We start from the raw sequence: 56475 nt of genomic DNA, 5'->3' as shown, positions 1-56475 counted from the left end.
CTGCGGAGTTTAATGGATACCTGTCCTATGGAGTTTGATGCTATGCGTAAGTCTGTTCTGCTGGTTGCTTCCTTTTCCACGATGGCGATGTTGCTCACTGGCTGCCAATCGAGCTTGACCGGTGACTCCTACTCCCGTGACGAAGCGCGTCGGGTGCAGACGATTCGCATGGGCACCATCGAAGCCCTGCGTCCGGTGAAAATCGAAGGCACCAAAACCCCGATTGGCAGCGCCGCTGGTGCAGTCGTGGGCGGTGTCGGCGGTAGCTCCATCGGTGGCGGTCGCGGCAGTATCGTCGCAGCGGTCATCGGCGCCGTCGCCGGCGGCCTGGTGGGTTCGGCTGCCGAAGAAGGCCTGACCCGTACGCAAGGTGTTGAAATCACCGTGCGTGAAGACGATGGCAGCATGCGTGCCTACGTACAACAGGTTCAGGAAAACGAAGTGTTCCGTGTTGGTGAGCGTGTGCGGATTGCTACGGTTGATGGGACTAGTCGCGTTACGCACTAAGCGGGAACGGGTAAAACAAAACCCCGATCAGGTGACTGGTCGGGTTTTTTGTTTTTTACCAATGATCACGATAGACGAACGAAATCTGATAATCGTAGACGGGGAACTCAATGGCATGTTGAAAATGGGGCTGAAGTATTTTGATCCAATGTGGAGAGACGTCAAAACCGCCATTATTTATGTTGTTTTTGATTGGTAGCCCTAGTGCTTCAATTACCGCGCCATCACCCCCGAAATCGTTGGATAATTCATTTCCAACGCCTATTTCAGTTGTCTTGTCGTACCACTCAAGTCTGATTCTTAATCCCATCTGAATTTCTTTCTCACATAACCATGACTTTCATTGTTTTGTGCAAGTGCCCATAAAATATTCCAGGCCCTCTGGGAATTGGACGCCCAGAAGCTCTGTTAGCGCCACTACCTGATTTTCGTTTAAAAGTAACTCTCCAGGTTCCAATTCATTAAGCGATTTTGACTCAATGAGTTGGGCTACTTTTTCATTGAGTTCAATGCCGTCGATATCCAGTTCAAATTGTAAAGAATCGTCCTGTTTATCGTCCGGGTAAAAGCCGGTTATTAAAAGGTAGCGCATGCATTAGTCCTTAATGTCTTGAGGTTTTTCTGCCAGGTTTCGCAGGTTTTGTTTGTTCGCCTGTAATATGGTTGTACTCACCGACATGAACTCCCAATTTGTCGTATTTTTCCACAGCATTACTCTTGTAGTCCCATTCATAAATTCTCCCCTTCCGGTCGACCCAACGGGCTCGCTTCTTTCCACCTCCTTGAACAGATGACTTCGACTTTACTCGGGTTGCATCAGGGAATGCGGGCAGGGTTTTCGGGTGGTCGTAGTAGGTATGATCCCCGGTCTTACTGAGGACTATATAAACCGGCAACACCCCCGAATCCGCCGGAAACACAAGAATGAAATCCTTGTACTCAGGCGGATACACCGGGTTCACGATGATGCTGTCAGCCGCCTTCGTCGGCGGATAAACCCAGATGTGCGGTGCTTGCGGTGCGGCTTCCAGCGCGGGGATGCCAAGGATATTTGAACCATCCTCGGCCGGTGTCCAGATCAGCTCAACACCATCCCCAAGGTCAGCCACTTGCTGACTGCCGCGCAAGGTGAGTTGCACGACATCGACCATTTCCCAGTCACGGTTTTTGCCGGTATAGAAACCGTATCCCTTGAGACTGCCGTCAGCCTGTTGCTCGACCCGCAGGCGAACGCGAGTGCGGGCCTGTTTGAGGGATCGCAGTTGATCTTCTGTGTAGAGCGAGCTGTCGCCGAGGTTCGACGGGATGACCAGGGCAACCAGCCCCGTCAGCGTGGCGGCAGCGGTGCTGACGGCAACTGCGGGCAATGCGGCGAATGCCGAACCGGCTAGTGCAAAACTACCGAAACCCACCGGAATCGCGGTGCCGCTGATTTTCTTCAGCGGTACGACGCCACTTTCATCGGCCTCGCGAGCACCGAGCAGAACCAGTTCGCCGTAGTCTTTCAGACTGTCAGTCGGAACAACGCCGGAGGGATTCGAGTAATCGATGATTGCATCGGGCAGCTTGCAGGACTTGGCAAACACGCATCCCGCGCGGACAACGTCGTCCTTTTTTGCGACGACTTGAAGGCTGTCTTCGAAGGCCTGTTGTCTGGCGAGCATGGCATCGTAGGCGTTTTGCCTGGCATCCCGCTCGGCCAGTTCGGTGGCCGTCATGTAGCGGTGAGTGATGTGATGCCCGTCACCTGACGGTGGGTTTTGCACCCGGGGAATGTCCTTGTTGCCAGCCACTGATTGTCCTTTCGTTCGTCCATCGGCAGCCCCCGAAAGAGGGGCTGCGCGACGTTAACGAACGTGGTTAATCGTGGCTGTAGGACGAATCCTGAATGTTGCTAAGAGTGTTCTCTATCGTTCAGGACGGCAGCGCAGTGCTCTTGCGACTCGCCGCCGCCGTCACCGCATAACCGATCAACGCCGCCAGAATCGAACCGGTCAGAATCCCCATGCGATCCATCCCGGCGTATTCACTGGAGCCGGGCACGAAGGCCAGGGAACCGACAAACAGGCTCATGGTGAAACCGATGCCGCAGAGAATGGCCACGCCCAGTATCTGGCCCCAGTTGGCGCCTTGGGGCAGGGCGGCGATGCCGATTTTCACTGCCAGCCAGGTCAGGCCGAACACGCCGACCATCTTGCCCAGCAACAGGCCGATGGCGATGCCCATCGGCACGTCGTGGGTGAAGCTTTCGACGGTCACGCCGCTCAGGGACAGGCCGGCGTTGGCGAAGGCGAACAGCGGCAGGATGCCGTAGGCCACCCACGGATGCAGGGCATGTTCCAGGGTCAGCAGTGGCGAAGGCTCGGCGTTTTTTGTGCGCAGTGGAATGCAGAAGGCCAGGGTCACGCCGGCCAGCGTGGCGTGCACGCCGCTCTTGAGCACGCAGACCCAGAGGATCAGCCCGATGATCATGTACGGCCCGAGTTTGACCACGCCGAGTCGATTCATCCCGATCAAGGCCGCGATGCAGGCCGCCGCCAATGCCAGGGACAAGGTCGACAGTGCGCCGGAATAGAAAATCGCGATGATGATGATCGCGCCCAGGTCGTCGATGATCGCCAGGGTCATCAGGAACAGTTTCAGCGACACCGGCACGCGTTTGCCCAGCAGGGCCAGTACGCCGAGGGCGAAGGCGATGTCGGTGGCGGTCGGAATGGCCCAGCCACTCAGGGCTGGCGGGTTATCACGATTAAGGAACCAGTAGATCAGCGCCGGCACCACCATGCCGCCAATCGCTGCCGCGCCGGGCAGGACGATCTGCGACGGTTTCGACAGTTGGCCGTCGAGCACTTCGCGTTTCACTTCCAGGCCGATCAGCAGGAAAAACAGGGCCATCAGGCCGTCGTTGATCCACAGCAGCAGTGGTTTGGCGATTTTCAGCGCGCCGATCTGAGCCACCACGGGGGTGTCCAGCAGCGCGCTATAGAGCCACGACAGCGCTGAATTGTTGATGATCAAGGCGAGGACAGCCGCGGCGATCAATAACAGACCGCTGGCAGCTTCCAACTGAAAGAAACGCGTGAACGTGCTACGCAGAGGCAAGGTCGCTCTCCATCGATGAATTCAAAAGGTGGCACACCCTAACCCGTACCGTTAGTTGTTAAAACAAAAGTTATATTCTTTTTTGTTATATACCGTTACAAGGTGGGCGGTCAGCAAAGGTCTGAGCCTAGCAGTTGCCGGACGTATTGGACCTCAGCTGTATCTGTGCATGATGTAGGTTCTTTCCTAAGCTTGTGGGCTGAGCCTTGCGACAAGGCCGACTCTGCCTGATTCAACGAGAAAACCATCATGAGCGACAACCGACAGTGGGCCCGCGAAGCCATCCGGATCATTGAAGCTGACTTCCAGCGCAGCGCCGACACCCACCTGATCCCCTTGCCGCTGCCGGGGTTGCCGGGCATCGAGTTGTATTTCAAGGATGAGTCGAGCCATCCCACCGGCAGCCTGAAACACCGGCTGGCGCGCTCGTTGTTTCTCTACGCCCTGTGTAACGGCTGGCTCAAACCCGGTGCGCCGGTAATCGAAGCTTCCAGCGGTTCGACGGCGATTTCCGAGGCGTACTTCGCCCGCCTGCTGGGGTTGCCGTTCATTGCGGTGATGCCGGCGACCACCTCCAAAGAGAAGATTGCGCAAATCGCGTTCTACGGTGGCCAGAGCCATCTGGTGGACGATCCGACGCAGATTTACGCCGAATCCGAACGCCTGGCTCGCGAACACGATGGGCACTTCATCGACCAGTTCACCTACGCCGAGCGCGCCACCGACTGGCGGGCGAACAACAACATTGCCGAATCGATCTTCCAGCAGATGCGTTTCGAGCAGCATCCGGAGCCGAGCTGGCTGATTTCCAGCCCCGGCACCGGCGGCACCACGGCGACGCTGGGCCGTTACGTGCGCTATCGCCAGCACTGCACCCGCGTGCTGTGCGCCGATGCCGAGCGTTCGGTGTTCTTCGATTATTACCAGACCGGCGATGCCAGCCTGCGTCTGGATTGCGGCTCACGGATTGAAGGCATTGGTCGGCCACGGGTGGAAGCGTCGTTCCTGCCCAAGGTGATCGATGCGATGGTCAAAGTGCCGGACGCGTTGTCGCTGGCGGCCATGCATTACCTGGCGCAGCGTTTGGGGCGACGGGTTGGCGGATCGAGCGGGACCAACCTAGTCGGCGCTTTGATGGCAGCCCAGCAGATGGTGGCGGCAGGGGAGTCGGGGTCGATCGTGGCGATTCTGTGCGATGGTGGCGAGCGCTATGCCACCACTTATTACGATCAGGCCTGGCTCAAGGCCCAAGGGTATGAGTTGAGTGGGTTGATGGATGCCGTGGCTGCGAGTGTCGAGCGCGGCGAACTGCTGCCGGCTAGCGTGTTGCGCGCAAACATCTGACAACCAAAAATCAAATGTGGGAGCGGGCTTGCTCGCGAAAGCGGCTTCATATTCAACAGAGATGTTGACTGATCCACCGCTTTCGCGAGCAAGCCCGCTCCCACATTTAAATGGGGTCAGGCCTCGAGGCCAAGGATGTCTCGGGCCACCGCTTCAGCGATGCGAATCCCGTCGACGCCCGCCGACAGAATCCCGCCCGCATAACCTGCACCTTCACCGGCCGGGTACAAGCCCTTCACGTTCAAACTCTGCATCGACTCGTTACGGGTAATCCGCAGCGGCGATGAGGTGCGCGTCTCGATCCCGGTCAACACCGCGTCATGCAGCGAGTAGCCCCGAATCTGCTTCTCGAACGCCGGCAAGGCTTCGCGAATCGCTTCAATGGCGAACGCTGGCAATGCCAACGCCAAATCGCCCAAGGCAACACCCGGCTTGTAGGACGGCTCGACACTGCCCAATTCAGTCGACGGCTTGCCTGCGATGAAGTCGCCGACCAGTTGCGCCGGTGCTTCGTAATTGCTGCCGCCCAACACAAAGGCGTGGGATTCCAGGCGTTCCTGCAACTCGATGCCGGCCAGCGGGCCACCTGGATAATCGACTTCTGGAGTAATCCCGACGACGATCCCGGAGTTGGCGTTGCGCTCGTTACGCGAGTACTGGCTCATGCCGTTGGTGACCACCCGGTTCGGCTCGGAAGTCGCCGCCACCACGGTGCCGCCCGGGCACATGCAGAAGCTGTAGACCGAACGACCGTTCTTGGCGTGATGCACCAGTTTGTAGTCGGCAGCGCCGAGTTTCGGGTGCCCGGCGTATTTGCCCAGGCGCGCGCGGTCGATCAGCGATTGCGGGTGCTCGATACGGAAACCCACCGAGAACGGCTTGGCTTCCATGTATACGCCACGGCCGTGAAGCATGCGGAAGGTGTCCCGGGCGCTGTGGCCGAGAGCCAGAATCACATGTTTCGAATGGATCTGCTCGCCGCCATTGAGCTCGACGCCGACCAGTTGGCCGTCCTCGATCAAGACGTCAGTGACGCGCTGCTGGAAGCGCACTTCGCCGCCCAGGGCGCGAATCTGCTCACGCATGTTTTCCACCACACCGGTCAGACGGAACGTACCGATGTGCGGTTTGCTGACGTAGAGGATTTCTTCCGGCGCGCCGGCCTTGACGAACTCGTGCAAGACTTTGCGCCCGATGAATTTCGGGTCTTTGATCTGGCTGTAGAGCTTGCCGTCAGAGAACGTCCCCGCGCCGCCTTCGCCGAATTGCACGTTGGATTCGGGGTTGAGCACGCTTTTACGCCACAGACCCCAAGTGTCCTTGGTGCGCTGGCGCACTTCGGTGCCGCGTTCGAGGATGATCGGCTTGAAGCCCATCTGCGCCAGCAGCAGGCCGGCGAAAATCCCGCACGGACCGAAGCCCACGACGACAGGACGTTGCTCAAGATCAGCCGGCGCCTGGCCGACTGCTTTGTAGCTGACATCCGGCGCCACGTTGACGTTACGGTCATCGGCGAATGTGTGCAGCACCGACGCCTCATCGCGAACGTTGAGATCGATGGTGTAGATGAAGCACAGTTCGGAGGACTTTTTGCGCGCATCGTAGCTGCGCTTGAACAAGGTGAAATCGAGCAGGTCATCACTGGCGATGCCCAGGCGCTGCACGATGGCAGGGCGCAGGTCTTCTTCGGGATGGTCGATCGGCAGCTTGAGTTCGGTGATTCGTAACATGACGGGATCCGGTTCGCGGGGCGCACAACTGCGCCAAGGCGTTTGAAGCCCGCGATTATAAGCCTCAAAAGATGATTCCCGTGAGGCTAAAACGATCAGTCGTTACGCGATCCGCCGAAATACCCACAGCCGCGTTGCACCTGACGATCGATGCGCAGTTCGGCGCTCATGTGCTGCACGCTGCCGGTGCTGCTGTCGACGCAGCGTTGCGGCGCGACCCAGAGCTCGATGCGCTGATTATTGGCTTCGGTGCTGAGGTTGAAGCGGCCATCGCCCAGTTGCTCTTCAACGTATGGCAGGGCCAAGGGCGGCTGACCGGCGCGGTCGATGACCATGCCTTTGCCGCTGACTTTGACGTTCCATTCAGGGCCATGGCCGGCGGCGCGCAGAGTCAGTTGTTTGAAATTGGGATCGTCGCACGCCGTGCCCGAGCGTTCGATGCGGTACAGCTGCGCCAGATCGAGTCGGCTATCGGCACCACTGGCAACGATCCGGCCGCGCACATCGGCAAACAATTTGCCCTGATCATCGGCCAGGGTCGCGGCCTCTTGCAGGACGCTGGTGCCGCCGGTGTCGTTGACCACATAACTGCGCTGCTCATTGCACGGCTGGAACAGCAACTTGCCGTCGGCCGCCGTCAACTGGCCCTGCATGCGGGTCTGGCCCACATGGGAAGCACTTTCGCGCGAGCCATCAAACAACTGGCAGGCGGCGAACAGCGGAAGCAGGGCAACCAGCACTAAGGAACGGGCAACACGCATCTTTGAGTCTCCTGACAAGTGTCGCCACGTTACTCAGCCTGACCGCTCATCACAACCCTGCAATGTCTCTGTAGGACCCGGCTTGCTGGCCGAAGGCGTTTTCATGGGCACCGCATGCCACGAGGCCGCCTTCGCTGGCAAGCCAGCTCCTACAATATTGTGAACGACACCGACCCCGTAGGAGCCGGCTTGCCGGCGAAGGCGTTTTCATGGGCACTGCATGCCGTGAGGCCGCCTTCGCTGGCAAGCTATTGTGAACGACGCGAACCCCGTAGGAGCCGGCTTGCCGGCGAAGGCGTTTTCATGGGCACTGCATGCCGTGAGGTCGCCTTCGCTGGCAAGCCAGCTCCTACGGGGCGTGTTCGATTTAGCCGACGTGGTAGGTCTGGCCGGTCTGCAAGCCTTCCACGCTTTTGGCGTAGGCCAGCGCCACTTCGGCGGCGGGCACCGGTTTGAAACCACGGAAGTACGGGGCATAGCTGCCCATGGCTTCGACCAGCACGTTCGGGCTGACCGAGTTGATGCGCAGACCGCGCGGCAGTTCGATCGCCGCTGCGCGGACGAAGCTGTCCAGAGCGCCGTTGACCATCGAGGCCGAGCTGCCGGTACGAATCGGATCGTGGCTGAGGATGCCGGTGGTGAAGGTGAATGATGCACCGTCATTGGCGAATTCCCGGCCGATCAGCAGCAAGTTGACCTGGCCCATCAGCTTGTCCCGCAAGCCGAGCTCGAAGTCTTGTTCGGTCATGGTCGCCAGCGGCACGAAGTTGACGCTGCCGGCGGCGCAGATCAGCGCATCGAAGTTGCCGGTCTGTTCAAACAATTTGCGGATCGAGGCGCTGTCACTGATGTCGACCTGAAACTCACCGCTTTTACGGCCAATACGGATGATTTCGTGGCGCTGGGACAGTTCATGGTCAATCGCCGAACCGACGGTGCCAGAGGCGCCAATCAAAAGAATTTTCATCGTGCTGTACCTGAATGGGTTGGATTTGAATTTAAGTTTAGAGTGGTTTTTCCATTGATAAGCAGGCTAATAGGCAACCTTTGGTTTTCAAATGGAAACAATCCGATGAGCGAAATGGATGACCTCGCGGCATTCGCGGTGTTGATCGAGGCAGGCAGTTTCACCCTGGCGGCGCAGCAACTGGGTTGCAGCAAAGGGCAACTCTCCAAGCGCATCACCCTGCTGGAAACGCGGTTTTGCGTGGTGTTGCTGCAGCGCACCACGCGCCGCTTGAGCCTGACGGCGGCGGGTGCGGCGCTGCTGCCGCAAGCTCAGGCGCTGGTGGTTCAAGTCGAGCGAGCGCGTCAGGCCTTGGCGCGGTTGAAAGACGACATGGCCGGCCCGGTGCGGATGACGGTTCCGGTTTCATTGGGGGAAACGTTCTTTGATGGCGCACTGCTGGAATTTTCCCGGCAGTACCCCGAGGTGCAGATCGAACCTATTTGATCGGCTGGTTCAAGCGCAGTGGCGAGGCATTGGATCGGCTGCAACGATAGCGAGCAAGCTCGCTCCTGCATTGGATTTTCATCGTCTGGGGTTATGAGATCGCGTCAGCGGGCGTAACGTCGGGCAATCAGATGATCGATCGACAACTTGCCCGGCCCGGTCGCCATCAAGTACAGCAATACCGCAGCCCAGGTGCCGTGGGTTGGATAGGCATCGGGGTACACGAACAGCTGAATAGTCAGCGTCATACCCAGCAGTGCCAATGCCGAAAAACGTGTGGCGAAGCCGATCAGAATCAGCACTGGAAAGAAATGCTCGGCGAAAGCCGCCAGGTGCGCCGCCAGTTCCGGGGAGAGCAACGGCAGCTGATATTCGCTCTTGAACAACGGAATAGTCGAGTCCGCCAGCCTTGGTACGCCGAATTGAAACGTGCCGTCGATCAAGTCGATGGCCAGGCCTTCCACCTTGGTTTGCCCGGACTTCCAGAACACCGCGGCAATGGAAAAACGCGCGATAAAAGCGATCAGGCTGTGGGGTATTTTTTCCAGCAGCGCGATAGCGCGGGTGATGGGGTTCTGATGGGTGTTCATGGCGATACCTTGGCAGGGTGCAAATGGATGACGGCGTTGTGGCCGATCAGCAGCGCGAGGGTTTGGCTGAGATCGAAAGCGGGCAGGTTCTCTAACGCCTGGCCCAGGGGCTGGCCGAGTTGCAGATTCTGAATGAAGGTGCTGGCGCCGTGGTCGATGGCAAAGACTTCAACCTCCAGATCGTTGCGCAACACCAGTGCGTGTTGCCTGTGATCCAGAACAATTGCGGCCAGCGTCGCATCCTGTTGATGCGCCGCCCATATCGAGACCACAGCGAAGGTTGACGTCAGCAGATTCAGGGATGGATGTAACCCGACCGCAAGTTGGCTCAATGCCTGCGGGTCCGACAGCGCGGAGGCGATCTGCTCATGGCTCAGGGGTTGCGCGTCGGCGGCGTGATAGGCCTGAACACGCAACCGCTCCAGCCGCGCCATGTCGGCCAGATAAGGCACGCTGGCTGCCGGTTCAAAACTGTCGATAAACTCGGCGAAGTCCTTGCCGTAGTCGTTGATGAGTGGGCTTTGAGGCGGGTAACTCCGCACATACAATCCCGCCATTGCCCGAAAGAACTCATCGCCCACCAATTGCAACACTACCGGGTAACCCTCCGCCAACGCGTCGATCAGCGAGCTCTGCACATTGTTGCGATACACCGCGAAACGGCTGGCTGGGTCGGCGCCGTTGGCACTGAGCAAACCCTCGGGGCAGGGCCGTTGCGGCTCGAGCAGGGCGGCGGCAAAAGCGGCTTGAGTGCTCATGATTGGCTCCCCGCGCGATGCAGCAATTCATCAGCCTGGCAGGCTTCGGCGTGCAGCACGCTGAAGGCCGGTAACCGGTTATCGCGCTCGATCAATGTGGCGATCGGCCCGATTCGATCCAGCACTTGCCGGTACAGCGCCCACACCGCGTGATCGATGGGCGCACCGTGATCGTCGATCAGCAGACGGTCGCCGAGGCTGTCGGTGTCTTCGGCAAACCCGGCCAGATGAATCTCACCCACTGCGTGCAACGGCAGTGCATCGATATAGGCCAGCGGATCTCTTTGGTGATTGATGCAGGAGACGTAAACGTTGTTGACGTCCAGCAGCAGGCCGCAGCCGGTGCGGCGAATGACTTCGCTGATGAAATCGGCTTCGTCCAGGGTCGAGCGCTGGAACGCCAGATACGTCGCCGGGTTCTCCAGCAGCATCGAACGTTTGAGGGCGCTCTGTACCTGATCGATGTGCTCGCAGACGCGGTTCAGCGTCGGCGCATCGTAGGCCAGGGGCAGCAGGTCATTGAGAAACACCGGACCATGGCTGGACCAGGCCAGGTGTTCGGAAAAGGACTGGGGTTGATAGCGTTCGATCAGCGCGGCCAGCCTTTGCAGGTGCTGAAGATCCAGCGGACCTTCGGCGCCGATGGACAGGCCAACGCCGTGCAGCGACAGCGGATACAGCTCGCGGATCAACCCCAGAAAATGATGAAACGGGCCGCCGGCCACCATGTAGTTTTCGGCGTGGACTTCGAAGAAACCGATGTCCGGTTGTGCACCGAGCACTTCACGAAAGTGCTCGGTCTTGAGCCCCAGCCCGGAGCGGGGCGGGAGCCCCGAGAATAGCGTGTTCATGGTCGTCACTCAGGCCGGGTTCTGATTACGACTTGGCTTTGTAGGCTTCCAATTGTCCGTAACCGGTTGGCGAGGTTTTGCTTTCGATGGTGGTGCAGGTGCCTTTAGGGACATGTTTCCAGGCATTGGTCTGGTAATCGGTTTTTGCGGTACCGGCGCAGGTCGTGCCGGGGCCTGCGGCACAATCGTTTTTGCCTTTCATGGCCACGCCATAGCATTTTTCCATGTTGTCGTCAGCGGCGTGGACAGTCGACACGCTGGCCATGCTCAGGGCAGAACCGAGAGCCAGAGCCAGGGCGGTGGCGGACAGGGTGCGGGTGGTAGCAGTCATGATGTCTCTCCGAAATTGAGCTTGGGATGGCAAGCGTTTGTGCTTGCTTACTGCTTTAGAGAAACGACAAGGCGATGCGTTACAGCTCACCACAAAACTTTTCAGAAATCCTCAGAGCACCACATCCCTGTGGGAGCGGGCTTGCTCGCGAAAGCGGTGTGTCAGCCAACATCTCTGTTGAATGTGATACCGCTTTCGCGAGCAAGCCCGCTCCCACAGGGTGGATGTAGGCGGTATGACAGTGGCATCTACCGCGCCGGTAACATGTCAGGCAACGCTGATTTTATTGACGCCGGTGATCTGACCGTTCCAAATCATCTCGTAGTGGGCTGTTTGAATGACTGAGGAGACGGGGCTGGGGGTCATCAGCGCCCAGCAGTAGTTAGCAGGCATACGCACAGAGTTGTATCGCAGACCAAAGTAGCCTGACTCCTTGACTGCCTTTCCCAAACGATGGGAGTGCGTGTAATCGACAGGATCGTAGATCGGATCGCTCATCGGAATGGAGACGGCATCCCTCATGGCTTCGTCAACGAACGTGCAGGATAAACCCCGGAAAACGAACCGCTCGTAATTGAGGCCCTGAACTTTCGACCAATACTGATTCTGATGATATTGCACCTCAGCCAGCGCGGTATCCATCGAGGCTGCCAGGTACAGAACGCCGAAACTGCCATCACTGAAACGCGAACCCGCGGGGTTGACGTGGGTGAAAGGCGCTGTCGCGTAAGAGCACCCAGGGATGCCAAACGGAATCTGCGCACGGGGTATCAGCTCAAGCCGACCGACCTCATTTTGCAGCCGCGGATTGGTGAGGGCCTGTATCTGAAACAAAACATCAAATTCGTCCGCGTCCGCCACGTCGTCAAACAGCGCAATGGGCGGAAACTTTGAATTGACCAATCGGTAGGCCTGCAACTGTTCACCGGCCAATGCTGGCAGTTGGCTCACCATTACCATTGTGCGCCTCGCAGCATATCGATCCGCCGAAACGTCTCGTACAGGGAAATCATGTCCCCCTGGGACATGATGTCGAGCGGGGTACGGCCGTTGAAGAACTCGTTTTCGTTCGCCATCGCCGCAAAACCATAGACGTTCTCAGGGTTATCAAAAACAAGGCGCAGAGTGGCGTGGATGTTGAGAATAAAACTGATGCGCTGCATCTGGTCTGAATCCAGGCTTACGGACCAATCGGGATCGCGCTGCTTGGCTCGTGAGTATGTACTGCGGGAAATGCGCAGGATACGACAGGCCTGATCGCTCGACGCCTGCCACTTTTCGAGTATGCCTACAGCGGCTCGCAAGCCAGTCACGCACTGGTCTTTGGTGAATTCTTGAGCTTGGGAGATTGCTGTCATGGTGGTCACTATGATTCTGTCTGTGGATACAAATATATTAATAATGTATCTGTAGATCAAGCGGCGTTTCGGTCCCCAGTTGAGCACGTCGTTTCACTGCGTAGGAGCTGGCTTGCCAGCGAAGAAGGCCTCACATCATGCAGTGCCTATAAAAACGCCTTCGCCGGCAAGCCGGCTCCTACGGGATTTGCGGCGTTCACGGCATCTGTAGGAGCTGGCTTGCCAGCGAAGAAGGCCTCACATCATGCAGTGCCCATAAAAACGCCTTCGCCGGCAAGCCGGCTCCTACGGGATTTGCGGCGTTCACGGCATCTGTAGGAGCTGGCTTGCCAGCGAAGGCGGCTTCACGTCATGCAGCGCCGATGAAAACGCCTTCGCCGGCAAGCCGGCTCCTACGGGATTTGCGGCGTTTTAGTCGACCGATTGAGAACTCCAGAAATCATAAAAAAACGGCCCGAAGGCCGTTTTCTTGTTTACCACAATCACTCAACCACCCAAGTATGCCTCGCGCACTTTCGGGTCGGTCAGCAGCGCTTCACCAGTGCCTTGCATCACCACCCGGCCGTTTTCCAGCACGTAGGCACGGTCAGCGATTTTCAGTGCCTGGTTGGCGTTCTGCTCCACCAGAAACACCGTCACACCGTCCTTGCGCAGTTGTTCGATGATGTCGAAGATCTGCTGGATAATGATCGGTGCCAGGCCCAGCGAAGGCTCGTCGAGCAGCAATAGCTTGGGCTTGCTCATCAGCGCACGGCCGATGGCGAGCATTTGCTGTTCGCCGCCGGACATGGTGCCGCCGCGTTGGGCGAAGCGTTCTTTCAGGCGAGGGAAAAGTCCGAGGACCTTGTCCATCTGTTCCTGATAATCGCCTTTGTCGGTGAAGAATCCGCCCATGGCGAGGTTCTCTTCCACGGTCAGACGGGCAAACACCCGACGACCTTCCGGGACCACGGCGATGCTTTTACGCATGATGTGCGACGAGTCCTGGCCGACGAGCTCTTCACCCATGTAGCGGATGCTGCCGCTGTGGGCTTGCGGCGAACCGCAGAGGGTCATCAGCAGGGTCGACTTGCCGGCACCGTTGGCGCCGATCAGGGTCACGATCTCACCCTGGCGGACTTCGACGTTGACGCTGTGCAGCGCCTGGATCTTGCCGTAGAAGGTGGAAACGTTTTCGAACTGCAGCATTTACGCTTCCCCCAGGTAGGCTTTGATCACTTCAGGATTGTCGCGGATCTGTTCCGGCGTGCCATCGGCCAGGGGCGTGCCCTGGTTGATCACGACGATGTGGTCGGAAATGCTCATGACCAGTTTCATGTCGTGTTCAATCAGCAGCACGGTAACGTTGTGCTCTTCACGCAGCATGCCGATCAGCGCCTTGAGGTCTTCGGTTTCCTTCGGGTTCAGGCCGGCGGCCGGTTCGTCGAGCATGATGATCCGTGGGCGGGTCATCATGCAGCGGGCGATTTCCAGGCGACGTTGCTGACCGTAGGCCAGGGTGCCGGCCGGACGGTTGGCGAACGCCTTGAGGTTGACCTTTTCCAGCCAGTACTCGGCGTATTCCATGGCCTCGCGTTCGCTTTTGCGAAAGCCCGGCGTCTTGAACAGACCGGCCAGGAAGTTGGTGTTCAAGTGACGGTGCTGGGCGATCAAGAGGTTCTCGACCGCGGTCATGTCCTTGAACAGTCGCACGTTCTGGAAGGTGCGCACCACGCCTTTGAGGGCGATCTTGTGGCCGGGCAGGCCTTCGATCGCTTCGCCGTCCAGCAGGATGCTGCCGCCGCTCGGTTTGTAGAAACCGGTCAGGCAGTTGAACACGGTGGTTTTTCCGGCGCCGTTGGGGCCGATCAGTGCCACGACCTGTTTTTCCTTCACGCTCAGGGCTACGCCGTTGACCGCGAGCAAGCCGCCGAAGCGCATGCTCAGATTTTCTACTTTCAGGATCTCGCGGCTCATTTGCGCAGCTCCATGTGAGGGCGTTGCATGGGCAGCAGACCCTGAGGACGCCAGATCATCATCAGCACCATCAAGGCGCCGAACATCAACATGCGGTATTCACTGAACTCACGCATCATTTCCGGCAACAGGATCATCACCGTGGCGGCGAGCACGACGCCCAGTTGCGAGCCCATGCCGCCCAGCACCACGATGGCGAGGATGGTCGCCGACTCGATGAAGGTGAAGGACTCCGGTGTCACCAGGCCTTGGCGCGCGGCGAAGAAGCTACCGGCGAAACCGGCGAACGCAGCACCGAGGGTGAAGGCCGACAGCTTGATGACCGTAGGATTGAGACCCAGCGCACGGCAGGCAATTTCGTCTTCACGCAGCGCTTCCCACGCACGGCCCAAGGGCATGCGCAGCAAACGGTTGATGACGAACAGGGCGAACAGCGACAACAACACCGCGATCAGGTAAAGGAAGATCACCTTGTTTACCGGGTTGTAGGTCAGGCCGAAGTACTCGTGGAAGGTCTGCAGTCCATCTGCGGCAGTTCTATCGAAGGTCAGTCCGAAAAGCGTTGGCTTGGGAATGTTGCTGATGCCGTTCGGGCCACCGGTGAGGTCGGTCAGGTTACGCAGGAACAGACGGATGATTTCACCGAAACCCAGGGTCACGATCGCCAGGTAGTCACCGCGCAAACGCAGTACCGGGAAACCGAGCAGGAAGCCGAAGGTGGCCGCCATCATCCCGGCGATCGGCAGGCAGATCCAGAAGCTCAGGCCGTAGTAGTGCGACAGCAACGCGTAGCTGTAGGCGCCCACGGCGTAGAAGCCGACGTAACCGAGGTCGAGCAGGCCGGCCAGGCCGACCACGATGTTCAGGCCGAGGCCGAGCATCACGTAGATCAGCACTAGCGTGGCGATGTCCACCGCGCCGCGGGAGCCGAAGAACGGCCAGACCAGCGCACCGATGATCAGCGCGATGATGATCCAGCGCTGGGTGGTCGGCAGGGTCAGGAAGTTACTGGCCTTGGCCGGCATCACCGGCAGGTTGGGCGAGGCTTTCCACGCCGAGCTGATCTGCTGGTCGAACAGCACGCGCAAGAACATCAGCACCGAACACACGGCGATGGTGATCAGCGTGGCGTTGCTGGTGCCATGGACTTCGAGGTTGATGCCGACAATGGTCAGTTTCAGACCGAGTACCGGGTAGGCAACAGCCCACACCAGCAAGGCGCTGAACAACGCCTGTTTAAGATTCCTAGTCATACTTTCTCAACCTCCGGACGGCCCAACAGGCCGGTTGGCCGGAACAACAACACCAGGACCAATAGGCCGAACGCCACGACGTCCTTGTACTGGTCGCCGAAGATATCGGCACCAAAGGCTTCCGCCACCCCAAGCACCAGCCCGCCGAGCATCGCGCCGGGGATGCTGCCGATACCGCCCAGTACTGCTGCGGTGAAGGCCTTGAGGCCGACCAGGAAACCGGCGTTCGGGTTGATCACGCCATATTGCATGCTCAGCAGCACGGCCGCGATAGCCGCCAGTGCGGCACCAATGACGAAGGTCAGGGCGATGATGTTGTTGGTGTTGATACCCAAGAGGTTGGCCATCTTGATGTCTTCGGCACAGGCGCGGCAGGCGCGACCCAGGCGAGAGCGGGAGATGAACAGCGTCAGGCCGAGCATGGCGACCAGGGTCACCACGAACACCACGATTTGCATGTAGGAAATCAGCACTTCATGTGCGCCACCTGGCCCGATGGCGAAGTTGCCAGGGATCAGGTTGGAGATGGATTTGTCCTTGGAGTCTTGCGCCAGCAGAACCGTGTTCTGCAGGAAGATCGACATGCCGATGGCGGAAATCAGCGGGATCAGACGGTTGCTGCCGCGAAGTGGGCGGTAGGCGATCCGTTCGATGCTATAGCCGTAGGCACTGGTTACAACGATGGTTGCGAGAAAAGCGGCGGTCATCAACAGCGGCACACTGTCGAGTCCCAGCATGGCCAGCCCGGCGATGGCGATGAACGCCACGTAAGAGCCGATCATGTACACCTCGCCGTGGGCGAAGTTGATCATTCCAATGATGCCATAAACCATCGTATAGCCGATGGCGATCAGGGCATACGTACTGCCAACGGTCAAACCGTTAACCAGCTGTTGGAAGAAGTGATAGATGTCAGGCATTACAGCGCTCCTAAAAACCTGATACGCATTTCACTGGTGGAGTCATTTTCCCGCTCGAGCCCCGTGGATCTGCATCCACTTCGAATTCGAGGTTTGCCAGCGAACCGCTGATGACGGTTTTGAGATTTTCAGGTGGGGAGACTGGCGGATCACGCCAGCGCGGCCCAATACGTTCGTAAAACAAAGCCCACGGCACGCCGTGGGCTTTATTCAGTCAGTCAGGCCAAGGCCTTACTGAGGCGAAACTTCAGTTTTAGGTTTGCCGAAATGCCACTGGTAAACCACGAATTTGAAGTCCTTCAGATCGCCTTTGTCGTCGAACGTCAGGTCGCCGGTTGGGGTTTTGAAGGTGCCTTTGTGGATGGCTTCAGCCACTTTGGTGGTGTCTTCGCTCTTGGTTTCGGTGATGGCCTGGGCAATCACCTGGACAGCCGAGTAGGACGGGAACACGAACGGACCGCTCGGGTCTTCTTTCTTGGCTTTGAACGCATCCGCCAGGGCGATGTTGGCCGGATCCTGGTCGAAGGATTTCGGCAGAGTCACCAGCAGGCCTTCGGAAGCTTCCTTGGCGATCTGCGAAATGGAGTCGTTACCCACGCCTTCCGGACCCATGAACTTGGCTTTCAGGCCTTTTTCCTGGGATTGACGCAGAAGCAGACCCAGCTCCGGGTGGTAGCCGCCGTAGTAGACGAAGTCGACGTTGGCTTGTTTGAGTTTGGCGATCATCGAGGAGAAGTCTTTATCGCCAGCGTTGATGCCTTCGAACACGGCAACCTTGGTGCCTTTCTTCTCGAGGGTAGTCTTCACGGCCGAGGCGATGCCTTCACCGTATTGCTGTTTGTCGTGCAGCACAGCAACGATTTTCGGTTTGACGTGGTCGGCGATGTAGTTACCGGCGGCAGGGCCCTGGGCGCTGTCCAGGCCGATGGTGCGGAAAATCATCTTGTAGCCGCGAGTGGTGATGTCCGGGCTGGTGGCAGCCGGGGTGATCATGATCACGCCTTCGTCTTCGTAGATGTCCGAAGCCGGTTGAGTGGAGCTGGAGCACAGGTGACCCACCACGAACTTGACGCCATCGTTGACGACTTTGTTCGCGACAGCCACGGCTTGTTTTGGATCGCAGGCGTCATCGTATTCAACGGCTTCGAGTTTCTTGCCATTGACGCCGCCCTTGGCGTTGATTTGTTCGATGGCCATTTTGGAGCCACTGAACTGCATGTCGCCGTATTGGGCTACAGGGCCGGTTTTAGGGCCGGCGATACCGATCTTGATGGTGTCAGCGGCGAACGAATGGCTGGCAACCCCGGCCAGAACCATAGCGGCAAACAGTTGTGAAATCTGCTTAGTAGCCTTAGTCATAGTGCTCCACTCTTACTGTTGTAGTTTTTATAGTCCTGGCGCCGTAGCAGCAGAACCGGGTCAGATATCTTTCGATACCCTCCGGAAAATGCCCCCGGCAACTGTACCGGTACAGTGTAGAGCGCCGATTGTTAGCCTGGGAAGCTGGCGCCAGGGGGCAAAACCTGAGGGTGTCGCTTTATTGAAAGAAAAAGACAGAATCACGGCGGGATGTTAGCTGGCTAATGCTTGATTCAGCAGCATTCCTTGGCTTTTCCTGCGTTTTTCAATCGGTAACGCAATTGCATCCGGGTTTTTCTGGCGCAATACCGACGTTATCATTCGCATCGGATTTCTTTTGCGGACAGGACCCATGACTCAAGACGCTAGCACCCTCTATGCCAAACTGCTTGGTGAGACCGCATCTATTACCTGGAAAGAGTTGGAGCCGTTCTTCGCCAAGGGTGCCCTATTGTGGGTCGACCCAAGCCTGGATTTGATCGCTGCGGCAGAAGCGGTGGCAACCGATGAAGGCGAGAAAGTGGCTGCCTGGTTGGCCGCCGACAAGGTCGCCAAGCTGTCTGAAACGCGGGCGCTGGATCTTTTCGAGCGCGATCCCGAGCTTTGGGCGGTGGTGGTTTCGCCGTGGATTCTGATCCAGGAAAGGGCGCAGGCTTGAATGATTGCACCGATTTGGTGCTGATCGTTGTCGGGCAAAAGTGTGTAGCCGAGTAGCGTGCTGGCATGTTGCCGTGGAGAAAGGCCACAGAAAGGCCGGCATAACGGTGACGTAAACGTAACGGGAACAGTTAAGTAAGCAGCCGATTGGCTGCTTAATTGTTTCTGAATGTGATCGTTCCCACGCTCTGCGTGGGAATGCCTCAATGGACGCTCTGCGTCCGCTTTTGGGACGCAGAGCGTCCCGGGCTACATTCCCACGAGGAGCGTGGGAACGATCGACATTGGGGTCAGTGCGATTTAAGCGGTCTTGCCCGTATGGTTATTAAGCGAAATAACCTTGGTCTTGCCAATCCGGTGACGGTAAATCTCGCGCAGATACTTGATCGCCTTCTTCACGCAATCCCGAGACAAACGGATGTCGTTGATCGAGACAAACTTGTCCTTGTCGTTGATCAGCTCACGGTACTTCTTCTCGTACATCGGTTTGATCGCGTACCAGTTGGTATCGAGAATTTTCGCCGGGTTTTCGAATTCGTTGAGCAGTTCGTCGATACGGTCTTCGTCGAAGTCTTCATTGATGATGAAGTCCAGGATCGAGTTGTCCAGCGTCTCGTCGAAGCGGTACGGGTTTTTCGCAAAGCAGCGCTTGATGAAGGCCACGATCAGGGTCAGGAAGTCGTCCGACAGGCACGGGCTCTTGGCGATCAGGGTGGTCAGCGACAGGTTGGCCGAGGCGCCGATCACCAGCGCATAACGCTTTAGCGTGGTGTTGGGGAACAGGCTGTTGAGGTGGGTCTTCAACCGGTTCAGGTCCATGTAGGACAGCTTGTAGTCCTTGGGCAAGGACACAATCGACACCACCGACGAGCAGTTCTTGAAGAAGTGCAGGTCGTGCAATGCGGCCGCGTCATAGCCCGAATTCTTGTATTGCTCCAGTGAGGCTCGATAGCGCTTGGACTCGATCGGCAGCAGGCTGATGCCTTCGATCGCCTGGGTGACCTTGTTGAAGTGCGGCAGGTCGATTGAGCGGAAGAACAAGTCGTCGATGTTCAGGCGTTGCGGCTCTTTCTCGAACACCTTGAACTTGTCGCTGCTTGGCGGTGGGGTTTCCGGCACCACGGATTCGGCGTAGGCAATCGCCACCGGGCCGGCCAGGCTCATGAACAGGTCGTTGGCGTCCAGGCGAATGGTTTCGCCGATGTCGATGCCGGCGCGACGGAAATAGTTCTGGTCATAGTCGGTGGTCACCGCTTGCGCCGTCAGAATGTTGAAGATCTGCTGTGAGATGTACTGGTTGGCGTGCTTTTCCATGGCATTGACATCAATGTTCTGGATGTTGCCGTCATCGCTTTCTTCGGCGTAACGCATGATGTCGTTGGAGATCAGCATCATCGCGTTCCATGGGCGAATACGGCCCATGACGCTGGCTTCGCTGCTGTCTTCGTTGGCGAAGTTGTAGGAGAAGTCCCATTCTTCCGACAGGTATTTGCACAACAGGCGACCGGCATTGATGTGCAGCGCCTCGGACATTTCGCTGCGGTGATCGGAAATATTCGGCAGTACGCAAATGCCGCTGGTGAAGATCGGCTCGAAGACGAAGGAATGACCGCTCTTGCCGTCGTGCTCGTCCATCGGCTTGGTGTCGAACGTCTTGTTCATGTACGAGTGCTGCTGGGCCAGGCCGAACTCCGAGGCCATGCCCGAACCGGTACCGCCGCCGGCACTGAAAATCGAGAAATACAGGCGTGACTGGTTGGCCTTGATCCCGCAGCTGTCGATCAGGTACGAGTGAATCATCTTCCAGTCAGGGCTGGAGAATCGCTGGGTGTCCTTGTTCAGGATGATCTTGGCCAGGTACTGGCCGAGGATCGGCGCGTTACCGGCGCCACCGGCGTGGACTTCCGACAAGTCCATGATTTTCATTTTGCTGTAGTCGCGTAAAAAGCCGCTTTTTTCGCCCTTGCGCGAGAAACGGATGCGACCGGCGATGTCTTTGTCCAAGTCGCCGAGCATCACCAACGGCTCAACCAGAAACACCGGTTTAGTGGCCTTGTTCGGCCCCAGGCGCAGGTTGTTGCGAATCCACTGAGCCGGGCTGTAGCCCTTTTCGGCGTAGCGTTTATCCGGCGACAGACGGTCTTCGTTATTGAATTCGTTGAGATAGAACTTGCGGGCGTTGTACACCAACTCCGCCACGTCCAGCGCGATGTTCGAACCACAACGGCCCAGGCCAATCAGGCATACCGATGGGAATTCCTGATCGTTGTGTTGTTCGTTGTCACCTTCCAGGTGCGGTGGGCGCGGGAATACCAGGTCGCGCAAGCCGTCGAGGTTGTCGAGGATGCGGTCGGTATTGGTTTCGGTGAAGTAGAGGTATTGCTGAGTCGCCAGCGGACGCGACGGGGTCAATGGCTTCGACGATGAGGGGCTGTTCGCCGCGGGGCTCAGGGTCAGGTCGGATACCGCGGTGGCCGGATTGTTTTTAGAAGTCATTGTGCGCCATATACCTGGAATGGTCGGCTCGGCGACAAGGTGTCATCGAGTCATCACGGAATGGATCTCGCGTCTTTTTTGCAGCGCGAAAGTGACCCAAGCGTCAGGGCCTGGGCCTGAGCGTCGCTTGGGGAATCCTTTCCTTAATCATGATGAATCGGCCAATACTCGATGATCTTTAATCAAAAGGAGGCTAAATGATGGCAACGTTACCTTCGCTGGATTTGCCGGAGTTGGCTGGTCTCCGATCAGCGGATTGGCCGCACGACTGATGCGCCGCCATGGGGGGCAGAGGTTTCTGGAAAAGGATCCGGCGACGCTAGTGCAGCTATGCCGCGAGCCAGACTTAGAGGATTGACGGTGTGCATGTGCTTGCGCTGGTTGATTTCGGCCAGCACTGGATGCAGTTCGGCCAGCGGCACCGGACGGCTGAGCAGGTAGCCCTGAACGAAATCGCAGCCGTGGCGTTCGAGAAAGTCGTATTGCTCGAAGGTTTCGACGCCTTCGGTGACAACCTGCAAATGCAGGGTATGGGCCATGACGATAATGGCCTGAACGATTTCCATGTCCTGAGTCGCCTTGGGAATGTCTTGAATGAATGAGCGGTCGATCTTCAGCGTGTTCAATGGCAGGCGCCTGAGGTAGGCCAGGGATGAATAACCGGTGCCGAAGTCATCGATCGACAACGAGATGCCGAGGGCGCGAATCTGCCGCAGCAATACCAGAGTGTTGGTGATATTGCCCATTAGCGCATTCTCGGTCACTTCCAGTTCCAGCCGGTGTGGCGCCACCCCGAAGACGTGCAGGGCGTATTCGATTTCATTGGCCAGTTCTTCTCGCGCCAGGTTCAGGGGCGAGCAATTCACCGCGATTTTGAGGTTTTCGCAATCGTGGCGGGACAGCTCGCCCAAGTCCTCGCAGGCCTTGCGCAGCACCCAGTTGTCCAGTTCGGCGATCAGATCGTTGGCTTCGGCAATGGCGATGAACCGATCCGGAGTGAGCAATCCGTGAACCGGATGTTGCCAGCGAATCAGCGCTTCAAGTTTGGTGACCTGGCCGATTCGCAGGTCATAGATCGGTTGGTAATACAGCATCAACCCGGTGTTTTCACGCAGGGCGTGGCGCAGTTCCTCTTCAAGTTGCAACTCCAGGGTGGCGCGGGTTTTCAGGTTTGAACTGAAAAAATGCAGGGCGTTACGGCCGCAGTCCTTGGACTGGTACAGCGCCAGGTCGGCGTTTTTCAGCAGTTCTTCGCAGGTCTTGCCGTCTTCCGGAAACAGGCTGATGCCGATGCTGGTGGTCATGACCATGCGCCGTCCGGACAATTCGATGGGTTCCTTCATTTTCAACATGATGCGCTGGGCCATTTGCCGCGCTTCTTCACGGTCGTACAGGGTGATGAGGATGCAGAATTCATCGCCACCGAAGCGCGCCACCACGTCTTCGTGACTGCGCACCGAGGCCTTGATGTGGCTGGACAGCACTTTGAGCAATTCATCCCCGGCATCATGGCCCAGACTGTCATTGATCCGCTTGAAGTGATCGATGTCGAGGAACATCACCGCGAGCATGCCGCCTTCGTTGGTTTTCTCGATGAGTTTCTCGGCGAAGATCTGGTTGAAGCCTCGGCGATTGATCAGGTTGGTCAAGGAGTCGTAATGCGCCACCTGTTGCAGCGACATGCGCGCTTGATCCAACTGACTGAGCAGGGCGTTGACCCGCTGCAGGTCATGTTCTTTGTGTTGCAGCTTCTTGTCCGCCCATGCAGCGCTGATACTGCTGCCGATGATCAGCAGCGTCATCACTGCCACCGTCAACCCCAGTTGCAGATGATTGTTGTCGCCGGGCAGCGGTTGAAGACTGCCATCAGGCAGTACCAGGCTGAGCGCCGCCATGCCGGTGAAATGCATGCTGACGATGCCGGCCCCGAGCACCAGGCTGGCGATATATTTGAGCAGTTGATGAAACAGGCCGGTGCCATCGCGCAAATGACTGGAAATCAACAGGGCAGCCAGGCTGGCACCGATGGCGATCACGATGGAGAGGGCGAACAGTACGGGTTGGTAATAGATCAGTGCATTCGATCGCAGGGCGGCCATTCCCACGTAGTGCATGGTTGCGATGCCCAGGCCAATCCACACCGCGGCCCGCAGGTATTGCCAGAAATTCAGCTGAGGATGGCTTAGGGTACGCATGGCCAGCCATGAGGCGGTCAGGGCGAATAACAGCGAGAGCAGGGTGGTGGGCAGGTGGTACTGGATTTCGATCGGTGCCTGGAACGCCAGCATGCTGATGAAGTGCATGGCCCAGATACCGCCTGCCAGACACCCGGCACCGACCCAGCGCCAGAGTCGTTGAGAGGCGGATTTTTCCACATGCCCGACCCGCTCGGTCATGTCCAGCGTGGCGAAGCCGGCCGTGCAGGCCACCAGATAGGCCAGCAACACCAGCAAAGGGTTATGGGTGCAATCGAGTATGACCTGCCCGCTCTCTGGCAGCCCGGTCATGAAATGCAAACCAAGCCACTCCATAGCATGTTCCATCTCTGAGTCATCCTGGCCTGCGCCATGCACGCAGGCGAATGCTTGCAGTATAGAGGCCTTGTATGAAGCGCAAGGGGTGGTGGCACGTTAATGCCAATGTTTTGGAATGGCTTTTAGAACGATTGGAAATAAATTTGTCGCCTGGACCGCATTGGCTGCCATGGATGGGTATCAGCTTTACGAATAATTACAGACAGCGCTGGCGGGCCTGACTAGATTGACGGTTCCGGGCTCGAATGCATTGGCAGTGAAGCCCCAATAACAATAAAGAGACGGACCCATGCAGAACTCGACCCAAGCGGCGAATGCCTGGCGCATTCTGTTCCTGCTGTTCCTGGCCAACCTGTTCAACTTCTTCGACCGCACCATTCCGGCGATCATCATCGAGCCGATCCGCATGGAATGGCACCTCAGCGACTTTCAGTTGGGGATCATCGGGACTGCATTCACCATCGTTTACGCCATTGCCGGCCTGCCCCTAGGGCGCTTGGCCGACACCGGTTCGCGCAGCAAATTGATGGGCTGGGGCCTGGCGGCATGGAGCGGGCTGACCGCGGTCAACGGGCTGGTGGGCAGCTTCTGGAGCTTTTTGATCGTACGCATGGGCATCGGCATCGGTGAGGCCAGTTACGCACCGGCCGCCAACTCGCTGATCGGTGATTTGTTTCCGGCTCATCGTCGGGCTCGGGCCATGGGCATTTTCATGCTTGGTCTGCCGCTGGGGTTGCTGCTGGCGTTCTTCACCATCGGCTGGATGGTCAAGGCGTTCGACAGCTGGCGCGCGCCGTTCTTCATCGCAGCGGTGCCGGGACTGATCCTGGCAGTCTTCATGTTCTTCATCAAAGAGCCAAAACGCGGCGCGGCGGAAAGCGTGCAAGTGTCTCAGGAGCGCGTGGACCGGCCGATCCGACGAGTGCTGGCGGTGCCGACTTTCTTATGGCTGGTGATGGCGGGACTGTGCTTCAACTTCGCCTCATATGCCTGCAACTCGTTTATGGTGCCGATGCTGCAGCGTTATTTCCTGATGCCGTTGCAGGACGCAGCGGTGGCGACCGGCGTGATCGTCGGGGTGACGGGGCTGGTCGGCCTGACGCTCGGCGGCTGGATTGCGGACAAGATTCATCAGCGGGGGGGCAATGGGCGGTTGCTGTTCGGGGCATTCAGCCTGCTCATTTCCAGCGTGTGCACCGCTTGGGGGCTGTATGCCGGACGAATAGAGATCGGGGTGTTTGTCGCGGTGTTCAGTTTGGGCTGGTTGTTCGCCTACAACTTCTATACCTGCGTGTACACGGCGATTCAGGACGTGGTCGAACCGCGCTTGCGGGCCACGGCGATGGCGTTGTTCTTTGCCGGGTTATACCTGTTGGGTGGTGGCTTGGGGCCGGTGGTGGTGGGCGGCTTGTCGGATCACTTTGCGCACACCGCGATGCTCTCGGCCGGCGCTGAGCAGATGACCGAAGCGTTCAAGGCTGTTGGTTTGCATGACGCGATGTACCTGATTCCGGTGGCGTTGTTCTTTACCATGGTGTTTCTGTTTTTGGCATCGAGATGTTTTGTGAGGGATGCCAAGCGAATGAAGGAAGGTTTGGTGGCGGTGGCTGAGCCGCAGATTCCGGCGGTCACCGCGTAAATGATCGTTCCCACGCTCTGCGTGGGAATGCCTCAAGGGACGCTCCGCGTTCCAGCTCTCGAAAGGGACACAGAGCGTCCCGGGCTGCGTTCCCACGCAGAGCGTGGGAACGATCGGCAGACAAAAAAAGGCCCGCATCGCAGCGGGCCTTCTTTTTAGTGGTGGAGCAGAAGGGACTTAACCCGCCACCAACACCCGAATCGCTTCCAGTCGCAGCGCTGCTTTGTCGAGCATGGCCAGGCCTTGCTCACGTTGCTTGCGCAATGCAACCAGTTCGCTGTCGCGCACGGTCGGGTTGACCGCTTGCAACGCGGTCAGGCGTGCCAGTTCTTCGTCGGTATCGGCCGCCAGGCGACGTTGCGCCTCGGCCACGCGCTCGGCGTGACGCGGGGTGATTTTCTCTTCGCCGGCGTTGATCCGTGGCGTCAGCTGATCGCGCTGGGCCTGGATGAACTTGTTGGCGCTGGCGCGGGGCACGCTTTCCAGTTGATCGTTCAGGGTTTCGAACGACACTCGGGTCGACAGGTCGTTGCCGTTGGCGTCGAGCAGGCAGCGCAGGGCGGCCGGCGGCAGGTAACGGCCCAGTTGCAGCGAACGCGGGGCAACCACTTCGCTGACGTAGAGCAGTTCCAGCAACACGGTGCCCGGTTTCAGCGCCTTGTTCTTGATCAGCGCTACGGCGGTGTTGCCCATCGAACCGGACAGGACCAAATCCATGCCGCCCTGAACCATCGGGTGTTCCCAAGTGATGAACTGCATGTCTTCGCGAGACAGCGCCTGGTTACGGTCGTAGGTGATGGTCACGCCTTCGTCATCGCCCAGCGGGAAGCTGGCATCGAGCATTTTTTCGCTTGGCTTGAGGATCAGCGCGTTTTCCGAATGGTCTTCGCTGTCGATGCCGAAGGCGTCGAACAAGGTTTCCATGTAGATCGGCAGGGCGAACTGATCGTCTTGCTCAAGAATGTCCTCGACCAGTGCATCACCTTCGCCAGCGCCGCCGGAGTTGAGTTCCAGCAAGCGGTCGCGTCCGGTGTGCAGTTCGGCTTCCAGACGCTCACGCTCGGCGCGGGCTTCGTCGATCAGCGCTTGCCACTCGCCGTCATCGGCGGTTTCCAGCAGCGGCAGCAGGCGTGGGCCGAACTGATGCTGCAAGGCGTTGCCGGTCGGACAGGTGTTGAGGAACGCGTTCAGCGCTTCGTGGTACCACTGGAACAGCCGTTCTTGCGGGCTGGTTTCCAGATACGGCACGTGCAGTTCGATGATGTGCTTCTGACCGATCCGGTCGAGACGACCGATACGCTGCTCCAGCAGGTCCGGGTGCGACGGCAGATCGAACAACACCAGATGGTGCGAGAACTGGAAGTTGCGACCTTCACTGCCGATTTCCGAGCAGATCAGCACCTGAGCGCCGAATTCTTCGTCAGCGAAATAGGCAGCGGCGCGGTCACGCTCGAGGATGTTCATGCCTTCGTGGAAGACCGTGGCCGGAATGCCGGAGCGCACGCGCAGGGCGTCTTCCAGGTCCATGGCGGTTTCGGCGTGGGCGCAGATCACCAGCACTTTGGTGCGCTTGAGCATTTTCAGAGTGTCGATCAGCCACTCGACACGCGGGTCGAATTTCCACCAACGCTCTTCTTCGTTGGCGTCCGGCTGGGCCTGGAAGCTGACTTCCGGGTACAGCTCGGCGTGATCGCCCAACGGCAGTTCGAGGTATTCGGCCGGGCACGGCAGCGGGTACGGGTGCAGTTTGCGTTCCGGGAAACCCTGCACGGCGGCTCGGGTATTACGGAACAGCACGCGGCCGGTGCCGTGACGGTCCAGCAATTCGCGGACCAGACGGGCGCTGGCTTCGGTATCGCCATCGTTGACGGCGCTCAGCAGGGCTTCGCCTTCGTTGCCGAGGAAACCGTGGATGGTCTTGTGCGCTTCAGGCGACAGGCGCCCCTGGTCCAGCAACTCCTGAACGGCTTCGGCCACCGGGCGATAGTTTTCGCTCTCGGCGCGGAAAGCGTGCAGGTCATGGAAACGGTTCGGGTCGAGCAGGCGCAGACGGGCGAAGTGGCTGTCCTGACCCAGTTGTTCCGGGGTCGCGGTCAGCAGCAATACGCCAGGAATGACTTCAGCAAGCTGTTCCACCAGCGAATACTGAGGGCTGACCTGGTCTTCGTGCCACACCAGGTGGTGCGCTTCGTCGACCACCAGCAAATCCCAGCCGGCCGCGAACAGTGCGTCCTGGGCTTTTTCGTCGTCCACCAGCCATTCGAGCGCAACCAATGCAAGCTGGGTGTCTTCGAACGGGTTGGCGGCATCGCTTTCGATAAAGCGTTCTTCGTCGAACAGCGCGACTTGCAGGTTGAAGCGGCGGCGCATCTCCACCAGCCATTGGTGCTGGAGGTTTTCCGGCACCAGGATCAATACGCGATTGGCGCGGCCCGAGAGCAGTTGGCGATGGATCACCAGACCGGCTTCGATGGTCTTGCCCAAGCCCACTTCGTCTGCCAGCAGAACGCGTGGCGCGATACGGTCGGCGACTTCACGGGCGATGTGCAATTGGTGCGCGATCGGTTGCGCCCGCACGCCGCCCAGGCCCCAAAGGGAGGACTGCAACTGGCGGCTGGTGTGTTCCAGAGTGTTGTATCGCAGGGAGAACCAGGCGAGCGGATCGATCTGTCCGGCGAACAAACGGTCGCTGGCCAGACGGAACTGAATGAAGTTCGACAGTTGGGTTTCCGGCAGGGTGACCCCTTCGTTCTGCGCGTTGAGGCCGTGGTAGACCAGCAGGCCATCAACGTCGTCGACTTCCTGGACGGTCAGCTTCCAGCCTTCGAAGTGAGTGATGCTGTCACCCGGCGAAAACCGCACGCGGGTGAGGGGCGCATTCCGTAGCGCGTACTGGCGGGTCTCGCCAGTGGCCGGGTAGAGCACGGTCAACAAGCGGCCGTCCTGTGCCAGAACGGTGCCTAAACCCAGCTCGGCTTCGCTGTCACTGATCCAGCGTTGCCCCGGTTGATACTGCTGCGCCATGCTGCCTGACTCCCACCTTGAAAAAGCGGGCTATCTTAACGGAATGAGCCTGCAGGACCAAAGGATTACATGCGTGCGCTGAGGGCGGATGCGAACTTTTCGGGAGATGAAGATCAAAAGATCGCAGGCTGCACCAGCTCCTGCGGTGTCAGGTGGATCACAAGTTTGCGACCGATGGCTCAAGTCGCCATCCCCGCAGCCGACAGCCTGCTGACAGGAGACTAATAATATGCTGCCACCGATGCTCCCCTTGAGCGCCGTCCCGATCACTTCACAGCAGGATCCGATCCGCCAGCGCCCCGATATTCCGCCCGTGGTGCCGGTGCAGGAAAGCTCCAACGAAAGCACCATCGACCTGCAAAAGCGCGATCCGGAAGAGGCGGGCCTGCAACTGCGCGAGGAACAACGTCGCAAACAAGAGCAAGAGCGGCGGCGCCGTGAGGCCGATGAAGATCCTGAAGAACACCTGGCGATCCCCGGCAATGAGCTTAATGCCGACAACACCGTGCCAGTGGTGCCGTTGATGGAGCATCAGCCGCGTCAGGGGTTGTGGGTCGATATCGAGATCTGAAGTATCGGACCGCTGGTCAGCGCCCGCGCCAGACCGCATTATTGGCGTAATCCTGCCGAGCGATGCGGCAGCTGAATTCATTTCCAAGCGACGCACTGAACGCCATGAGCCAAGATGACAAATTGATCGACCTCAACGCTGAACGCGCCAAACGTGTTCATGACCTTAATGAAAAGCGCCTGAACGAAGTGCGCCAGGCGTTCGAGCAGGCGATGCCGTTGGGCAAAGCGAAAAAAAAGCCGAAGAACAAACCGAAAAAGCGTTGAAATACCCTGCATTGGTTGATGCAGGTCAGTTATTTCCCTTCCTTTACGCCCCGTCTCGGGCGGCATTGATCCCGGTCAATTTTCTCTCCTGCCCGATTGGTTAACTTAGCCCCATCGCAACAGGGCAAGTGCAGGAGGCCAATCATGTTTTTCGACAACGTGGTGATCGCCGGAGTGCTGACAGTCGGCCTCATGGTTCTGTTTTTTGCAGGGTTTGGATTTTTTATCTGGAAGGATTCGCACAAGCGGAAATAACCGTAGGGTCTTTCTGGAGCAATGAGCACGCAAGGCATTTTGGGCGACTTCGGTCGCCCTTTTTTTTGCCCGATCGTTCCCACGCTCTGCGTGGGAATGACTCAAGGGACGCTCCGCGTTCCAGCTCTCGAAAGGGACGCGGAGCGTCCAGGGCTGCATTCCCACGCAGAGCGTGGGAACGATCTAATACCGAAATGCGGGCAATAAAAAAGGCGCGAACCTCACGGAACGCGCCTTTTTCAATAGCGGTGTATCAGCTACCCAGTGCCTTCGACGCCAGCCAGAACAGGCCGGCCGACAGGGCCACGGTGGCTGGCAAGGTCAGGACCCACGCCAGCAGGATAGTTCTGACGGTGCCACCTTGCAGGCCGCTCTTGTTCGCGACCATGGTACCGGCCACGCCTGAAGACAGGACGTGGGTGGTGGAAACCGGCAGGCTGAAGATGTTGGCCATGCCGATCATGCACGCGGTGGTGATCTGCGCGGACATGCCTTGGGCATAAGTCATGCCTTGCTTGCCGATTTTCTCGCCGATGGTCAGTACCACGCGTTTCCAGCCGACCATGGTACCCAGGCCGAGGGCCAGTGCGACCGCCAGAATCACCCAGAACGGGGCGTATTCGGTGGTGGTGGTCAGGTCTTTGCGCAGCTTGTCCAGGTCAGCTTTTTCACGAGCAGCGAGGCCTGGCAGCTTGGCGACTTTCTTTGCAGTGTCGTCCAGGCAGAGCAGGTAGCGACGCACTTCGATGCGGCTTTCCGACGGCAACGAATGGTAGTCGGCTACACCTTTAAGGGTGCCAAGCAGCGCTGCGATGGTCGGTTCGGTCTGTTGCGGGTTGCAACGGAATTTCTCCGGCAGATCGCCTTTCACGCTTTTGCCCAGTGCCAGGAATTCACCCAGGGATTCGCGGTTGCGCTCGTAGAACTGGCTCAGGTGCAAGGTCGCATCGCGAGTCCGTTCGATCTGGTAGGTGGTGCTGTTCAGGTCGAGGACGAACTGTGCCGGCACAATACCGATCAGCACCAGCATGATCAGACCGATACCCTTCTGGCCATCGTTCGAGCCATGCACGAAGCTGACCGCCATCGCCGACATCACCAGCACCAGACGGTTCCAGAATGGCGGGTGTTTCTTGTCGTCGATCTTGCGGCGCTGTTCCGGTGTCTTGTGCATCTTGGACAGCGGACGCCACCATTTAAGGCTGATCAGCACCAAGGCTGCGATCAGGAAGCCGGCCATCGGCGAGAACACCAGGGACGCACCGATATCGATCGCCTTCTGCCAGTTCACGCCATCGGCCAACGGAATGTCGTTGATCAGGGCATTGGCCAGGCCGACACCGAGGATCGAACCGATCAGCGTGTGGGAACTGGAAGCGGGGATACCGAAGTACCAGGTGCCCAGGTTCCAGGTGATGGCGGCGGCGAGCAACGAGAACACCATGGCCAGTCCGTGACCGGTGTTCACATTGATCAGCAGTTCTACCGGCAGCAAATGGACGATGGCATATGCCACGCCCACACCGCCCAGCAGTACGCCGAGGAAGTTGAACACACCGGAAAAGAACACCGCCAGATGAGGCGGCATGGCTTTGGTGTAGATAACAGTGGCCACCGCGTTTGCGGTGTCATGAAAGCCGTTGATGAACTCGAAGGCGAGGACAAAGGCCAGGGCGAGCAAGAGGCTCACAAGCACCCAAGCATCCAGTCCGCTGAATAAATCGATCATGAAGGTTTTCTGACCCGGTCATAAGGGGGCGCGATTATGCCAGAAAAGACTGCTGATCAATGCACTTGCTGCTCATTGGTTACATTCTTCAACGAATTATTTGGTGTCAATCCCCCAAACCCCAGTTTTTTTCAGGGTTTTACAAGTCATTGAATTTACTTGCAAAGGCCGCAGCCACAAGGGTTTCTCCCGTCGGGACGAGCGCTTTGAACGTTTGTGGGAAATATCTGAGAAGAGGGTCAGACAGGAGCCATTTGCCCCATCCAGCGAATGAAGGGGACCGCTGCCCGCTTGTAGCGGGCGCGAAAAGCATCATCGATACAATCCGCTTTTAACGGATGCAGACGCAGGCTCTTGAAAGGATTCAGGCCGAGGCGGTCATGGCTCTTCGGCTTTGAGTTCCTTTTCCATCTTCTGCAATTCCTGAGTGAAGGCCTGATCCTGAACAGTGGCGCGTTTACGCCAGGGTTTGCGTTCGGGTTCGGGCTGAGCGGCGTAGGTGGTGACTTCCCCGCCGTAAACTTCCTTGTAACGTTGTTCCTGGCGCTCAAGTTCCGCGCGCAGTTCGTCTTTCGTCACAGTGCTACCTGATTGAGTTGAGATTAATTCTGGTGAAACGCGCTGCATCGATTTATTGACCCGGCTCGTTGAAGGGACAATGCCTGATACGGCATCGTTCCCTTGGAGCAATCAATACATCCTTGTTGCAGGCGGCCACGGCACCAGAGAAAAACAGCTGACGTAGCATCAGACTCCTGTTTCAGCGAGCGCGTTGGCGGAACATATCAAATGAGCGTCAGGCGCTTGCTGCGGACAGCGGCAATGGATATTGCGCTGCCGGCTGGCGGAATCGGCAGGTAAAAAACCGATCGCCACTGAGATGCATTATAGCGGTCGATCCGCAGAACACTATGTCTTGAGAGTTAAAAGTAGTTCCTCATGAGTGATTGTTTTGTTACTCGCAAAGTTTTACCGATAATGATGCAGTTGCCCCGGTGACTTTCTGGCGCCATTAAGCTGAACAGATTATTACATCGTCCTTCTTTAAGTCCGTGACAGAAAATAACAACCGTGTTGTGCGACGAGCGAACGCAGTGTGCCTCACTCGTAAGCACCTACGATTGCGATTATCGGCCGATGATTCGATAATCGCCCAATCTTGGTGGCCGGTGGCTTGTGTGTCAGACCGGGAGCCGCTTGTAATAGTCGCTGATCCGTCTGGGAAACAACCTGATATGAACGATCAACTGCGCAACTCCTTCGCTTCAGTAGCACCGCCGATCGTTGCCTCACCCGCCAAGCGAATCCAGGCCTTGACCGGTGATCCGGATTTCATGACCTCCCTGGCCCGTGGTCTGGCGGTGGTGCAAGCGTTCCAGGAACGCAAGCGGCACCTGACGATTGCGCAGATCAGCCATCGCACGGAAATTCCCCGCGCCGCTGTGCGGCGTTGCCTGCATACCCTGATCAAGCTCGGCTATGCCACCACTGACGGGCGTACCTATTCGTTGCTGCCCAAAGTGCTGACCCTGGGCCATGCCTATTTGTCCTCGACGCCATTGGCGGTTTCTGCCCAGCCGTATCTGGACCGCATGAGCGAACAACTGCATGAAGCCTGCAACATGGCCACCCTGGAAGGCGATGACATTTTGTACATTGCACGCTCCGCGACCACCCAACGGCTGATTTCCGTCGACCTCTCGGTGGGCGGGCGACTGCCGGCCTATTGCACATCCATGGGCAGGATTCTTCTCGCTGCGCTGGACGACACGTCGCTGGGCGAGTACCTCGACCATGCCGAGCTGCAAGCCAAGACCAGTCGCACCTTGCATACCCCCGAGGCATTGCTCGAATGCCTGCAAGAGGTACGGCAACAAGGCTGGTGCATCGTCGATCAGGAACTGGAACAGGGCCTGCGCTCGATTGCCGTTCCGGTGTATGACGCTTCCGGCCAAGTGGTGGCAGCGTTAAACGTCAGCACCCACGCTGGCCGGGTCACTCGCAGCGAGCTGGAACAGCGTTTCTTGCCCGGTCTGTTAAGCGCCAGTCGTGATCTGAGCGCACAACTCTTCGCCTAAGCTGTTCGATAAACGCACAGAGTCGGGTTTATCGAATTGACGCTCTTTCCCTTGGATCATTAATGTCGCGGCAGCGTCATCCGGCACTACTGTCTTCAGTCAGTCGCCGGCCGACGACCCAATAATAATGAGAAGAGGCATCAGCATGCGCACGTTTCCCGACTGTCGCTGTTCCCCTCCGGTTTAGCTGCCGAAACCCGCTCGCCTGAACCCGACTCCTTTTCTTGTAATAGCGTCAGCCCCGACCCTGTTCGACTGCGTTCTTTGTTGGAATAAAAATAATGAACCAGCCTCAGTCCACTGTAGGAAACTGCCTCGACGTGCAGTCCTTCATCAACGCTCAACCCATTTCGCGCTACCAATGGCGGGTGGTGATTCTATGTTTCCTGATTGTTTTTCTCGATGGGCTCGACACGGCGGCCATGGGTTTTATTGCGCCAGCACTGTCCCAAGACTGGGGCATTGATCGCGCCAGTCTCGGCCCGGTGATGAGTGCGGCGTTGATCGGCATGGTCTTCGGTGCACTGGGTTCCGGCCCATTGGCTGACCGCTTTGGGCGAAAAGTCGTACTGGTGGGCGCAGTGTTGTTGTTCGGCGCTTTCAGCCTGGCGTCGGCCTATAGCAAGATTCTTCAGCGAGTCTGATGGCCTCTTCGCGGGCAAGCCTCGCTCCTACGGATATGTATGGTCGCGATATCACGTACATCCCGTAGGAGCGAGGCTTGCCCGCGAAGCTTTTCAGAATCGGTAGCGAGACAACAATCTGTTCGATAAACGAACACTCAGTCGATTATCGGATTGTTTGGCGTTTTTCAGGGGCTTACTCTTCAGTCATTCCGGCGCTGAACCTCGCGCCTTTTTCTACCACTGTCGGTTCATAACAAAACGGGAGCCTGCCCCATGGCTGAAATCCTTTCGCTGCATGACGCGGTGAAGCAGTTCGTCAACGACGGCGATACCGTCGCGCTCGAAGGCTTCACTCACCTGATTCCTACGGCGGCGGGTCACGAAATCATTCGTCAGGGCAAGAAAGATCTGACCCTGGTGCGGATGACGCCTGACTTGATCTACGACCAGTTGATCGGTGCCGGTTGTGCTCGCAAGCTGATTTTTTCCTGGGGCGGTAACCCGGGCGTGGGCTCGCTGCACCGTCTGCGCGACGCGGTCGAGCGGCAATGGCCGCATGCGCTGGAAATCGAAGAACACAGCCATGCCGACCTGGCCAATGCCTACGTCGCGGGCGCTTCGGGCCTACCGTTCGCGGTGCTGCGTGCCTACGCTGGCTCCGACCTGCCAAAGGTCAACCCGCTGATCAAGACCGTCACGTGCCCGTTCACCGGCGAAGTGCTGGCGGCGGTGCCGTCGGTGCGCCCGGACATCACCGTGATTCACGCGCAGAAAGCCGACCGCAAAGGCAACGTACTGCTCTGGGGCATCCTCGGCGTTCAGAAAGAAGCCGCGCTGGCCGCCAAGCGCTGCATCGTTACCGTCGAAGAAATCGTCGACGACCTCAAGGCGCCGATGAACGCTTGTGTGCTGCCGACCTGGGCCTTGAGCGCGGTCTGCCACGTACCGGGTGGTGCGCATCCGTCCTACGCCCTCGGTTACACCGAACGCGACAACCGTTTCTACCAGGCCTGGGACCCGATTGCCCGCGACCGTGAAACCTTCACCGCGTGGATCAACGAGTACATCCACGGTAGCGCTGACTTCAGCGAGTTCCAGGCCAAGCTGGCCGCTGCTTCGGAGGCCAAGTAATGACTTACACCACCAATGAAATGATGACCGTCGCTGCCGCCCGCCGTCTGAAAAACGGGTCGGTATGCTTCGTCGGCATCGGCCTGCCGTCGAAAGCCGCCAACCTGGCACGTCTGACTTCCTCGCCGGATGTCGTCCTGATCTATGAATCGGGCCCGATCGGTGCCAAACCGAGCGTATTGCCGCTGTCGATCGGGGACGGCGAGTTGGCGGAAACCGCCGACACCGTCGTCCCGACCGGTGAGATTTTTCGCTACTGGTTGCAGGGCGGGCGCATCGACGTCGGTTTCCTCGGTGCCGCGCAAGTCGATCGTTTCGGCAACATCAACACCACAGTGGTCGGTGACTACCATCAGCCGAAAGTTCGCCTGCCGGGTGCCGGTGGAGCGCCGGAGATCGCCGGTTCTGCCAAGAGTGTGCTGATTATCCTCAAGCAGTCGGCGCGCTCCTTTGTCGACAAACTCGACTTCATTACCTCGGTCGGCCATGGAGAGGGTGGTGATTCGCGCAAGCGTCTCGGTCTACCGGGCGGAGGTCCGGTCGGCATCATTACCGACCTGTGCATCATGGAACCCGAAGCGGATACTCATGAATTCGTGGTCACCGCGCTGCACCCAGGCGTCACCCGCGAGCAAGTGATCGCCGCCACCGGTTGGGCGATTCGCTTCGCCGATCAGGTGGAAAACACCGCCGAGCCAACCGATGTCGAGCTGACCGCACTGCGTGATCTGGAAGCCCGCACCGCTGCGGCCCACGGCCAAGCACCTGGAGAAGCCTGATGCGTGACGTTTATATCTGCGACGCCATTCGCACCCCCATCGGCCGTTTCGGCGGCGGCCTGTCGACGGTTCGCGCCGATGACCTGGCCGCTGTGCCGATCAAAGCGCTGATGGCGCGCAACCCGTCAGTGGACTGGAATGCAGTGGACGAGGTGTTCCTCGGTTGCGCCAACCAGGCCGGCGAAGACAACCGCAACGTGGCACGCATGGCGTTGTTGCTGGCGGGCCTGCCGGAAACCATTCCCGGGGTCACCCTCAACCGTCTTTGCGCTTCGGGCATGGATGCGATTGGCACCGCGTTCCGGGCCATCGCCAGTGGCGAGATGGAGCTGGCGATTGCTGGCGGCGTCGAGTCGATGTCCCGCGCGCCGTTCGTGATGGGCAAGGCCGATGCGGCGTTCTCGCGCAACATGAAGCTGGAAGACACCACCATCGGCTGGCGTTTCATCAACCCGTTGATGAAAGCCCGATATGGCGTCGATGCGATGCCGCAGACCGCCGATAACGTGGCCGACGACTACCAGGTTTCCCGCGCCGATCAGGATGCTTTCGCCCTGCGCAGTCAGCAGCGCACGGCCGCCGCGCAAGCCGCTGGATTTTTCGCCGAAGAAATCGTTGAAGTGCGCATAGCCCACAAGAAGGGTGAAAGTGTCGTCACGCAGGATGAGCATCCCCGGGCTGACACGACATTGGAAACCCTGGCCAAACTCAAACCGGTCAACGGCCCGGATAAAACCGTCACCGCCGGCAATGCCTCCGGTGTGAACGATGGTGCGGCGGCGCTGATTCTGGCCTCCGCCGAAGCCGTGAAGAAACATGGCCTGACTGCCCGCGCCAAAGTGCTCGGCATGGCCAGCGCCGGTGTCGCGCCGCGAGTGATGGGTATCGGCCCGGTGCCGGCGGTGCGCAAATTGACCGAGCGTCTGGGCCTGGCGGTCAGTGATTTCGATGTGATCGAACTCAACGAAGCCTTCGCCAGCCAGGGCTTGGCCGTGCTGCGTGAGCTGGGACTGGCGGATGACGCAGCCCAGGTCAACCCGAACGGTGGCGCCATTGCCTTGGGCCATCCGCTGGGCATGAGCGGTGCACGCTTAGTATTGACCGCGCTGCATCAACTGGAAAAAAACGGTGGCAAGAAAGGTTTGGCGACCATGTGCGTCGGTGTCGGCCAGGGTCTGGCCCTGGCGATCGAACGGGTCTGACACACAGAAGCGACTAATAAGAACTGAGGAAAGCGCAATGAATGACAAACCTGGTTACCGTCGCCCACAGGCGGGCACTCAGCCGGAATACCTGCACCCTCCTTATCAATCCACCAACCTTCGCTCGCCGTCCAAGTCGTTGGTGTTTTTGCCTCATTCGCTGTCGGAAATCACCGGGCCGACCATCGGCGCCGAGCGCATCCAGGAGAAGGACAACAACCTGACCGCGCAGCATCAGGGCGAACCGCTGGGTGAGCGCATCATCATCCACGGCCGCGTGCTGGATGAAAACGGTCTGCCGGTGCCGGGAATTCTGGTGGAGATCTGGCAGGCCAATGCCGCCGGTCGCTACAACCATGCGCGCGACCTGCACGACGCGCCGCTGGACCCGAACTTCAGCGGCACCGGTCGCACCGTGACCGACGCCGATGGCTGGTATCAGTTCCAGACCATCAAGCCCGGTGCTTATCCGTGGGGTAACCACCACAACGCCTGGCGCCCGGCGCACATCCATTTCTCACTGTTCGGGCCGAGTATTCTGACGCGCCTGGTGACCCAGATGTATTTCCCGGGCGACCCGTTGCTGGCTTACGACCCGATCTATAACTGCGTGCCCGATACGAGTGCCAAAGAGCGCCTGATCGCCAGTTTCGACCTGGAAAAAACCATCCCTTCCTACGCCCTCGGTTATCGCTGGGACATCGTTTTGCGCGGCCGCGACGCCACGCCGATGGAGAAATAAGATGACGCTGACTGCGACCACATCCCACACCGTCGGGCCGTATTACCACATTGGCCTGACCTGGCTGAACCGCGAAGACCTGACCGTTGCACAAACCCTCGGCGAGCGCGTGGCGATCACCGGGCAAGTTGTCGATGGCAATGGCGACTTCGTCAACGACGCGATGCTCGAAGTCTGGCAGGCCAACGCCGCCGGCAAGTACGACCACCCTGAAGACGATCAAGACAAACCCCTGGACCCGAACTTCGAGGGGTTTGGCCGGGTGCCGGTGGATGCGCAAGGACGCTTCCGCTTTACCACGATCAAACCGGGCACCGTGGAAGGCCTGAAGGGCACGACTCAGGCGCCGCATTTGGTGGTACTGGTGTTTGCTCGCGGGTTGGTGAAGCACTTGCTGACGCGGATTTACTTTGATGGCGAACCGGCCAACGTGGCGGATCCGCTGCTGGAATGCGTGCCTGCCGAACGCCGCAGCACCTTGCTGGCGAAGCAGGATGCTGCGGGTGTTTATCAGTGGAATGTGATTCTGCAGGGGACGGATGCGGAGACAGTGTTTTTCGATTATTGAGTGAAAGCCACAAACCTGTGGGAGCGGGCTTGCTCGCGAAGGCGGTGTGTCAGGCAACATTAATGTCGACTGACACGCCCTCTTCGCGAGCAAGCCCGCTCCCACAGGGATAGCATTGCCAATTGTGGATCGGTTTGTTGCAAAGTGTGCCTAGATTCGAAATGTTCACTGGTACATGACGGTAATGATGGCGGTGGCGTTCCTGCTCAACCTGCGTCTGCCGAAACAGGCGAAATATTTGCATCACGACCTTTGATTTTTACGCGAGGGCCTGACCGGCCCTCGCCTGCAAGGACTGTTTATGAACCAGCGACCGGGCAATCAATTGTTCGATGCCTATTTCACCGCACGCGACATGCGTGAGGTGTTCTGCGATCAGGGCCGGGTTCAGGCCATGCTTGATTTCGAAGCGGCACTGGCCCGGGCCGAGGCACGGGTTGGCCTGATTCCGCAGACGGCTGTCGCGTCTATCGAACGCGCCTGCCTTGCTGAGCATTACGACTTCGCCGCGCTTGGTGAGGCCATTGCCACGGCGGGGAACTCGGCGATTCCACTGGTCAAGGCTTTGGGCAAACAGATCGCCAAGAACGATGCCGAAGCCGAGCGCTATGTGCATCTGGGAACGACCAGTCAGGACGTGATGGACACTGGCCTGGTGTTGCAACTGCGCCGCGCGCTGGAATTGATCGAAGCTGATCTGGCACAACTGGGGGAAACCCTCGCGACCCAAGCCTGGCGTTACGTCGCCACACCGTTGGCCGGACGCACTTGGCTACAGCACGCGACGCCGGTCACCCTCGGCATGAAAATCGCCGGTTGGTTGGGCGCGGTGACGCGTAGCCGTCAGCGTCTGCAGGAACTCAAGCCCCGGCTGCTGGTGCTGCAATTCGGTGGCGCCTCCGGCACCCTCGCGGCCCTCGGCGAACAGGCGATGCCGATTGCCGAAGCCCTGGCCGCAGAACTGCAACTGAGCTTGCCGGATCAACCGTGGCATACCCAGCGTGATCGTCTGGTGGAGTTCGGCGCGGTGCTTGGATTGATTGCCGGCAGCCTCGGCAAACTCGGCCGCGACATCAGTCTGTTGATGCAGACCGAAGCTGGCGAAGTGTTCGAGCCTTCGGCGCCGGGCAAGGGTGGCTCCTCGACCATGCCTCACAAGCGCAACCCGGTGGGCGCAGCGGTGCTGATCGGTGCGGCGACGCGAGTACCGGGTTTGCTTTCGACCATGTTCAGCGCGATGCCGCAGGAGCATGAACGCAGCCTGGGCCTGTGGCATGCCGAATGGGAAACCCTGCCGGAAATCTGTTGTTTGGTGTCAGGCAGTCTGCGACAAGCGCTGTTGGTGGCCGACGGGCTGGAAGTGGATGCCGATCGAATGACGCGCAATCTCGACCTGACCCAGGGCCTGGTATTGGCCGAAGCCGTGAGCATCGTCCTGGCGCAAAGGGTCGGTCGCGACACCGCGCACCATCTGCTGGAGCAATGCTGCAAGCGCGCCGTGGCTGAACAACGTCATCTGCGCGCGGTACTCGGCGACGAGCCGCAAGTGACTGCCGAACTGTCGGACGCTGAACTCGATCGTCTGCTGGACCCCGCCCATTACCTCGGTCAGGCCCATACCTGGGTCGAGCGAGCAGTGGCTGAACATTTTGCGTTGATAGCCTGAAGGAGACTGCCGTGGCATTCGTACAACTCGCCGAGGGCGAACTGCACTACCTAATTCAAGGGCCGCAACTCGATGGGCCGGTCGATGCGCCGGTATTGGTGCTGTCCAATTCCCTGGGCACCGACCTGCACATGTGGGACGCGCAAATCCCGGCGTTCAGCGAGCATTTTCGCGTGCTGCGTTTCGACACCCGTGGTCACGGCAAATCATTGGTGACGCCGGGGCCGTACAGCATTGAGCAATTGGGCCGCGACGTGTTGGCGCTGCTGGATGCGCTGCATATCGAACGCGCGAATTTCTGTGGTCTGTCCATGGGCGGGCTGATTGGTCAATGGCTGGGAATCAATGCCGGTCAGCGTTTGAACAAACTGATCATATGCAACACGGCGGCAAAAATCGGTGATCCGTCGGTGTGGAACCCACGGATCGAAACCGTACTGCGTGACGGCGCGGCGGCGATGGTCGCCCTGCGCGATGCGTCGATTGCACGCTGGTTTACCGCGGATTTTTCCGAGGCTAATCCGGCAGTGGTGAAGCGGATCACCGACATGCTCGCGGCGACTTCGCCTGAAGGTTACGCGGCCAATTGCGCAGCGGTACGCGATGCCGATTTCCGCGATCAGTTGTCCTCGATTCAGGTGCCGCTGCTGGTAATTGCCGGTACTGAAGACGCGGTGACGCCGCCGTCCGGCGGGCATTTTATTCAGGAACACGTGCAGGGCGCCGAGTACGCCGAGTTCAACGCCGCGCACCTGTCCAACGTCCAGGCTGGCGCTGCGTTCAGCGACCGAGTCTTGGCGTTTTTGTCGGCTCATTGAGGGGATTGTTGTGGACGAGAAACAACGTTACGACGAGGGCCTGAACGTTCGTCGCGCAGTACTGGGCGATGCCCATGTCGAGCGCAGCCTGAATGCGCTGACCGAGTTCAACTCGGAGTTCCAGGAGATGATCACCCGCCACGCCTGGGGCGACATCTGGACCCGTCCGGGCCTGCCGCGTCATACCCGCAGCCTGATCACCCTCGCCATGCTGATCGGCATGAACCGCAACGAAGAACTCAAACTGCACCTGCGCGCCGCCGCCAACAACGGCGTAACCCGCGGTGAGATCAAGGAAGTGATCATGCAAAGCGCGATCTACTGCGGCATCCCGGCGGCCAACGCGACGTTCCACCTGGCCGAGTCGGTGTGGGATGAGTTGGGGGTTGAGTCGCGGGAGTAACTGTCCACCACAACTCTTGTGGGAGCGGGCTTGCTCGCGAATGCGGTTTAACATTCAGGATTGATGCAAGCTGATGCACCGCTTTCGCGAGCAAGCCCGCTCCCACATTTGGTCTGTGTTTACAGCAAATTGATCGGATAGCTGACGATCAACCGGTTCTCGTCGAATTCGTTGTTGCTGAAGTCGCGGCGGATGGTTGAGTTGCGCCATTTGACGTTGAGGTTTTTCAGCGTGCCGCTCTGCACGGTGTAGCCCAGTTCGCTTTCGCGGCCCCATTCCTTGCCGTCGCTGGTGGTTGCGGTGTGTACGTTGTCGCCGCTGATGTAGCGGTTCATCAACGTCAGGCCCGGCACGCCAAGGGCGGCAAAGTTGTAATCGTGGCGCAGTTGCCAGGATTTTTCCCTGGCGTTGTCATAGCTGGCGTTGTAACTGTCGTTGGCCAGGGTGCCGCCGCTGGTGCCGTTGACCCGCATCCAGGCGCTGTCGCTGGTGAGTTTTTGCAGGCCGACATAGAAGGTGTTGCCGCCATATTTGGCCGAGAACAGGCCAGACCAGGTCTTGTTGTCCAGTTCGCCCGCCCGGGCACTGCCATCATCCTTGCCGTAGAAAAACCCCAAATTAGCGCCTAATGTCCAGTCGCCCAACGGTTGGGTGTGGATCAGGTTGACGTATTGCTGGCTGTAGATGTCCTTGAGTTCAGCGTTCCACAGGCCGATCTGCGTGCTCTTGTCATTGAAGGCATATTCACCGCCCTGGAAGTTGAAGCGGTCTGAGGTGAACGCCGTTTTGCCGGTCATCGACATGTCGTTCATGCTGCTGTCGTCGCGCGGGCTGTTGGCGCGGAACTGGCCGCCGTAGAGCGTCAGGCCGTCGATTTCCTTTGAGGTGATCTGGCCACCGCGGAAGGTTTGCGGCAGCGAGCGACCATCGTCCGACCGCAGGATCGGCAGCACGGGCAACCATTCACCGACCTTCACTTCAGTCTGGGACAGCTTGGCCTTGAACGCCACATTGGTGCGACCGAAGTTGTCCGCCGGGCGACCATCGTGGTCCAGCGGTAGCAACTGCGTACCGCTGGTGCCTTTGCCGCCGTCGAGCTTGACCGAATACAAACCCAGCACGTCCATGCCGAACCCGACGGTGCCCTGGGTAAACCCGGACTTGGCGTCGAGGATGAAACTTTGCGTCCATTCTTCAGCCTTGCCCTGAGCCTTGGTCGGGTTGGTGAAGTTACGATTGATGTAGAAGTTGCGCAGGTTCAGGTTGACCTTGGCGCCTTCGACAAAACCAGCTTCCTCGGCCATGGCGGGCAGAGCCGCGCCGGCCAGTGCCATGGCGATCAGGCTGGGGAAGAAATACAGCGTGCTGGGGGAAGTCATGGGCTCGGGTCTCTCTAATTCTTGGAGGTGAAACAGGGCATTGCCGCAACGTTCGGGTTGCAGACAAAAGATTCAAATTCGGAAAAGCGGAGGCGAAGTCAACCGGACAGGGCAAGGCGTGTGGACATGGTGTCGAACCTGTTGTTATTGGTTTTGTGCGACCGATGGTGAGGGAAATGGACTAAGTGGTTCAATCGGGGGAGAGCGGGTTCTGGGCGATTATCGAACGTAAGATTGATCGGGGTTTTGTGGTGTCGGGCCAACATGGCCAATACAACTTTTCCTATAGCAACAAAAAGCCCACCAATCGGTGGGCTTCGTGTTTACCGCGCTATCAGAACAACTTCATCTTCGGCGCTTCTTCTTTCAACGGCTCATTCTTCGCCGTCTGTTCATTCCAGCCACCGCCCAACGCCTTGTACAGATTGACCGCGCTGGTCAGCTGCGCCAGACGGTCGGTGATCAGCGCTTGTTGGGCACTGAACAGCTGGCGCTGGGCGTCGAGGAAGGTCAGGTTGCTGTCGACACCGATGCGGTAACGACGCTCGGCCAGACGGTAGTAGTCCTGGTTGGCGCTGACGAAGTCACGCTGAGCCTGCAACTGTTCGGTGTAAGTCTGGCGTGCGGCCAGGCCATCGGCGACTTCCTGGAAGGCCGTTTGAATGGACTTCTCGTAGTTCGCCACGCCGATGTCTTTCTGGATTTTCGAGTAATCCAGGCTGGCGCGCAGGCTGCCGGCGTTGAAGATCGGCAGATTGATTTGCGGCTGGAACAACCAGGTGCCCGAACCGCCCTTGAACAGACCGGACAGGTCCGGGCTCAGGGAGCCGGCATTGGCGGTCAGGCTGATGCTCGGGAAGAACGCAGCCCGCGCAGCGCCGATGTTGGCGTTGGCAGCTTTGAGGTTGTATTCGGCCTGAAGGATGTCCGGACGACGTTGCAGCAAGTCCGATGGCAGGCCGGCCGGTACTTCACTCAGCACGTCGTCCGACAGTGGCTTGGCCGCTTGCAGATTGGCCGGGATACCGGTGCCGAGCAGCAGCACCAGGCTGTTTTCGTCCTGGGCAACCTGACGGGTGTATTTGGCCAGTTGCGCACGGGCGTTTTCCACCGAGGTACGCGACTGGGCCAGATCCAGCGCCGAGGCTACGCCCACTTCGTTGCTGCGCGAGGTGAGCTTGTAGCTCTCCTCATAGGCACCGAGGGTTTCCTGGGTCAGTTTCAGCAGCTCCTTGTCAGCCTGCCAGGTCAGGTAAGCATTGGCCACACTGGCCACCAGGCTGATCTGCGTGCTGCGGCGCGCTTCTTCCGTGGCGAAGTACTTCTGCAAGGCTTCTTCGCTCAGGCTACGCACCCGACCGAACAGGTCGAGTTCATAAGCGCTGATGCCGACGGTGGCCGAGTAGGAACTGCTGATGGCCGTTTCACCGGTTTGCGAGGCCCGTGCCGGAACTCGCTGACGGCTGCCGCTGCCGTTGGCCGAAACGGCCGGGAACAGATCGGCACGCTGGATGCGGTATTGAGCCGCATAAGCATCGATGTTCAGCGCCGCGACGCGCAGGTCACGGTTATTCTCAAGCGCTGTCTGAATCATCTGTTGCAGCGCCGGGTCGTGGAAGAACTGCTTCCAGCCCTGTTCGGCGGCGGCCTGGTTGGGCGCCTGGGCCGGCGAATACGCCGGGCCTTGCGGGTATTGGCCCGCCACCGGGGCTTCCGGCTGCTGATAATCGGGTATCAGCGAGCAGCCGCTCAGCACGAAGGCGGCGACTGCGATGGAGAGTAGCGACTTGCTCATTAGCCAGCCTCTTTAGAAGGTTCAATGGCGTCATCATCTTGGTCGGCGATTTTGCGCTGGCCCATGGACGACACGGTGACGAAGAACAACGGAACCCAGAAGATCGCCAGCACAGTGGCCGTGATCATACCGCCAATCACACCGGTACCAATCGCATGCTGGCTACCCGAACCTGCGCCCGTGGAAATGGCCAGTGGGACCACGCCGAGCACGAACGCCAGCGAAGTCATGATGATCGGCCGCAGACGCATCCGGCAGGCTTCGATCGCGGCATCGCGCAGGCTACGTCCTTGCTCATGCAGTTCCTTGGCGAACTCGACGATCAGAATGGCGTTTTTCGCCGCCAGACCAATTGTGGTCAACAGCCCCACCTGGAAGTACACGTCGTTGGACAGGCCGCGCAGGCTGGTCGCCATCAGTGCACCGATGATCCCCAGTGGCACCACCAGCATCACCGCGATCGGAATCGACCAGCTTTCATACAGCGCCGCCAGACACAGGAACACCATCAGCAGCGACAAGGCGTACAACGCTGGCGCTTGCGAGCCGGACAGACGTTCCTCATACGACAGGCCGGTCCAGGAAATACCGACGCCGGCCGGCAGTTTCTTGGCCAGCGCTTCGACTTCGGCCATGGCTTCACCCGTGGAATAACCGGGTGCCGGGGCACCGAGGATTTCCATCGCTTCCACGCCGTTGTAACGGGCCAGTTTCGGCGAACCGTAGATCCACTCACCCTTGGCGAACGCCGAGAACGGAACCATGGTGCCGGCGCTGTTGCGCACATACCACTTCTTCAGGTCTTCGGGACTCATGCGCGCACCGGGCAGGCCTTGGATGTAAACCTTCTTCACGCGACCGCGGTCGATGAAGTCGTTCACATAGCTACTGCCCAAGGCAATCGACAGGGTGTTGTTGATGTCGGTGAGGGTCACGCCCAGGGCGCTGGCCTTCTCGTCGTCGATTTCCAGTTGGTATTGCGGCTCGTCGTTCAGGCCGTTCGGACGCACTTGCGACAGGACCTTGCTTTGCGCCGCCATGCCGAGGAACTGGTTACGTGCTGCCATCAACTTGTCGTGACCGATACCGGCGCGGTCCTGGAGGAACACGTCGAAACCGGTGGCGTTACCCAGTTCCAGTACCGCTGGCGGGGCGAAGGCAAACACCATCGCATCGCGGAAGGTAAAGAAGTGCTGCTGGGCGCGGGCCGCCAGTTTGAACACGCTGTTGTCGGCGTTACGTTCGTCCCACGGTTTGAGCATGATGAATGCCATGCCCGAACTCTGACCACGGCCGGCGAAGTTGAAGCCGGTCACGGTAAACACCGAGGCCACCGCGTCGCCTTCGCCACCTTCCGTGCTCGGACGCAGCAGGAATTCGCGCATTTCGTCCACGACCACTTGCGTGCGCTGGGAGCTGGAACCGGCCGGTGTCTGCACTTGGGCAAACAAAACGCCCTGGTCTTCTTCCGGCAGGAACGCCGTTGGAATGCGGGTGAACAGCCAGATCATGCCGACCACGATAATCAGGTACGCCAGCAGGTACGGAGCCTTGTGCGCGAGCATGTTGCCCACGCCGCGCTCGTAGCTTTTGACGCCACGATCGAAGCTGCGGTTGAACCAGCCGAAGAAGCCGCGTTTCGGTGTGCCGTGCTCACCCTTCGGAATTGCCTTGAGCATGGTGGCGCAGAGCGCCGGGGTGAAGATCAACGCTACCAGTACCGACAGGGCCATGGCCGAGACGATGGTGATCGAGAACTGCTTGTAGATCACACCGGTGGAGCCACTGAAGAACGCCATCGGCAGCAGTACCGCCGACAGCACCAAGGCGATACCGACCAGCGCACCCTGGATCTGCCCCATGGATTTCTTGGTGGCCTCCTTGGGTGACAGGCCTTCTTCGCTCATGACCCGCTCGACGTTTTCCACGACGACGATGGCATCGTCCACCAGCAAGCCGATGGCCAACACCATACCGAACATGGTCAGGGTGTTGATGCTGAAGCCGAACGCCGCGAGGATCCCGAACGTACCGAGCAATACCACCGGCACGGTCATCGTGGTGATGACGGTGGCGCGGAAGTTTTGCAGGAACAGGAACATCACCAGGAACACCAGCACGATCGCTTCGACCAGGGTTTCAACCACACCCTTGATCGACTCGGTCACCACCGGCGTGGTGTCGTACGGGAACACCACTTCCATCCCTTCCGGGAAGAACGGTTTCAGGTCGTCGATGGTTTTGCGCAGGGCTTTCGCCGTGTCGAGGGCGTTGGCACCGTTGGCCAGTTTTACCGCCAGGCCGGAGGCCGGGGCGCCGTTGAACTGGGCGCTGACCGAGTAGTTTTCACCGCCCAGAGCAACATCCGCAACGTCGCCGACCCGCACTTGCGAGCCGTCCTTGTTGACCTTCAACAGGATCGCCTTGAATTGCTCGGCGGTTTGCAAGCGGGTTTTGCCGATGATCGTAGCGTTCAGTTGCTGGCCGGGCAGGGCAGGCAAGCCGCCGAGCTGACCGGACGAGACCTGGACGTTCTGCGCCGCGATGGCGGTTTTCACGTCCACCGGCGTCAGGTTGTAGTTGTTCAACTTGGCCGGGTCGAGCCAGATCCGCATCGCGTACTGAGCACCGAAGACCTGGAAGTCACCCACACCGGCAGTGCGAGAAATCGGGTCTTGCATGTTCGACACGATGTAGTTGGACAGGTCGTCCTTGGTCATGCTGCCGTCGCGCGATACCACGCCGATGACCATCAGGAAGTTTTTCACCGATTTGGTCACGCGGATGCCCTGTTGCTGCACTTCTTGCGGCAGCAGCGGGGTGGCCAGGTTCAGTTTGTTCTGCACCTGGACCTGCGCGGTATCAGAGCTGGTGCCCTGCTCGAAGGTCGCGGTAATGGTCATGTTGCCATCGGAGTTACTTTCCGAGGAGACATAACGCAGGTTGTCGATACCGTTGAGCTGTTGCTCGATCACCTGCACCACGGTGTCCTGCACGGTTTGTGCGGACGCGCCCGGGTAGGTCACCGAGATGGCAATGGCCGGAGGCGCAATGCTCGGGTATTGGTTGATCGGCAGTTTGAGGATCGATAGAGCCCCGACCAGCATGATCACCAGGGCAATCACCCAGGCGAAAATCGGACGGTCGATAAAAAATTTCGACATGGTTTATTCCCCTTTGCCGCCGACAGCGGTATTAGCCGCCTGTACGGGGACCGGGCTCTTTACACTGACGTTGGTGGCTTCAGTGGCCTTGACTTCAACGCCAGGTCTGACGAATTGCAGCCCTTCGGTGATCACGCGATCACCTGCCTTCAGACCGTCTTCAATCAGCCATTGGTTACCAACAGTGCGGCTGGCCTTGAGCTGACGCAGTTCGACCTTGTTGTCCGCACCGACGACCAGTGCGGTCGGAGAGCCCTTGAGGTCGCGGGTCACGCCTTGTTGCGGGGCCAGAATCGCCGCGCTGTTCACACCGGCCTGCAACTGGGCGTGTACGAACATGCCCGGCAACAGGGTGTGCTCAGGGTTGGGGAACACGGCGCGCAGGGTCACGGAGCCGGTGGTCTGGTCTACCGAGACTTCGGAGAACTCGAGCTTGCCGTCCAGCGTGTACTGGCTGCCGTCTTCGAGAGTCAGTTTGACCGCGGCGGCGTTGTCGCCAGCCTTTTGCAGACGACCACTTTCCAGTTCGCGGCGCAGTTCCAGCAGCTCCACTGAGGATTGGGTGACGTCAACGTAAATCGGGTCCAGTTGCTGGATGACTGCCATGGCGTCGGTCTGGCCATTGCTGACCAGCGCGCCCTCGGTCACCGAAGAACGGCCGATGCGCCCGGAAATCGGTGCGTAAACCTTGGTGTAGCGCACATTGATCTGGGCGGTCTGCAGGGACGCTTCCGATTGCAGGCGGTTGGCCAGCGCGGTGTCGTATTCCTGACGGCTGACGGCCTGTTCGTCGACCAGTTGCTTGTAGCGGTCAGAGATCGACTTGGTCGAACGCAGGTTGGCTTCAGCGCTTTTCAAGGTCGCGTCATAGACCGATGGGTCGATCTGATAGAGCTGCTGACCGGCCTTGACCTCGCCGCCTTCCTTGAACAGACGCTTGAGAATGATGCCGTTGACCTGTGGGCGAACTTCGGCGATGCGGAACGCACTGGTGCGCCCTGGAAGTTCGGACGTCAGGGTGAAGGCTTGAGGTTGCAGGGTTACGACGCCGACCTGAGGGGCTGGTGCGGCAGGTGCCGCCTCTTCCTTTTTACATCCGCTGAGCAGCGATGCCAGGGCGACGGCAGTAACCAGAGCGGTAACAGCTGGCTTGAATTGCATGAAGATCCTCGGTCAGGCGCGCACATTGCGCACAAGAAATGTAGAAGGGTAAAAAATTTTTGCCGGGTGGATAAGTAGCTTGCTAATGAATATACTTACGTTCACGGTTGTTTGTAAAGGCCTTGGGCAATGTACCTAAATGGTTACAAAAGCCATCCAAGGCTGAGTCATAGGTCCCAGACGAAGCCCGAGAACGCTCGACTTCCTTTTATTCAGCGGATGTTCAGACATCGCTCAAGCACATCCTGATTGAGGTTTTTACTGCCATGGTCCGTCGTACCAAAGAGGAAGCTCAAGAAACCCGAAGCCAGATACTCGAAGCGGCAGAAAAAGCCTTTTACGAGCGGGGCGTGGCACGCACGACGCTGGCGGATATCGCGACCCTGGCCGGCGTGACTCGCGGGGCCATCTATTGGCATTTCAGCAACAAAGCGGATCTGGTGCAGGCGATGCTCGATACTTTGCATGAGCCGCTGGATGAAATGGCCAAGGCCAGTGAAAGCGAAGATGAACTCGATCCGCTGGGCTGCATGCGCAAACTGCTGGTTCATCTGTTCCATCAAGTTGCCCTGGACCCGAAAACCCGACGCATCAACGAGATTCTGTTTCATAAGTGTGAATTCACCGATGAAATGTGCGACCTGCGCCAGCAGCGCCGAACGGCCAGTCTCGATTGCAATGTGCGAATCGCTCTGGCCCTGAATAATGCGGTGAATCGCGGGCAATTGCCGAAAGACCTCGACACTGCCCGCGCGGCCATCAGCCTGCATGCCTACATCGATGGCACCCTGTATCAGTGGCTTTTGGCTCCCGACAGTTTTCAACTGCACACCGAAGCCGAGCGTTGCGTCGATACAGGGTTGGATATGCTGCGCTTGAGTCCCAGCCTGCGCAAATGAAACAAAATGCGTAATTGGATCCGATTGTGTCAAGACTTGAAGCGGGCAAACGTCTTTATTTGCTCGCCTTTCTGTAATCGGATGCTTTTATATACGTACAATCGCCAGGTTGATAGGTAGCGAGCTACGTATTTTGTAGGGATTTTGTGTCGAATGTGTGAATGAGTGTGAACAGGCTGGGCGCCTGAATTCAAATGGCATACATCCTGTAGATACGGTCTTGAATCTCACCCGTGTAGGAGCTGGCATGCCAGCGAAGGCGGCCTCACGGCATGCAGTGCCCATGAAAACGCCTTCGCCGGCAAGCCGGCTCCTACGGGTTTGGTGTGGTTCACGGTATCTGGAGCTGCCGCAGGCTGCGATCTTTTAATCTTCCATACACAAAAGCCCCGGCTCTTTCGAGTCGGGGCTTTTGCGTTTCAACGGTGCACGCTTACAACGCGGGATAGTCGATATAACCCACCGGACCCTTGCCGTAGAACAATTCCGGACGAGCTTCATTCAACGGCGCATCCGCCTTCAAACGCGCCGGCAGATCCGGGTTGGCAATGAACGGTACACCGAACGCCACCGCGTCAGCCTTGCCGCTGGCCAGCCACTCGTTGGCGCTGTCTTTGGTGAAGCGTTCGTTGGCGATGTATGGGCCGCCGAAGGCTTCTTTGAGTTGTGGGCCGAGGCTGTCGGCGCCTTCTTTCTCGCGCGAGCAGATGAAGGCGATGCCACGCTTGCCCAGTTCGCGAGCGACATAGGTGAAGGTCTCGGACAGGTTGTCGTCGCCCATGTCATGGAGATCGGCACGTGGTGACAGGTGCATACCCACGCGGCCCGCGCCCCAGATTTCGATGGCGGCATCGGTCACTTCCAGCAACAGGCGCGCACGGTTTTCCAGGGAGCCGCCGTAGTTGTCGGTGCGCTGATTGGTGCTGCTTTGCAGGAACTGGTCGAGCAGGTAACCGTTGGCGCCGTGGATTTCCACACCGTCGAAACCGGCCGCCTTGGCGTTCTCGGCACCCACGCGGTAAGCGTCGATGATGTCGGCGATTTCAGCGGTTTCCAGGGCGCGCGGGGTTGGGAAGTCGGCTAATGGACGCACCAGGCTGACATGACCTTTAGGCTGGATGGCACTCGGCGCGACCGGTGCTTCGCCGTTCAGGTACAAGGGGTGGGAAATCCGGCCCACGTGCCACAGTTGCAGGAAGATTTTGCCGCCCGCACCGTGGATCGCTTTGGTCACGTTGCTCCAGCCGCGCACCTGGTCGTTGGACCAGATGCCGGGAGTGTCCGGGTAGCCCACGCCTATCGGTGTTACCGAAGTCGCTTCGCTGAGGATCAGGCCGGCAGAGGCGCGCTGCACGTAGTACTCGGCCATCAGCGCATTCGGCACACGGCCTTCGTCGGCGCGGCAGCGGGTCAGCGGCGCCATGATGATGCGGTTGGCCAACTCGAGGTCGCCCAGTTTGATCGGATCGAAAATAGTCGTCATGAAATAGCTCTCTTTTAGCGATCAGTGAGTAGCGGGGGCCAGTTCGGCATTGCCGCTCTGACGGAAAGTAATCAGGGTCACCAGCAGGGCGAGTACCGCCAGTGCGGCTGCCGCGAGCGGCACGCTGGTGAGACCGAAGCCGTGGGCGATGACGCTGCCGCCGACCCACGCACCGAGCGCGTTGCCAACGTTGAAAGCGCCGATGTTCAGGGTCGACACCAGGTTCGGTGCCGCCTTGCCGTAGGTCACAACGTTCACTTGCAGGGCGGGTACGGCGGCGAAGCACGCGGTGGCCCAGAGGAACAGGGTGATTTCGGTCGGGATCACGGCAATGCTGGTCCAGGTCAGCACGGTGGACACGACCGCCATGGTGATGAACACACCGATCAGCGTCGCCGCCATGCTTTGGTCCGCCAGCTTGCCGCCGATGATGTTGCCGACCGTCAAGCCCAGGCCGATGAGCATCAAGGTCCAGGTCACGCCGCGTGGCGAGACTCCGGTGACCTCGCCCAACAGAGGGGCGACGTAGGTGAACAAGGTGAAGACCGAGGCAGCGAACAATGCAGTCATGCTCAACGACAGCCAGATGCCAGCGCCTTTGAGGGCGCGCAGTTCGGCGCGCATGTCGAGTTTCTCTTCATCGCGCTTGGCTGGCAGGAAGCGGATCAGGCCGATCAGTGCAATCACACCAATTACGGTCACCGCCCAGAAGGTCGAACGCCAGCCGGCTTCTTGACCGAGCGCAGTGCCCAGCGGCACGCCGAGGACGTTGGCCAGGGTCAGGCCGGTGAACATCAGGGCCACGGCCGACGCACGTTTGTTGGCCGGCACCAGACCTGCCGCCACCACCGAACCGATGCCGAAGAAGGCGCCGTGACACAGCGCGGTGACCACACGGGCAAACATCAACACGTTGTAGTCACTGGCCAGGGCGCAGAGCAGATTGCCGATGATGAAGATGCCCATCAACGCTACCAAGGCGGCCTTGCGCGGCAGTCTGGCGGTGGCCAGTGCCATGAACGGTGCACCGATGGCCACGCCCAGGGCGTAACCGGTCACCAGCCAGCCGGCGCCGGGGATCGACACACCCAGGTCGGCCGCCACCTCGGGCAACAGGCCCATGATGACGAACTCGGTGGTGCCGATGGCGAAGGCGCTCAAGGCCAGAATGAGTAGCGAGAGGGGCATTATCAGTTCCTTGTCGGAGCGCTGAGCTCCTTGACGATGGCGTCGACGAACGCCTGAATCACGTCCTCGTTGCGTTTGAAAAAGTGCCATTGACCGGCTTTCTGGCTGCTGATCAATCCGGCCCGTTGCAAAGTCGCCAAATGGGCGGACACGGTCGACTGCGACAGGCCGCAGCGTTGATCGATTTGTCCGGCGCAAATGCCGTACTCGTGGTTATGGATTTGTTCCGGAAACTGGACCTTGGGGTCTTTCAGCCAGATGAGGATGTCTCGGCGTACTGGGTGTGCCAGCGCTTTTATTATTTCGTCGAGGTCGATGGTCATGGTTTGGGCTCGTGATGAGTAAAACGCTATATCGCGATGAGGCGAACTTTAAATCGGTACTTCGCGATATACCAATATGATTTTGGTCTGATGACCGCATGAATCGGTATATCGAGTTATAACGATATGGATGGCGCAGTGCTAAGCTGCGCACATGAACTATCTCGCACATCTGCACCTCGGTGGCCAGCGCCCCGGTCAACTGCTCGGCAGTCTGTATGGCGATTTCGTCAAAGGCCGGCTGCAAGGGCAGTTCGACCCGGAGATCGAAGCGGCCATCCAGTTGCACCGCAGCATTGACGTGTTTACCGATCGCCATCCGCTGGTGGACATCGCCTTGTCGCGGTTTTCGATCACGCGCAGGCGTTACGCCGGCATCGTGCTCGATGTGTTTTTCGATCACTGCCTGGCGCGGGACTGGACGCTGTACGCCGACCGGCCACTGGAGCAATTCACCTCGGATGTGTACCGGGTGCTGTCCAGCGAACGACAGTTACCCGAGCGACTGGCACGGATTGCTCCGCACATGGTCGCCAACGACTGGTTGGGGTCTTATCAGGAGTTTGAAGTGCTGGAGCAGGTGCTGCGGGGAATTTCGCGCAGGTTGACCCGACCGGAGGAACTGGCCGGGGCGATGCAGGAGTTGCGGGTGTTGTATGAACCGTTGAGCGAGGATTTCCGGTTGTTCTATCCCGAGTTGCAGGCATTCGCAGCGACACCGCGAATTTAATGTGGGAGCGGCGGTGCGGCGATCCGACTTGCTCGCGAAGGCTGCTTCATATTCAACACGTGTGCTGATTGTCAGACCGCTTTCGCGAGCAAGCCCGCTCCCACAGGGATTTGTAATTAAGCAGCAATAGCCGGGCGCATTGGGATTTGCTGAGTTTCCGGAATCGCCCCAAACAACGCCTTCTGCACCGCCTGCTGCGCTTCGAACGCCAGCGCCGCACGTTCCCGGTCCTGGCATTCGATCGGCTTGAGCAGATGAATTTCCACTTCACCCCGATCATTGGCGAACAAGCGCATCAGGTGCGACAGCAAATCATCATCGCCAATGAACGGTGCCAAGGTATCGAGCTCGCCATCGCGCAGGTAACGAATCGCTACCGGTTGCAGCGCCACTTCGGAATCGATCGCCGCTGACAGCAAACGACCATGAAACGTGCGCAGCGAGCGGCCATCGGTGGTCGTGCCTTCGGGGAACATCAGCAGCGGATGTTCCTGTTCCAGATGACGGGTCATCTGTTTGCGGATCAACTGACTGTCGCCTGAACCACGGCGAATGAACAGGCTGCCCGCCTTGGCCGCCAACCACCCCGCCACAGGCCAGGTGCGCACTTCGGCCTTGGACAGGAACGACAGCGGCGTGAGCATGCCCAGCAACGGAATGTCGGTCCAGGACACGTGATTGCTGACCCAGAGCATCGGTTGCTTGGGCAGTTCACCATGGACGGTCACGCGAAAGGGCAGGGCATTGCTCAGCCGCGCCATGAAAAACCGCGACCAGCGCTGGCGACGGACCATCGAATGGGCAATCCCTAGTCGCTCGAACAAGCCGAACACACTGGCCATGCTCAAGCCCAGCGTCACCACCAAAAGCACTCGCGCAATTCGCGCGTACACCCTCAAGCGGCTCATTACACAGCCGCCTTGAAGTGCTTGGCGTAGCGCGGGCAGAGCTCGTCGCGCTTGAGCAGGATGAACACGTCGGCGACCTGGAAGTCTTCGTCCCAGCACGGCTCGCCGCAGATTTTCGCGCCCAGGCGCATGTAGGCCTTGAGCAGCGGTGGCATTTCGGCGATGACGTTGGACGGGATATCCAGCGTCGGCAGTGGTTTTTTCGGCTCGGCACGCAGGTGTTCGGTGCACAGGTAGCGTTCGCGCAGGCGCTGCATGATCGCGTGGGCTTGAATGCCGCCATCCTGCATCGGAATGCTCGCGCACCCCATCAAATAGCTGTAGCCGCCCTGGTTCAACACTTCGGCCAGTTCACCCCAGAGCACGGCGATAGTGCCGCCATTGCGGTAGGCCGGGTCGACGCAGGTGCGACCGATTTCCAGGATCGGCCCTTTCAGATGGACCAGGCCATGCAGGCTGAATTCTTCTTCGCTGTAGAACTTGCCGAGGCTGCTGGCCGCTGTGTGGTCGAGTAAACGGGTGGTCGCCACCAGGCGCCCGGTGTTCAAGTCACGCACGCCGATGTGGGCGCAGTGAACATCATAGTCATCCATGTCCAGACCCAATTCCGCGCCCTTCAGCCTGGCGTTGAATTCGCCGCTGAACACGTTGAAGCGCAAGGCCTGGGCTTCCTGCAGCGCCTCGTCGCCCACCAGGCGTTCGGCTTGCAGGCGGCGTTCATTGCCGGTGTCGCTGATGCGGGCGATCTGAGTCATTGTGAGTCTCCGTACGGGCTGGCCACCCGTCTTGGGTTGCAGCCGATCGACTTTCTTTATGCAGCCGTGTTGTGCAAAGTCAGGCTATGTAGCCCCGGTGTCATCGCCATGAAGCTTTGGTGATGCTTATATGACAGCCCTTGAGGAGCCTCTTATGCCCTGGCAATCCCTGTTGAAACGCCGTGATCGTCTGTCCGCCAATCCTGATCTGGGCGAAGGGTTCGCTGCCTTGTTGCAACAATTGGGCGCGGTGTCGCCGTTCGAATTGGCGGTGGCCGGCGGACGGCTGATGGCGACGCCGGGGCTGGCGTTTCTGGTGGGCTATCAGGCGGCGTTGCGCATGCTCTGGCCGAGCGCGCCGCTGAGCCTCGGCGCGTTGTGCGCGACCGAACAGCGTAGTTTGCGGGTGGCGGACATGCAGACCCGGCTGCGCGATCTGCGCCTGAGCGGGCGCAAGGATTTCGTCACCGCTGGCGATGCCGCCGACTGGCTGCTGGTCGCCGCTCGCAGTGAAGAGCCCGGCGAAGTGCCGCGCTTGAACCTTGCGGTGGTTTACCCCGGCGAACCGGGTGTGCGTCTGGAAAAACTCGCGCCGATGCCGCTGATGCCGGACATCGGCCACGGCCGGCTGTTTCTCGACAACGCGCTGTGCGAATTGCTGGCGGGGGATGGCTGGGATGCTTACGTCAAACCGTTCCGCACCCTGGAAGACATCTATGTGCTGAGCGCCATGACTGCGTGGCTGTTCGGTGTCGGCCAGGACAGCGACTGGCCGCAAACCTTGCAACTGCGTTTGCTGGCGCTGCTGGCCGGGTGTGCGGAAGTCAGCCGCCAGGCGCCGAACAATCCGGCCGGGCATGTATTGTTGGGCGGGTTGTTTGCGCAGTTCGATGGGCTCAAGGCTGAAGTGAATCAGGCCCTGGCCGATGGCTCGCCAGAATGGGCGGCGATGTGGCAGCGCGATCAGGCCGTGATGGATTTGGCGGCAGGGGCGCGGGGCAAGCGGTTGGCCAAGGCGTTGGCGGGATTGTCGTAAGGCTGGAGGGACCCTTCGCGGGCAAGTCGGATCGCCGCACCGCTCGCTCCTACAGGTTTCAGTGTTATCCCTGTAGGAGCGAGGCTGTTGTGGCTCAATGTTTTTGGACCATGATGTAGGAGTGTCGATCTAAGGAAGCATCATGGGATATCGGGTTGTTAACGCCGAGGAAAAAGCGGAAGCCATTCGCTTGGTTG

General features: G+C 59.1%; 51 protein-coding genes and 2 pseudogenes. 21 read left to right on the top strand and 32 right to left on the bottom strand.

Going from position 1 to position 56475, the window contains the following annotated elements; translation table 11 throughout:
* The first annotated feature begins 42 nt into the window (after positions 1-42).
* Complete coding sequence (locus tag MEB48_RS09180; RefSeq protein WP_237883865.1) at positions 43-507, top strand: glycine zipper 2TM domain-containing protein; 465 nt, start codon at positions 43-45, stop codon at positions 505-507.
* Positions 508-562: 55 nt separating this feature from the next.
* Here the strand turns inward: MEB48_RS09180 and MEB48_RS09175 are convergent, their stop codons facing one another.
* The 4 genes from MEB48_RS09175 to nhaA form a co-directional block, all read right to left on the bottom strand.
* Positions 563-817 carry a colicin E3-like toxin immunity protein gene (locus MEB48_RS09175; protein WP_237883863.1) on the bottom strand — a complete coding sequence of 85 codons (255 nt, stop codon included), beginning with the start codon at positions 815-817 and terminating at the stop codon, positions 563-565.
* A gap of 30 nt (positions 818-847) precedes the next feature.
* Positions 848-1099: a pyocin S6 family toxin immunity protein gene (locus MEB48_RS09170; protein WP_237883861.1), complete on the bottom strand. Its 252-nt coding sequence runs from the start codon at positions 1097-1099 to the stop codon at positions 848-850.
* A 10-nt stretch (positions 1100-1109) separates the two neighbouring features.
* The gene (locus MEB48_RS09165) at positions 1110-2300 is read right to left on the bottom strand and encodes an S-type pyocin domain-containing protein (protein ID WP_237883859.1); all 1191 of its coding nucleotides are present in this window, start codon (positions 2298-2300) and stop codon (positions 1110-1112) included.
* 121 nt (positions 2301-2421) lie between these two features.
* Positions 2422-3609 (bottom strand): Na+/H+ antiporter NhaA, encoded by a 1188-nt coding sequence (nhaA, locus tag MEB48_RS09160; RefSeq protein WP_237883857.1) that lies wholly within the window; start codon positions 3607-3609, stop codon positions 2422-2424.
* Positions 3610-3855: 246 nt separating this feature from the next.
* On the opposite strand from nhaA, the gene MEB48_RS09155 reads away from it, so the two are divergent.
* Complete coding sequence (locus MEB48_RS09155) at positions 3856-4953, top strand: PLP-dependent cysteine synthase family protein (RefSeq protein WP_237884037.1); 1098 nt, start codon at positions 3856-3858, stop codon at positions 4951-4953.
* A gap of 116 nt (positions 4954-5069) precedes the next feature.
* Here the strand turns inward: MEB48_RS09155 and MEB48_RS09150 are convergent, their stop codons facing one another.
* The 3 genes from MEB48_RS09150 to MEB48_RS09140 all read right to left on the bottom strand — a co-directional run bounded on the left by MEB48_RS09150 (position 5070) and on the right by MEB48_RS09140 (position 8411).
* The gene (locus MEB48_RS09150; RefSeq protein ID WP_237883855.1) at positions 5070-6683 is read right to left on the bottom strand and encodes an NAD(P)/FAD-dependent oxidoreductase; all 1614 of its coding nucleotides are present in this window, start codon (positions 6681-6683) and stop codon (positions 5070-5072) included.
* 95 nt (positions 6684-6778) lie between these two features.
* Positions 6779-7444, bottom strand: coding sequence for a COG3650 family protein (locus MEB48_RS09145; RefSeq protein ID WP_237883853.1), 666 nt, complete (start codon positions 7442-7444; stop codon positions 6779-6781).
* A gap of 367 nt (positions 7445-7811) precedes the next feature.
* The gene (locus tag MEB48_RS09140; RefSeq protein ID WP_237883851.1) at positions 7812-8411 is read right to left on the bottom strand and encodes a short chain dehydrogenase; all 600 of its coding nucleotides are present in this window, start codon (positions 8409-8411) and stop codon (positions 7812-7814) included.
* Positions 8412-8516: 105 nt separating this feature from the next.
* Between MEB48_RS09140 and MEB48_RS09135 the strand changes: the two are divergent.
* A pseudogene (locus MEB48_RS09135) lies at positions 8517-8888 on the top strand (LysR family transcriptional regulator); the annotation flags it as partial.
* A gap of 113 nt (positions 8889-9001) precedes the next feature.
* Here MEB48_RS09135 and MEB48_RS09130 read toward each other — a convergent pair.
* The 11 genes from MEB48_RS09130 to MEB48_RS09080 all read right to left on the bottom strand — a co-directional run bounded on the left by MEB48_RS09130 (position 9002) and on the right by MEB48_RS09080 (position 18273).
* Positions 9002-9487: a DoxX family protein gene (locus MEB48_RS09130; RefSeq protein WP_237883849.1), complete on the bottom strand. Its 486-nt coding sequence runs from the start codon at positions 9485-9487 to the stop codon at positions 9002-9004.
* Entirely contained in the window at positions 9484-10245 is a 762-nt protein-coding gene (locus MEB48_RS09125; RefSeq protein WP_237883847.1) for an HvfC/BufC N-terminal domain-containing protein, read from the bottom strand. The genes MEB48_RS09130 and MEB48_RS09125 overlap by 4 nt, the downstream gene beginning before the upstream one ends.
* Positions 10242-11096 (bottom strand): MNIO family bufferin maturase, encoded by an 855-nt coding sequence (gene bufB / locus MEB48_RS09120; RefSeq protein ID WP_237883845.1) that lies wholly within the window; start codon positions 11094-11096, stop codon positions 10242-10244. The genes MEB48_RS09125 and bufB overlap by 4 nt, the downstream gene beginning before the upstream one ends.
* Before the next feature lie 25 nt (positions 11097-11121).
* Entirely contained in the window at positions 11122-11427 is a 306-nt protein-coding gene (locus MEB48_RS09115) for a BufA1 family periplasmic bufferin-type metallophore (RefSeq protein ID WP_237883843.1), read from the bottom strand.
* A 267-nt stretch (positions 11428-11694) separates the two neighbouring features.
* Entirely contained in the window at positions 11695-12387 is a 693-nt protein-coding gene (locus tag MEB48_RS09110; RefSeq protein ID WP_237883841.1) for an RES family NAD+ phosphorylase, read from the bottom strand.
* Positions 12381-12785, bottom strand: a complete 405-nt coding sequence (locus MEB48_RS09105) for an antitoxin Xre-like helix-turn-helix domain-containing protein (protein WP_237883839.1) — start codon at positions 12783-12785, stop codon at positions 12381-12383. Before MEB48_RS09105 ends, MEB48_RS09110 begins: the two co-directional genes overlap by 7 nt.
* A 486-nt stretch (positions 12786-13271) precedes the next feature.
* Positions 13272-13973, bottom strand: coding sequence for an ABC transporter ATP-binding protein (locus MEB48_RS09100; RefSeq protein ID WP_095054074.1), 702 nt, complete (start codon positions 13971-13973; stop codon positions 13272-13274).
* Complete coding sequence (livG, locus tag MEB48_RS09095; protein ID WP_237883837.1) at positions 13974-14741, bottom strand: high-affinity branched-chain amino acid ABC transporter ATP-binding protein LivG; 768 nt, start codon at positions 14739-14741, stop codon at positions 13974-13976.
* Positions 14738-15994 (bottom strand): high-affinity branched-chain amino acid ABC transporter permease LivM, encoded by a 1257-nt coding sequence (locus MEB48_RS09090; protein ID WP_237883835.1) that lies wholly within the window; start codon positions 15992-15994, stop codon positions 14738-14740. The genes livG and MEB48_RS09090 overlap by 4 nt, the downstream gene beginning before the upstream one ends.
* Positions 15991-16914, bottom strand: a complete 924-nt coding sequence (livH, locus tag MEB48_RS09085) for a high-affinity branched-chain amino acid ABC transporter permease LivH (protein WP_237883833.1) — start codon at positions 16912-16914, stop codon at positions 15991-15993. Before livH ends, MEB48_RS09090 begins: the two co-directional genes overlap by 4 nt.
* A 231-nt stretch (positions 16915-17145) precedes the next feature.
* The gene (locus MEB48_RS09080; protein ID WP_237883831.1) at positions 17146-18273 is read right to left on the bottom strand and encodes a branched-chain amino acid ABC transporter substrate-binding protein; all 1128 of its coding nucleotides are present in this window, start codon (positions 18271-18273) and stop codon (positions 17146-17148) included.
* A gap of 352 nt (positions 18274-18625) precedes the next feature.
* On the opposite strand from MEB48_RS09080, the gene MEB48_RS09075 reads away from it, so the two are divergent.
* Entirely contained in the window at positions 18626-18931 is a 306-nt protein-coding gene (locus MEB48_RS09075; RefSeq protein ID WP_237883829.1) for a DUF2288 domain-containing protein, read from the top strand.
* 299 nt (positions 18932-19230) lie between these two features.
* On the opposite strand, the gene MEB48_RS09070 is transcribed toward MEB48_RS09075, so the two are convergent.
* Both MEB48_RS09070 and MEB48_RS09065 read right to left on the bottom strand, forming a co-directional pair.
* Positions 19231-21426 (bottom strand): hypothetical protein, encoded by a 2196-nt coding sequence (locus MEB48_RS09070; RefSeq protein WP_237883827.1) that lies wholly within the window; start codon positions 21424-21426, stop codon positions 19231-19233.
* 248 nt (positions 21427-21674) lie between these two features.
* Positions 21675-23957: a putative bifunctional diguanylate cyclase/phosphodiesterase gene (locus MEB48_RS09065; RefSeq protein ID WP_237884035.1), complete on the bottom strand. Its 2283-nt coding sequence runs from the start codon at positions 23955-23957 to the stop codon at positions 21675-21677.
* 292 nt (positions 23958-24249) lie between these two features.
* On the opposite strand from MEB48_RS09065, the gene MEB48_RS09060 reads away from it, so the two are divergent.
* Positions 24250-25599, top strand: coding sequence for a spinster family MFS transporter (locus MEB48_RS09060; RefSeq protein WP_237883825.1), 1350 nt, complete (start codon positions 24250-24252; stop codon positions 25597-25599).
* Between the two features lie 177 nt (positions 25600-25776).
* Here the strand turns inward: MEB48_RS09060 and rapA are convergent, their stop codons facing one another.
* On the bottom strand, positions 25777-28623 hold the full coding sequence (gene rapA / locus MEB48_RS09055; protein ID WP_237883822.1) for an RNA polymerase-associated protein RapA: 2847 nt from the start codon (positions 28621-28623) through the stop codon (positions 25777-25779).
* Positions 28624-28852: 229 nt separating this feature from the next.
* On the opposite strand from rapA, the gene MEB48_RS09050 reads away from it, so the two are divergent.
* From MEB48_RS09050 to ccoM, 3 genes are all read left to right on the top strand, one after another.
* Positions 28853-29194 carry an aspartate-semialdehyde dehydrogenase gene (locus MEB48_RS09050; protein WP_237883820.1) on the top strand — a complete coding sequence of 114 codons (342 nt, stop codon included), beginning with the start codon at positions 28853-28855 and terminating at the stop codon, positions 29192-29194.
* A gap of 104 nt (positions 29195-29298) precedes the next feature.
* On the top strand, positions 29299-29460 hold the full coding sequence (locus tag MEB48_RS09045) for a hypothetical protein (protein ID WP_008074569.1): 162 nt from the start codon (positions 29299-29301) through the stop codon (positions 29458-29460).
* Between the two features lie 144 nt (positions 29461-29604).
* Positions 29605-29715, top strand: a complete 111-nt coding sequence (gene ccoM / locus MEB48_RS29235) for a cytochrome c oxidase subunit CcoM (protein WP_277397045.1) — start codon at positions 29605-29607, stop codon at positions 29713-29715.
* Between the two features lie 253 nt (positions 29716-29968).
* Here the strand turns inward: ccoM and MEB48_RS09040 are convergent, their stop codons facing one another.
* Both MEB48_RS09040 and MEB48_RS09035 read right to left on the bottom strand, forming a co-directional pair.
* A complete protein-coding gene (locus MEB48_RS09040) occupies positions 29969-31444 on the bottom strand; it encodes an inorganic phosphate transporter (protein ID WP_095054392.1) in 1476 nt (491 codons plus the stop codon).
* 378 nt (positions 31445-31822) lie between these two features.
* Positions 31823-32023 carry a hypothetical protein gene (locus tag MEB48_RS09035; protein WP_007935837.1) on the bottom strand — a complete coding sequence of 67 codons (201 nt, stop codon included), beginning with the start codon at positions 32021-32023 and terminating at the stop codon, positions 31823-31825.
* 656 nt (positions 32024-32679) lie between these two features.
* Here MEB48_RS09035 and pcaR point away from each other — a divergent pair.
* The 10 genes and pseudogenes from pcaR (at position 32680) to pcaC (ending at position 41457) form a co-directional block, all read left to right on the top strand.
* Entirely contained in the window at positions 32680-33522 is an 843-nt protein-coding gene (gene pcaR / locus MEB48_RS09030) for a pca regulon transcriptional regulator PcaR (RefSeq protein ID WP_237883818.1), read from the top strand.
* Positions 33523-33803: 281 nt separating this feature from the next.
* A pseudogene (locus tag MEB48_RS09025) lies at positions 33804-34163 on the top strand (MFS transporter); the annotation flags it as partial.
* A 258-nt stretch (positions 34164-34421) separates the two neighbouring features.
* Positions 34422-35279, top strand: coding sequence for a CoA transferase subunit A (locus MEB48_RS09020; RefSeq protein ID WP_237883816.1), 858 nt, complete (start codon positions 34422-34424; stop codon positions 35277-35279).
* Complete coding sequence (locus MEB48_RS09015) at positions 35279-36058, top strand: CoA-transferase subunit beta (RefSeq protein WP_237883814.1); 780 nt, start codon at positions 35279-35281, stop codon at positions 36056-36058. Before MEB48_RS09020 ends, MEB48_RS09015 begins: the two co-directional genes overlap by 1 nt.
* Positions 36055-37260, top strand: a complete 1206-nt coding sequence (gene pcaF / locus MEB48_RS09010) for a 3-oxoadipyl-CoA thiolase (RefSeq protein WP_237884033.1) — start codon at positions 36055-36057, stop codon at positions 37258-37260. Before MEB48_RS09015 ends, pcaF begins: the two co-directional genes overlap by 4 nt.
* Positions 37261-37297: 37 nt before the next feature.
* Positions 37298-38002: a protocatechuate 3,4-dioxygenase subunit beta gene (pcaH, locus tag MEB48_RS09005; protein WP_237883812.1), complete on the top strand. Its 705-nt coding sequence runs from the start codon at positions 37298-37300 to the stop codon at positions 38000-38002.
* 1 nt (position 38003) lies between these two features.
* A complete protein-coding gene (pcaG, locus tag MEB48_RS09000) occupies positions 38004-38570 on the top strand; it encodes a protocatechuate 3,4-dioxygenase subunit alpha (protein WP_237883810.1) in 567 nt (188 codons plus the stop codon).
* Between the two features lie 301 nt (positions 38571-38871).
* Positions 38872-40236: a 3-carboxy-cis,cis-muconate cycloisomerase gene (locus MEB48_RS08995; protein ID WP_237883808.1), complete on the top strand. Its 1365-nt coding sequence runs from the start codon at positions 38872-38874 to the stop codon at positions 40234-40236.
* 11 nt (positions 40237-40247) lie between these two features.
* The gene (gene pcaD, locus MEB48_RS08990; protein WP_237883806.1) at positions 40248-41054 is read left to right on the top strand and encodes a 3-oxoadipate enol-lactonase; all 807 of its coding nucleotides are present in this window, start codon (positions 40248-40250) and stop codon (positions 41052-41054) included.
* Between the two features lie 10 nt (positions 41055-41064).
* A complete protein-coding gene (gene pcaC / locus MEB48_RS08985) occupies positions 41065-41457 on the top strand; it encodes a 4-carboxymuconolactone decarboxylase (RefSeq protein WP_237883804.1) in 393 nt (130 codons plus the stop codon).
* A gap of 119 nt (positions 41458-41576) precedes the next feature.
* Here the strand turns inward: pcaC and MEB48_RS08980 are convergent, their stop codons facing one another.
* From MEB48_RS08980 to MEB48_RS08965, 4 genes are all read right to left on the bottom strand, one after another.
* A complete protein-coding gene (locus MEB48_RS08980) occupies positions 41577-42836 on the bottom strand; it encodes an OprD family porin (RefSeq protein WP_237883803.1) in 1260 nt (419 codons plus the stop codon).
* A 334-nt stretch (positions 42837-43170) separates the two neighbouring features.
* Complete coding sequence (gene emhC, locus MEB48_RS08975; protein WP_237883801.1) at positions 43171-44631, bottom strand: efflux RND transporter outer membrane subunit EmhC; 1461 nt, start codon at positions 44629-44631, stop codon at positions 43171-43173.
* Entirely contained in the window at positions 44631-47795 is a 3165-nt protein-coding gene (gene emhB / locus MEB48_RS08970) for an efflux RND transporter permease subunit EmhB (protein ID WP_237883799.1), read from the bottom strand. The genes emhC and emhB overlap by 1 nt, the downstream gene beginning before the upstream one ends.
* Positions 47796-47798: 3 nt before the next feature.
* Positions 47799-48956, bottom strand: a complete 1158-nt coding sequence (locus MEB48_RS08965; RefSeq protein WP_237883797.1) for an efflux RND transporter periplasmic adaptor subunit — start codon at positions 48954-48956, stop codon at positions 47799-47801.
* A 266-nt stretch (positions 48957-49222) separates the two neighbouring features.
* On the opposite strand from MEB48_RS08965, the gene emhR reads away from it, so the two are divergent.
* A complete protein-coding gene (gene emhR, locus MEB48_RS08960) occupies positions 49223-49855 on the top strand; it encodes an efflux system transcriptional repressor EmhR (protein ID WP_237883795.1) in 633 nt (210 codons plus the stop codon).
* Positions 49856-50288: 433 nt separating this feature from the next.
* Here the strand turns inward: emhR and MEB48_RS08955 are convergent, their stop codons facing one another.
* The 3 genes from MEB48_RS08955 to MEB48_RS08945 are packed head-to-tail and all read right to left on the bottom strand — an operon-like array spanning position 50289 to position 52849.
* Complete coding sequence (locus MEB48_RS08955; RefSeq protein ID WP_237883793.1) at positions 50289-51338, bottom strand: alkene reductase; 1050 nt, start codon at positions 51336-51338, stop codon at positions 50289-50291.
* A gap of 21 nt (positions 51339-51359) precedes the next feature.
* On the bottom strand, positions 51360-52526 hold the full coding sequence (locus tag MEB48_RS08950; protein ID WP_237883791.1) for an MFS transporter: 1167 nt from the start codon (positions 52524-52526) through the stop codon (positions 51360-51362).
* A 2-nt stretch (positions 52527-52528) separates the two neighbouring features.
* A complete protein-coding gene (locus MEB48_RS08945; protein ID WP_237883789.1) occupies positions 52529-52849 on the bottom strand; it encodes an ArsR/SmtB family transcription factor in 321 nt (106 codons plus the stop codon).
* A gap of 154 nt (positions 52850-53003) precedes the next feature.
* Between MEB48_RS08945 and MEB48_RS08940 the strand changes: the two genes are divergently transcribed.
* Positions 53004-53579, top strand: a complete 576-nt coding sequence (locus MEB48_RS08940; protein ID WP_237883787.1) for an acyl carrier protein phosphodiesterase — start codon at positions 53004-53006, stop codon at positions 53577-53579.
* Between the two features lie 116 nt (positions 53580-53695).
* Here MEB48_RS08940 and MEB48_RS08935 read toward each other — a convergent pair whose 3' ends face one another.
* Together MEB48_RS08935 and olsB are read right to left on the bottom strand one after the other, a co-directional pair.
* On the bottom strand, positions 53696-54487 hold the full coding sequence (locus MEB48_RS08935) for a lysophospholipid acyltransferase family protein (protein ID WP_237883785.1): 792 nt from the start codon (positions 54485-54487) through the stop codon (positions 53696-53698).
* Entirely contained in the window at positions 54487-55242 is a 756-nt protein-coding gene (gene olsB, locus MEB48_RS08930) for an L-ornithine N(alpha)-acyltransferase (RefSeq protein WP_237883783.1), read from the bottom strand. The genes MEB48_RS08935 and olsB overlap by 1 nt, the downstream gene beginning before the upstream one ends.
* A gap of 154 nt (positions 55243-55396) precedes the next feature.
* On the opposite strand from olsB, the gene MEB48_RS08925 reads away from it, so the two are divergent.
* Entirely contained in the window at positions 55397-56278 is an 882-nt protein-coding gene (locus tag MEB48_RS08925) for an acyl-CoA dehydrogenase family protein (protein WP_237883781.1), read from the top strand.
* Positions 56279-56475: the final 197 nt, after the last annotated feature.

This window comes from Pseudomonas sp. PGPR40 (genome assembly GCF_022014505.1).
In the GTDB taxonomy this organism is placed as follows: domain Bacteria; phylum Pseudomonadota; class Gammaproteobacteria; order Pseudomonadales; family Pseudomonadaceae; genus Aquipseudomonas.
Note: the sequence above shows the minus strand (reverse complement) of the source record. Positions and strands in the feature narration are given on the sequence as shown.

Coding starts and splice junctions, on each gene's coding strand:
- MEB48_RS08925 (WP_237883781.1), top strand. CDS start 55,397: ATGCCCTGGCAATCCCTGTTGAAACGCCGTGATCGTCTGTCCGCCAAT.
- MEB48_RS09150 (WP_237883855.1), bottom strand. CDS start 6,683: ATGTTACGAATCACCGAACTCAAGCTGCCGATCGACCATCCCGAAGAA.
- MEB48_RS08945 (WP_237883789.1), bottom strand. CDS start 52,849: ATGACCATCGACCTCGACGAAATAATAAAAGCGCTGGCACACCCAGTA.
- MEB48_RS08940 (WP_237883787.1), top strand. CDS start 53,004: ATGAACTATCTCGCACATCTGCACCTCGGTGGCCAGCGCCCCGGTCAA.
- MEB48_RS09175 (WP_237883863.1), bottom strand. CDS start 817: ATGGGATTAAGAATCAGACTTGAGTGGTACGACAAGACAACTGAAATA.
- MEB48_RS08935 (WP_237883785.1), bottom strand. CDS start 54,487: ATGAGCCGCTTGAGGGTGTACGCGCGAATTGCGCGAGTGCTTTTGGTG.
- MEB48_RS09075 (WP_237883829.1), top strand. CDS start 18,626: ATGACTCAAGACGCTAGCACCCTCTATGCCAAACTGCTTGGTGAGACC.
- rapA (WP_237883822.1), bottom strand. CDS start 28,623: ATGGCGCAGCAGTATCAACCGGGGCAACGCTGGATCAGTGACAGCGAA.
- livH (WP_237883833.1), bottom strand. CDS start 16,914: ATGCCTGACATCTATCACTTCTTCCAACAGCTGGTTAACGGTTTGACC.
- MEB48_RS08955 (WP_237883793.1), bottom strand. CDS start 51,338: ATGACGACTATTTTCGATCCGATCAAACTGGGCGACCTCGAGTTGGCC.
- MEB48_RS09045 (WP_008074569.1), top strand. CDS start 29,299: ATGAGCCAAGATGACAAATTGATCGACCTCAACGCTGAACGCGCCAAA.
- MEB48_RS09040 (WP_095054392.1), bottom strand. CDS start 31,444: ATGATCGATTTATTCAGCGGACTGGATGCTTGGGTGCTTGTGAGCCTC.
- MEB48_RS09090 (WP_237883835.1), bottom strand. CDS start 15,994: ATGACTAGGAATCTTAAACAGGCGTTGTTCAGCGCCTTGCTGGTGTGG.
- MEB48_RS09015 (WP_237883814.1), top strand. CDS start 35,279: ATGACTTACACCACCAATGAAATGATGACCGTCGCTGCCGCCCGCCGT.
- pcaG (WP_237883810.1), top strand. CDS start 38,004: ATGACGCTGACTGCGACCACATCCCACACCGTCGGGCCGTATTACCAC.
- MEB48_RS09080 (WP_237883831.1), bottom strand. CDS start 18,273: ATGACTAAGGCTACTAAGCAGATTTCACAACTGTTTGCCGCTATGGTT.
- MEB48_RS09180 (WP_237883865.1), top strand. CDS start 43: ATGCGTAAGTCTGTTCTGCTGGTTGCTTCCTTTTCCACGATGGCGATG.
- pcaH (WP_237883812.1), top strand. CDS start 37,298: ATGAATGACAAACCTGGTTACCGTCGCCCACAGGCGGGCACTCAGCCG.
- emhR (WP_237883795.1), top strand. CDS start 49,223: ATGGTCCGTCGTACCAAAGAGGAAGCTCAAGAAACCCGAAGCCAGATA.
- MEB48_RS09105 (WP_237883839.1), bottom strand. CDS start 12,785: ATGACAGCAATCTCCCAAGCTCAAGAATTCACCAAAGACCAGTGCGTG.
- MEB48_RS09065 (WP_237884035.1), bottom strand. CDS start 23,957: ATGGAGTGGCTTGGTTTGCATTTCATGACCGGGCTGCCAGAGAGCGGG.
- MEB48_RS09070 (WP_237883827.1), bottom strand. CDS start 21,426: ATGACTTCTAAAAACAATCCGGCCACCGCGGTATCCGACCTGACCCTG.
- MEB48_RS08965 (WP_237883797.1), bottom strand. CDS start 48,956: ATGCAATTCAAGCCAGCTGTTACCGCTCTGGTTACTGCCGTCGCCCTG.
- MEB48_RS09170 (WP_237883861.1), bottom strand. CDS start 1,099: ATGCGCTACCTTTTAATAACCGGCTTTTACCCGGACGATAAACAGGAC.
- olsB (WP_237883783.1), bottom strand. CDS start 55,242: ATGACTCAGATCGCCCGCATCAGCGACACCGGCAATGAACGCCGCCTG.
- livG (WP_237883837.1), bottom strand. CDS start 14,741: ATGAGCCGCGAGATCCTGAAAGTAGAAAATCTGAGCATGCGCTTCGGC.
- MEB48_RS09145 (WP_237883853.1), bottom strand. CDS start 7,444: ATGCGTGTTGCCCGTTCCTTAGTGCTGGTTGCCCTGCTTCCGCTGTTC.
- MEB48_RS09100 (WP_095054074.1), bottom strand. CDS start 13,973: ATGCTGCAGTTCGAAAACGTTTCCACCTTCTACGGCAAGATCCAGGCG.
- MEB48_RS08950 (WP_237883791.1), bottom strand. CDS start 52,526: ATGCCCCTCTCGCTACTCATTCTGGCCTTGAGCGCCTTCGCCATCGGC.
- MEB48_RS09125 (WP_237883847.1), bottom strand. CDS start 10,245: ATGAGCACTCAAGCCGCTTTTGCCGCCGCCCTGCTCGAGCCGCAACGG.
- emhB (WP_237883799.1), bottom strand. CDS start 47,795: ATGTCGAAATTTTTTATCGACCGTCCGATTTTCGCCTGGGTGATTGCC.
- pcaR (WP_237883818.1), top strand. CDS start 32,680: ATGAACGATCAACTGCGCAACTCCTTCGCTTCAGTAGCACCGCCGATC.
- MEB48_RS09115 (WP_237883843.1), bottom strand. CDS start 11,427: ATGACTGCTACCACCCGCACCCTGTCCGCCACCGCCCTGGCTCTGGCT.
- MEB48_RS09060 (WP_237883825.1), top strand. CDS start 24,250: ATGCAGAACTCGACCCAAGCGGCGAATGCCTGGCGCATTCTGTTCCTG.
- MEB48_RS08980 (WP_237883803.1), bottom strand. CDS start 42,836: ATGACTTCCCCCAGCACGCTGTATTTCTTCCCCAGCCTGATCGCCATG.
- bufB (WP_237883845.1), bottom strand. CDS start 11,096: ATGAACACGCTATTCTCGGGGCTCCCGCCCCGCTCCGGGCTGGGGCTC.
- MEB48_RS09110 (WP_237883841.1), bottom strand. CDS start 12,387: ATGGTAATGGTGAGCCAACTGCCAGCATTGGCCGGTGAACAGTTGCAG.
- MEB48_RS09050 (WP_237883820.1), top strand. CDS start 28,853: ATGCTGCCACCGATGCTCCCCTTGAGCGCCGTCCCGATCACTTCACAG.
- MEB48_RS09130 (WP_237883849.1), bottom strand. CDS start 9,487: ATGAACACCCATCAGAACCCCATCACCCGCGCTATCGCGCTGCTGGAA.
- emhC (WP_237883801.1), bottom strand. CDS start 44,631: ATGAGCAAGTCGCTACTCTCCATCGCAGTCGCCGCCTTCGTGCTGAGC.
- ccoM (WP_277397045.1), top strand. CDS start 29,605: ATGTTTTTCGACAACGTGGTGATCGCCGGAGTGCTGACAGTCGGCCTC.
- MEB48_RS08995 (WP_237883808.1), top strand. CDS start 38,872: ATGAACCAGCGACCGGGCAATCAATTGTTCGATGCCTATTTCACCGCA.
- MEB48_RS09140 (WP_237883851.1), bottom strand. CDS start 8,411: ATGAAAATTCTTTTGATTGGCGCCTCTGGCACCGTCGGTTCGGCGATT.
- MEB48_RS09020 (WP_237883816.1), top strand. CDS start 34,422: ATGGCTGAAATCCTTTCGCTGCATGACGCGGTGAAGCAGTTCGTCAAC.